Here is a 57097-nt window from a genome sequence, read left to right as displayed (position 1 = left end):
CCTGGCTGCGGCCCTGTGCCCCGGTCGACCTGCTGGTCTGCTCGGACGTGATGCACTACGTGCCCGACCGCGAGCTGCGCGCCGGACTGGCCGGCGTGGCAGAGCTGACGGGCGGCGTGGCCTTCCTGGAGACCTTCGCCGCCGAGGACGCGTTCGAAGGCGACCACGACGGCTTCCAGGCGCGCCCAGCGCGCTGGTACCGCCGCACGCTGGCCCGGCATGGCCTGCAGCCGGTGGGGTCGCACTGCTGGCTCGGCCCCGCCCTGGCAGACGATGCGGCCGCGCTGGAACGGATGTGAATCCAGATTCATTATTTTCAGCCGACTTAACCTGCGGGACACCCGGATGGGATATGCTGCGCGGCAACATATGACCATACATATTCGGTCGTCATGCTCTATCAACTGCACGAACTGACCCGCAACCTGCTCGCCCCCTGGGTGCACCAGGCCCAGGCCAACGCCAGGTTCTTCGCCAACCAGGGCCACTGGTGGTCGCAGATGCCCGGCGCTGATCGCCTGGCGGCGGTCAATGAACTCTTCCACCGCATCGGCAAGGATTACGAGAAGCCCGAGTGGGGCATCAACGAAATCGACGTCGATGGCGAACGCGTGCCGATCGTCGTGCACGAAGAAGTAAGCAAGCCGTTCTGCAAGCTGCTGCGCTTCAAGCGCCACAGCAATGAAGCCGACCAGCTGCACACCATGCTCAACCAGCCGTTCGTGCTGGTCGTTGCGCCGCTGTCAGGCCACCATGCCACGCTGCTGCGCGATACCGTGCGCACGCTGCTGCGCGACCACCGCGTGTACGTCACCGACTGGGTGGATGCGCGCATGGTGCCGGCCAGCGAAGGCGAATTCGGCCTGGACGACTACATCGCCTACATCCAGGAATTCATCCGCCACCTCGGCGTGGAGCGCCTGCACGTGGTGAGCGTGTGCCAGCCGACCGTACCGGTGCTGGCCGCGGTTTCGCTGATGGCCAGCCGTGGCGAACCGACGCCGCGCACGCTGGTGATGATGGGTGGCCCGATCGATGCGCGATGCAGCCCGACCGCAGTGAACAACCTGGCCACGCAGAACCCGCTGTCGTGGTTCGAGAACAACGTCATCCACACCGTGCCGGCCAGCTATCCCGGCGCCGGTCGCCGCGTGTACCCGGGCTTCCTGCAGCACGCCGGCTTCCTGTCGATGAACCCGAGCCGCCACTTCAGTTCGCACTGGGATTTCTATACCGACCTGGTCAAGGGCGACCTGGAAGACGCCGACGCGCACCGTCGTTTCTACGACGAGTACAACGCGGTGCTCGACATGCCGGCCAGGTACTACCTGGATACGATCCGCGTGGTGTTCCAGGACTTCCTGCTGCCGCGTGGTGAGTGGGTGGTCAACGGCGAGAAGGTCGATCCGTCGGCGATCCGCGATACCGCGCTGCTGAGCATCGAGGGCGAGCTGGACGATATCGCCGGCCTCGGCCAGACCGAAGCCGCACAGGCGCTGTGCACCGGCATCACTGCGGACCGCCGTGAGCATTTCATCGTCGAAGGTGCCGGCCACTACGGCATCTTCAGCGGCCGTCGCTGGCGCGAAGTGGTGTACCCGAAGGTGCGCGACTTCTTCGCCGCGCATGCCGAAGCACCGGCGGCGAAGGCCACGAAGAAGAAGAGCAACGTCACCCCGTTGCGGCGAAAGGCGGGCTGATTCCCGGCAGGGGTCGGATCCCTTTCCAACGGAAAGGGCTCTGACCCCAGCATGATGGGATCCGGGGTCAGAGCCCTGTTCTGCGAACAGGGATCCGACCCCTGGCCTGTTACAACCGCACCAGCAGGTTCTTGGCGATCAGCCCGTGCAGCTTGCCGATGCCGCGTGCCAGATGCATCGTCAGCAGCAGCAGCAGCGCGCCCGCCGCAGCAACCGTGATCGCCACCAGCGGCGATGCAGCCATCGGCAGTACGTTCACGCCATCGACGTACACGCCCGGAATGTCGCCACTGAAGATCGCCGCGACCGGCGCCCAGATCAGGCTCAGCGACAGCGACAGCAGCGTCACCGCGAGGGTGAAGTAGATGACGCCCAGCGGCAGCATCAGCACGAAGTACAGCAGGGTCAGCCAGGTGCGGCCATCGGTGAACATGTCGCCGATGCGCTGCAGCCAGGTGCGGCTGCGATCGGTGTAACGCGGACGGCGCGGCATGCGCTCGCCCAGCAGCGCTTCCACCAGCCGCCCTTCCAGCAGCGCCAGCCCGCGCACCGAGCCGAAGAACAGCACGGTCAGCGGAATGCCCACGATCAGGATCAGCAGGCCCAGCGACAGCGACAGGCCGGTCACCACCCAGGTGAAGAAGAAGATGCCGGTGGCCAGCGACAGCAGCATGTAGAACAGCGCACCGTAGGTGTGCGGATCGGTCACCACACCGAAGAAGCGCGCCAGCAGCGAGCGCTGCACCGGCGCCGGCGGCGGTGCGGCCGGCTCGACGCCACTGGCTTCGGCCGCTGCGCGCAGCACCGGTGCGGTATCCGCACGCGGCGTGCGCAGCGCGCGGTTCACCGTCACTTCGGTCTCGCGGTAGATCTCGGCCACTTCGTCCGGGGCGCCATAGCTGCCAGCGACGTCGGCGATCACCTCGGCCTCGCTGCGGCCGGGCTGCGCCGCCAGCTCCGAGCGCAGGTATTCCTCGGCGTCGTACAGGGCGTCCTGCACCATCGCCGGGTCGGCGCCTTCCAGCGCCGCGCGCAGCTGCGCCAGGTACTGCGGGATGGTCGTGGGCAGGGCTCGGCCTGCCAGGCTCGGGTCGTTCATTGCGGTACCCCCTCCAACACGGAATCGACGGAATCGCGGGTGGCCTGCCAGGCCTGGCGCCACTGCGCCAGCACCTCGCGGCCACGTTCATTGATGCGGTAGTAGCGCCGCGGCGGACCGCTGCTGGACGGCTCCACGTGGCTTTCCAGCAGACCGGCAGCCTCCAGGTTGCGCAGCACCGGGTACAGCGCGCTCTGCTTGCCGCTCAGCACGCCCTCGCCCACCCGCTCCAGCTCCTTGGCAATGAGGTAGCCGTACAGCGGCTCCCCGGCCCGGGCCAGCACCGCCAGCAGGGCCAGCGACACCGTTCCGGCGCTGAGCTCCTTCTGGAACTTCTTCAGCTGGACATCGTCATCGGACATGACCGGCCCTCCACTACGTTGAAGTCCACAGTAGTGCGAAGTTCGGTATAGCGAATGTGTCGTTAGTCATCGTGCCGGTTGGCGTGGCCGGGCCGCTCGCGCAGAATCGAAGCCTCGTTCATGTTCCGGGGATCCCATGCCGCACCTTCGTCGCCTTGCCCTGACCGCCCTCGCCTGCCTGCTGCCCGCTCTGGCCAGCGCGGCCACGCCTTACCGCAGCCCGCAGCAGATCCTCGATGCTTCGGCGGCCAGCGAATGGCGCACCCCGGCCCCGGCCAACCTGCTGTACATGGACCTGCCGGCTGGGCGGGTGATCATCGAGCTGGCGCCGCAGTTCGCCCCGCGCCATGTCGCCAACATCCAGACCTTCGCCCATGAGCACTTCTGGGACGGCACCAGCATCTACCGCTCGCAGGATAACTTCGTGGTGCAGTTCGGCGATGCCGACGCCGATGACGCGGCCAAGGCCAGGCCGTTCGGCAGCGCCGCGCGCAAGCTGCCGGCCGAGTTCGAACGCGCCAGCGCCGGCCTGAAGGTCAGCGTGCTGCCGGACCGCGATGGCTGGGCTGCGCAGACTGGTTTCGTCGACGGCTTCCCGGTCGGCCAGGACCCGCAGGCCGGCAAGGCCTGGCTGGCGCACTGCTACGGCATGCTCGGCGCCGGCCGCAGCAATGAAGAAGACAGCAGCATCGGCGCCGAACTGTACGTGGTGACCGGCCAGTCGCCGCGCCAGCTGGACCGCAACATCACCCTCGTCGGCCGCGTGCTGAAGGGCATGGAGCTGCTCAGCGCGATCCCGCGCGGACCGGCGCCGATGGGCTTCTACACCGACCCGAAGCTGCGTACGCCGATCGTGTCGATCCGCCGCGCCAGCGACGTACCGGCGGCAGAGCGCACGCCGATCCAGGTACTGCGTACCGACTCGAAGACCTTTGCCGATACGGTGGAGGCACGGCGTAATCGCGTGGATGATTTCTACAAGCACCCGGCGGGGCATATCGATCTCTGCAATATCCCGGTGCCGGTGCGGTGATGGTTTCCGCACATTACGCGTGCTGAAGGCGCTTCATTGTTCATGGGCGTCACTTTTCTTTTCGCGCGAAAAGAAAAGTAACCAAAAGAAACGCGCCGCCAGGTCGCGAGCCGCCGTGCTTCGCACGTCGGTCCCCTGCGCTTCTCGGTGAATCAGGGGACGGTGCCGAACTCGCTGCGCTCAGACATCGGCACCTCTTCGCCCCTGATTCCCCTGCGATGCTCGGCTCACTCAAGGCGGACCCAAGGTCAAGAGCCACAGCTGCACGACGATGCATGGTAGTGCCGGGCCGGGCCCGGCGAGCGAAGCGACCGCTTCTGCCTTTGATCTTGGATCCGCCTTGAGCGAGCCGAGCACCGCAGGTCCGGCGAGGGCGAAGAGGCGCGGGTGTCTGAGCGCAGCGAGTTCCCGCGCCGTCCCTCGACGGGCCGAGGAGCGCAGGGCACCGGTGCGCAGCACCGGCTCGCGGCCGGCGGAACGTTTCTTTTGGTTACTTTTCTTTGCGTACAAAGAAAAGTAACGCCCATGAACAGTGAAGCACCTTCAGCACGCGCAACGCGCAAAACGCCAATTCCTCAGCCCTTCTGGCTCACCGCCACGCTACCCAGAATCAACACCCCCGCAATCAGCATCTGCACCGTCACCGCCTCCCCCAGGAACAACCACGCAAACGCCGCGCCGAACAGCGGAATCAGGTAGGTCACCGTCGACGCCCGTGACGGGCCGATACGGCCGATCAGGCGGTAGAACATCAGGAACGCCAGCCCGGTGCAGGCCACGCCCAGTGCGACGGCCGCGCCCCAGGCCTTCAGCGGAATCGCCGCCTGCGGCCAGTGGCTCACCGCCATCGGCAGCATCCACAGCGAGGCACACGACAGCGTTGCCGCCGCCGCGGCCGCCGACGGCAGGCCGGTCATGTGCCGCTTCACCAGGTTCACGCCCAGGCCGTACAGCAGCGAAGCCGCCGCACCGGCCAGCACCGCGGTGCCGATACTCAGGCCGGAAACCTTGGCGGTGGCCAGCACCACTACGCCAGCGAAGCCAACCAGCAAGGCACCGGCGCGGCGCAAGCCGATCTTCTCGCCGAAGAACAGGAAGGCGATCAGCGCGGCGAACAGCACGGTCATCGCATTGCAGATCGCGCCGATCGCCGCCGGCGCCTGTTCCGCTGCATAGGCGAACAGCACGAACGGCAACGCCGAGTTGATCAGGCCGATCGGCGCCAGCCACAGCCAGCGCCGCGGCGGGAACTGCGCGCGGGCGCGCCACAGGAACGGCAGCAGCACCAGCGCACCCAGCACCAGCCGCACCTCGACCAGCGCGAACGGGCCGAACGACGGCACCGCCACCCGCATGAACAGGAACGAGCAGCCCCAGATGGCGCCCAGCAGGGTCAATTCCAGCGGCGTGCGCCAATCGCGCTCGGCCGCCTGTGGGACCGCATTCATGCCTTGCCTCCGTACATCGTCAATTCCTCGCCAAGGCGGACAGGATCAGGCGCAGACGCCCGCCGCACAAGCGCGTAGTATCGCTGCCAGCCACAAATATGGTTTGAGGCTCGACATGCTGCTACGCCCTTCCCTGCTACCCGCACTGGCCGTGTTCGCGGTCGCCGCGCGCCACCAGAACTTCGCCCAGGCCGCCCAGGAGCTGCACCTGACCGCCAGCGCGGTCAGCCACCACGTCCGCCGCCTGGAAGAAGTGCTGGAAGTACGGCTGTTCCTACGCCACGCCCGCGGAGTGCGCCTGACTGCCGAGGGCCGGCAACTGGCCGACGCCGCCAGCGCCGCCTTCACCGATGTCGCGGCCGTCGCCCATCACCTGCAGCCGGATGCCGACAGCGTGCCGCTGCGGATCACCACGCTGCGCTCGCTGTCCTACTGCTGGCTGCTGCCACGGCTGCCGCGCTTCACCCAGGCCTACCCGCACATCCGCATCGAGCTGCATACCGGCAGCGGGCTGGATCGCTATGACGACAACGGCCCGGAAGTGGGCATCCGCTACGGCCTGGGCCAATGGCCCGGCCTGCGTGCGCAGCACCTGATGGATGACTACCTGTTCCCGGTCGCCTCACCGGCACTGGCCGGCGTCGAAACGCTGGTCGATCCGGCGCGCATCGCCGACCTGCCGCTGCTCACCGACCTGTCGCCGCAGGGCTGGCGCGACTGGTTCCGCCACGCCGGCGTGCGCACGCCGTCGCCGCTGCCACCCATGCACACCTTCGCCGACAGCACCGATGCGATGCGTGCAGCGGTGTATGGCATGGGCGCGGTGCTGGCGCGCACCCACATCGCCCAGCCCTATCTGCAGCGCTACGAGGTGGTGCGCCTGCCCGGCCCGGCGCTGAAGGCGCGCTATGCGTACCACGTAGTGCATGCCGAAGGACAACCGCCCAGCCCGGCCGCACGCCTGTTCATCGACTGGCTGCTGGAGCAGGCGCAGGACGAACGCACACCGATTCCCGCATTGCCGGACAGCCTGCTCGGGCGTCCGGCCACACGCGCCTGACTGCACCCTCACCCGTTCTTTGCCCGGCGCTGGCTAGGCTGCAGGCAACTCCACAACGTACCTACGCCATGGCCATGCTGCGACTGCGCATCACCGGAACTGAAGACGACGCCCGTGCCATCAGCGACCTGCTGCTCGGCCTGGAGGGCATCGAGCATGTCGAGGAAACCGACGACCTGATGCCGCACATGGACGACGACGATTCCAGCTCGGCCGGGCTGTCCGACGACATCGGCCCGGGCATCCATGAGCTGGAAGTGGAAGTCGGCAATGAAAGCACCGCGCAGAAGGTGCGCGACGCAGTGCAGGAACTGGCGCTGGAGCTGGATGTGTTCGTCGAGTACGAGACCGACGAGGGCTGATGCCGGCGGGCTGCCGGCATCAGCCTCCACCTCAGAGGTTGGGCGGCAGCTTGCGACGGCGGCGGCGCCACCATGCACGCACACCCCAGGCCGCGATCAAGGCCAGCACCGCCACCGGCAGCAGCGCGGCGACGGCGCGGATCAGGAACGCAACGCTGGTGCTGAGGATGCTGCCCGACTCGCTCAGCGCCTCGCCGATCTCGCTGCGGCTGCGCTGGCCGGACGTGGTATCGAAATGGATCGTCACCAGCTGGGTATCGATGCGCCGGCGCTGCTGCGCGGCATCCTTGCTGGCCTGCTCGACACCCGCCTCGATCTCGGACAGCCGCGTGGTGATCGCCATCAGGTCCTCGATCTTCAGGTCCTTGCGGTCCTGGTAGGCCAGCAGCCGCGCGTGTTCCTTCTCCAGCCGCGCCTTGGTCAGCGCGGTGTCGGCCACGGCCTGCGCGAGGTCCTCGGCACGCGTGTTGCGCGACTGCAGCGTGCCGCCCTCACCGGCCAACGCGATCAACGGCTCGGTGCCCTTCGGTGCAATCCGCACCTTGACCTCGCCGCTGGGCTGCTCGCCGCTGCGCTGGTCTACCTGCAGCACCGCGCAGTCACCGAACTTCGCGCTCTGGCAGGCCTGTGCCACCTGCTGGATGCGCGGTGCGATCTGCGCCGCTTCCAGTTGCACCTGCACGTCGTGTTCGTAGGCGAGGAATGCGCCTTCCGGTGAAGCAACAGCAGCTTCGGCGGCAGTGGCGCCCGCATCGGCTGCGCGCTCACCATTTTTTGCACAGGCTGCCAGTGCGAGCAGCAGCACCGGCGTGGCGATCGTGCGCGTCCATGCGCGCAGCGGCCTCACAGTGCGGCTCCGTTGTAGGAGGTCACCGAAAGACCAGCCAGATCCACCTGTGGCACGCAGCGCACGTTCACCGCCACCATCGGCGTGCCGGTGCGCGGGTCCACTGCTTCGCTGTAGGGCGCGATGCCGCACTCGGGGCAATGGTGATGGTCGATGTGTGCCTTGTTGAAGTGGTAGGTGGCCACGTCCGCCGGATCGGTGCTCAGCTGGAACGCTTCGCGCGGGGCGAACCACAGCAGGCTGCCACGGCGGCGGCACATCGAGCAGTTGCAGTCGATGACGTCGCTGATCGGCGCCCCGGCCTGTACGGTGAATGCGATCCTGCCGCAATGGCAGCTTCCCTGGTATTCCATGTTCTGCGCTCCTTTGGAGGGTCCTTGTCTGCGCCCATGGTAATCCTATGGCACGGGGACAAAGCAGCCACGCGGCCCTATGCTCAGGGTTTGACCCCGTACAGGAACGCCGATGCGCCCGCATCTTCTTGCCCTCGCCCTGGTCGCCGCCCTGGCCGGTTGCCAGCCGGCCGACGCCCCGACCAACGCTTCCACCCCGGCCACCAGCCAGCAGGCCGGTGACGCGGCGGTCGATGCCGCCTTCGCCGACCTGTCCAAGCGCGCCCTGGACACCTGGATGCAGCTGTCGCCGGTCAGCGCTACCCAGATCGGTGACCACCGCTACGACAGCGAGCTGGACGACCTCAGTGCCGCCGGCCAGCAGAAGACCCTGGCAGCCTACAAGGCGCTGCTGGGCGAGCTGGACAAGATCGAGGTGGCCAAGCTGGGCCGCGAGAACCAGGTGGACGCAGCGATCCTGCGCAACCAGCTGCAGTCGGAAATCTGGAACGCCGAAGTGCTGCAGTCCGGCAAGTGGGACCCGCAGCTGTACAACGGCATCGCCGGCAGCGCGATCTACGGCCTGATGGCGCGCGAGTTCGCGCCGCTGCCGGAGCGCCTGAAGTCGGCCACCGCGCGCATGGAAAAGCTGCCGGCGATCTTCGCCCAGGCCCGCGAGAACCTGGATCCGGCGCGCGTGCCGAAGATCCATGCCGAGACGGTGGCCAAGCAGAACAAGGGCATCCTCAGCATCGTCGATACCTTCATCACCCCGCACATCGGTGAACTGCCGCAGGCCGACCAGCAGCGTCTGCAGGCCGCCATCGACGGCCTGAAGAAGGCGGTGGACGAGCAGCAGACCTGGCTGGACAAGACCCTGGTGCCGAATGCCAAGGGCGACTTCCGCATCGGTGCGGAAAAGTACGACCAGAAGCTGAAGTTCGCGTTGAGCTCCTCGCTGTCGCGCCAGGAGATCGGTGAGCGTGCACGCGCCGAACTCAAGCGCGTGCGCGAAGACATGTACGGCATCGCGCAGACCGTGCTGAAGGACAAGCCGGGTGCGCCGGAGATGCCGGCCCAGCCGACCGGCGAGCAGCAGCAGAAGGCCATTGAAGCTGCGCTGGAGCTGGCCTACGCCGACAAGCCGGCACGCGACAAGGTCGTCGACGATGCCAAGGCCGCACTGGAGCAGTCCACCGCGTTCGTGCGCGAGCACGATCTGATGACGCTGCCCGACGCGCCGGTGGACATCATCCTGATGCCGGAATTCCAGCGTGGCGTGGCCGTGGCCTACTGTGATTCACCGGGTCCGCTGGACAAGAACCTGAAGACCTTCTACGCCGTGTCGCCGATTCCGGACGACTGGAACGACAAGCAGGTCGACTCGTTCCTGCGTGAGTACAACTCGCGCATGATCCACCTGCTGAGCATCCACGAAGGCACCCCGGGCCACTACCTGGAAGGCTGGCATTCGGCCAAGTTCCCCTCCACCCTGCGTGCGGTGCTGCGTTCGGGCCTGTTCGCCGAAGGCTGGGCGGTCTACACCGAGCGCATGATGCAGGAGCAGGGCTACCTCAACAACGACCCGCTGTTCCACCTGGTGCAGCTGAAGTTCTACCTGCGCACGATCTCCAACGCGATCCTCGACCAGGGCGTGCACGTGGACAACTGGGATCGCGAGAAGGCAATGCACCTGATGACCCACGACGCGTTCCAGCAGGAAAGCGAAGCGGCGGGCAAGTGGGTGCGTGCACAGCTGACCTCGGCACAGCTACCGACCTACTTCGTCGGTGCGCAGGAACACTTCGACACCCGCAAGGCGGTGCAGGAGAAGCTGGGCGACAAGTTCAACCTGAAGGCGTACCACGACCAGATGCTGTCCTACGGCGCACCCCCGGTGCGTTTCGCACGCCAGCTGATGCTGGACCAGCCGATCGAGTGATCGGGGTGGTGTAAGTTGAAGCGGAGCGGCCCGGGGAAACCCGGGCCGATCTGTATGTGGGGGATCGCCAAGCCATCTCCGCATCACATGCCGGCAACATGGCCAGGCGCATCGTTCGCCGGATTCCCCCTTCCGCCGGTTTCCAATGTCTCTCCCCTTGCGCCTCGCCCTGCTGCCCACGCTGCTGGCCAGTGCGGGTGCCTTCGCCGCCTGCCCCGCGCCGCCGCCCGGCCAGCTGGACATCCGCGCGCTTGGCTACTACACCGACAAAGTCGGCTCGATCATCGACCCGGTACTGAACCAGCAGAACAAGGACGCCACTGCACCGCTGGACCGCTATGCCGCCGACGTGGCGCGCATGAGCGATGACTACCTGCGCAACGGTGACCCGGCAGCGGCACAGTGCACGCTGAGCTGGTTGGGTGCGTGGGCCGACGACGGCGCCATGCTCGGGCAGATGATCCGGGTCAATAACGATCAGTCGTTCTACATGCGGCAGTGGATGCTCGATGCGGTAGCCATGGCCTACCTGAAAGTGCATGACCAGGCCAACCCGCAGCAGCGTGCGCGTATCGATCCGTGGCTGCAGAAGCTGGCACGGGCCAATCTGGCGTACTGGGACAATCCGAAACGGCGCCGCAACAACCACTACTACTGGGGCGGGCTGGGCGTGCTGGCCACCGGCCTGACCACCGACGACGATGCCCTGTGGCAGGCCGGCCACGCCGCGTTCCAGAAGGGCATCGATGACATCCAGGACGATGGCAGCCTGCCGCTGGAGATGGCCCGCGGGCAACGGGCCCTGCACTACCACGACTACGCATTGGCGCCACTGGTGATGATGGCCGAGCTGGCGCGTCTGCGCGGCCAGGACTGGTATGCCAGCAGGAACCACGCGATCGACCGCCTGGCGCGGCGGGTCATCGAAGGCAGCAGGGACCCTGCATGGTTCAACCAGCACACCGGCGTTGCACAGCTGCCCCTGCAGGCCAGCGGCTGGGTCGAGTTCTACCGCCTGCGCTCACCTGACGGCGGCGTGTTCGATGCCGCGCATGCACGCGGCCCGTTCCACTCGCAACGGCTGGGCGGCGACCTTACGCTGATGGCCACGCAGGGCATCGTGCGCACGCCGCTGCGTTAGCAGCGCGCCTCAGCGGGCTTTCGGATGCAGCAGGCGCTGGAACTCGGCGACGGTGCACTCCTGAGCCGCGCACCCCGGCACACGCAGCACGACGCGGCCCGGCGGCTGCGCGTTGGCCAGCGGCAGCGCATCGCGCAGCTGCGCGGTGGTCGGGTAGACGTAGGCCAGGCGGATCCGTTCCACCCGGCTGTGGCGATCACGCCAGCGTTCGAACTGCAACAGGCCACCGATCGGTGTCTTCTCGTACTGCCCCGGCAGGCTGTAGTCGCTGATTCCCAACGCCGCCAGCACCGAGCCGATGTTGGAATCGTGACCGACCAGCAGGGTCACCTTCGGCGACGCCGGGTCGTCGAACAACGCATTCACTCTTGTCAGCAGCGGAGCGGCCACATCACGCGCCACCTCGGGCGTTCCGAACAGGATGTCCTGGTAGCGGTTGCGGATCTGCGCCAGCGCCTGCCATTGCGCCTCGGTGGTCAACCGGCCCCAGCCTTCGCGGGGGATGCCACTGCCCTGGTAGTGCTCCATCAACAAGGCATCGACCAGCCCGCTGGCCAGCGCCAGTGATCCGGACGCGCGGGGCTCCTTGCCCGGTTCCGTACTGAAGGTGGTATCGGCCAGTGCCAGATGGCAGTCGCTGTGCCCCTTGCATGCCGCCGACTGCGGATAGCGGGTGATCTCTTCCACCACGGACAGAGCCGGTGCCAGGTTCGCTGCGGCCAGCGCTCGCTGCATTGATTCCAGCGCGCGCGTGCGGAAGGTCGTGTCACCGTTGTGGATCACCGGATCGAACAACGGATCCATCGAGCCCAGCGGCATGCGCTGTTCGACCGAAACATGGCAGCCCGGGAAAGCACCGGCAACGAAGAACTGCGCGGTGGCCTGGGTGCGCTGCAGGCTGTTGGCGTACGCGTGGAAGTCATCCTCGTGCGGGCAACCCGACAGCGGCAACAACTGCGCCTGGCGCAGCCACTGGGCGATGTAGCGGCCCATGTAGACCTCCAGCACGCCTCCCTTGGTAGTCAGCTCGCCCGGTGCCACCTCCCAGCGCGGCCAAGTCTCAGGCGTCGCATTGGCCAGCGCGCCGGAGGCCACCACCGGCGCGCGCAGGTTGTGACGGCTGAGCAGGACGACCTGCTCGAGCTGGTCGCCGTCCATGGGTGCCGGCGCAGCCGTGGCAACCAGGCTGAGTGCCAGCAACAGGGAGCGCAGGGGGCGGATCATGCAGGTCTCCGGAAACACGCTGGGGTCAGAGCCCTTTCCTGCGGAAAGGGATCCGACCCCGAAGCGATCATTGATCGGCAGCAACAAATCCACCGGTCTGCCGCGCCCACAACCGTGCGTACAGGCCACCGGCCGCAATCAGCTCGGCATGGGTGCCGGTCTCCACGATGCGTCCCTGGTCCATCACCACCAGCCGGTCCATGCGCGCGATGGTCGACAGCCGGTGCGCGATCGCGATCACCGTCTTGCCGCCCATCAGCTCATCCAGGCTGTCCTGGATCGCCGCTTCCACTTCCGAGTCCAGTGCCGAGGTTGCTTCGTCCAGCACCAGGATCGGTGCGTCCTTCAGCAGCACGCGGGCAATGGCGATGCGCTGGCGCTGGCCACCGGACAGCTTCACGCCGCGCTCGCCGACATGTGCGTCGTAGCCGCGACGCCCCTGACCGTCCACCAGCGTGTCGATGAAGGCTTCGGCACGCGCCTTGGCCACGGCAGCGCGCAACTGCTCATCGGTCGCGTCTGGACGGCCGTACAGCAGGTTGTCGCGGATCGAGCGGTGCAGCAGCGAGGTGTCCTGGGTGACCACACCGATCTGCTGGCGCAGGCTTTCCTGGGTGACGTAGGCAATGTCCTGGCCGTCGATCAGGATGCGGCCGCTTTCCAGGTCGTACAGGCGCAGCAGCACATTGACCAGGGTCGACTTGCCGGCACCCGAAGGACCGACCAGGCCGATCTTCTCGCCCGGCTTCACCACCAGGTCCAGGCCTGCGATCACGCCACCCTTCTTGCCGTAGTGGAAGTGGATGTCCTGGAAATGCACGCCGCCACGGGTCACCTGCAACGGCACTGCATCCTCGCGGTCCTGCACGGTCAGCGGCTGGGCGATGGTCGTGATGCCATCCTGCACCGTGCCGATGTCCTCGAAGATGCCGTTGATGGTCCACATGATCCAGCCGGACATGTTGTGGATGCGGATCACCAGGCCGGTCGCCAGCGTGATCGCACCGACGGTGATGTGGCCGCCATTCCACAGCCACAGCGCCAGCCCACAGGTACCGGCGATCAGGAAACCGTTGACGATGGCGATGGTCAGGTCCATGCCGGTGGTCACCCGGGTCTGCGCGCGGTGCTTGACCGCCAGTTCCTGGATCGACTCGGCCACGTAGGCCTGCTCGCGCCCGCCATGGGCGAACAGCTTCAGCGTGGGAATGTTGGTGTAGCCATCGACGATGCGGCCCATCGCCTTGGAACGCGCTTCGGACGCAATCCAGGCCCGTTCCTTCGCGCGCGGCACGAAGTAGACCATGATCACCGCATAGGCCAGCAGCCACAGGATCAGCGGCACCATCAGCCGCCAGTCGGCCTGCGCGAACAGGTACAGCGCGGTGCCGGTATAGACCACGATGTACCAGAGCGAATCGACCATCTGCACCGCCGACTCGCGCAGCGAGGTACCGGTCTGCATCACCCGGTTGGCGACGCTGCCGGCGAAGTCGTTCTGGAAGAAGCTCAGGCTCTGCCGCACCACATAGTTGTGCATCAACCAGCGCGAGCGGTTGCTCAGGCCGGGCACGATGGCCTGGTTGACCAGCAGGTTGTGCAGGCCGACCAGGATCGGACGCGCGATGACCGTGATGAACAGCATCCAGCCCAGGTCGTTGGCATGGCGCTTGAAGAAGTCGGCACCGGGCTGCTCGGCGACCATGTCGACGATGCGGCCCAGGTAATCGAACATCGCCACTTCCACCAGCGCCAGCAGCAGGCCGGCGATGAGCGTGGCCAGCAGCACCGGCCACACCGGGCGCAGGTAGTGCAGGTAGAACGGCAGCACCTTGCGCGGAGGCATCCGCCCGTCCACGGGCGGGAACACCGGAATCAGGGATTCAAACCAACGGAACATCGCATTCCCTCGCCATCTTTAGCTGGCGGAGTATCCCATGCCGCATGTGTACGCCGGCCGACGATCGCTGCGGCTGCGGCTGCGGTCGTGCCGGCCGCTGGCCGGCACCCTTGCGACGCATCCGGGGATCATGAGGTCGCCGGCCAGCGGCCGGCACTACCCATCGGATTCGTCAAACGTCAGCGCCGGGCCACGCTCGGCGGCGTCATTTCACTGGGGTGAACAGCAGGTCCTGGAAATCGAAACTGAAATCGGTCAGGTCGGAAATCGGCTGCATGCGCACCTCGCGCACCTTGCCATCCGGGTCCAGGCTGAAGTTCACGAACGCGTCGGCGTTGAGCGAACGGTCGTCCCAGCGCACGATGAAGGTGTCGTGCTGCCAGTGCTCCAGGCGTCCGCTCAGCTGCGCGGTCTTGGCAAAGCGCAGGCGCAGTCCCTTGCCCTCGGCACTGACCTGCATGTCGCCATACCAGCGGTCGCGGAACGTGCCTGTGTAGCCGGCCAGCGCCAGCGACGGCCTGCTGCCCTTGTCGCGCGCGCTCTGGTGCTTGGCCCACGCCTCGTCGGCCTTGTCCTGTCCCTTGGCCACGGCCTTGGCATAGGCGTCCACCCAGTCATGCTTTTCACCGCCCAGGTAGGCATCGAGCACACTCAGGGTGATCGCATTGAACGCCGCGCCCACTTCCTGATTGGTCAGCACCACCACGCCCAGTTTCTCGCCCGGTACCAGGGTCAGCCGCGAAACCATGCCCGGCCAGCCACCGGTGTGCCAGACCAGCTTCTGCCCGCGGTAGTCGCTCAGGCTCCAGCCTTCGCCATAGCCGGCGAAGTTGGCCCGCGCCAGTGCCAGCTCCGGCACGCTCGGCGCCGGGATCGACTGCGGCGTGATCATCCGCCACATCTGCTGCTGGCTCTTCTCGGTGAACAACGGCGTGCCGTCGGCCAGTTTGCCTTCGGCCAGCTGCACCTGCATCCAGCGCGCCATGTCGTGCGCGCTGGAATAGATGCCGCCGGCGCCGGCATTGTTCGACCAGGTCAGCGGCGCGACGGTGCGCAGGTCCTTGAAATCGTACTTGGCGTGGCCGACCGCGGCCTTGTCGCCCGGCTTCAGGTGATCGGCGTTGTAGCGCGTGCCGGCCATGCCCACCTTGTCGAAGATGCGGGTCTGCAGGAACTGCTGGTAACTCATGCCGGAAACATGCTCGATCACCTGCTGGGCGACCGCGTACAGGATGTTGTCGTACGCATAGCCCTCGCGGAATCCACCCTTCAGCGGCACCTTGCCCAGCCGTTCCACCACTTCGGCATTGCTGTAGGAGGTGGTCGGCCAGAACAGCAGGTCACCGGCGCCCAGGCTCAGTCCGCTGCGATGCGACAGCAGGTCGCGGATCGTCATCTGGCCGGTCACGAACGGATCGGACATGCGGAACGACGGCAGGTGGTCGATCACCTTGTCGTCCATCTTCAGCTTGCCGTCCTCGGCCAGCAGGTTCAGCGAGGTGGCGGTGAACGCCTTGGTGTTGGACGCAATGGCGAACAGCGTATCGGCCTGCACCGGTTCCGGCTTGCCCTGCTCGCGCACGCCCCAGCCGCGCTCCAGCACCACCTCGCCATCCTTGACCACCGCCACCGCAATACCGGGCACGTCGAACTGCGCGCGCACGCGCTCGACGGTTGCATCCAGCTCCTGCAGCTGCGCCGGGGTGGCAGCGCTCGCCATGGTCGTGCACGCCAGCAGCACGGCTCCTCCAATCCAGGGTTTCATCCAGCACGATCTCCGAACAGGGGTGGCGGCCATGTGCAGGCCGTCACCGGGGTTTCGCGGGATGGTAACGTTCTGCGTTGCACCCTGCCCTGTGCCATAGGAGGGGTGTCATGGGCGAGAACGGCCAACCGAGCAGCGGCTCCACCATCATTCCGTGCCTGCGCTACCGCGATGCGCAGGCTGCCATCGACTGGCTGCAGCGCGCCTTCGGCTTCCATGCCCAGGCCGTCTACGCCGACGGCGATACGGTGTTCCATGCGCAGCTGACCTTCGGCACCGGCATGATCATGCTGGGCTCGGCCAGCAACCAGAGCGCGTGGAGCGAGCATGCGGCGATGCCTGATGAGGTCGGCGGCCGCCAGACGCAGAGTGCCTGCGTGATCGTCACCGATGCCGACGCGCACTACGCCCGGGCCAAGGCCGCCGGTGCCGGAATCGTCATCGACATCGCCGACCAGGACTACGGCGGCCGTGGCTATGCCTGCGCCGACCCGGAAGGCTACCTGTGGTGGTTCGGCAGCTACGACCCGTGGCGCGCGGACCACGGCCAGTGACCGCCGGAGCGATCCGCTGCGGCATCGGTGGCTGGGTGTTTCCCGAATGGCGCGGCGGCGTCTTCTACCCCGTGGGCCTGCCACAGCGTGAAGAACTGGCCCACGCCAGCCGTGCGCTGCGTTGCATCGAAATCAACGGCACTTTCTACCGCACGCCCACTGCGGCGCAGTGCGAGCAGTGGGCCGCACAAACGCCGGAAGGCTTCCGGTTTTCGATGAAGGCGCCACGCTACCTGGTGCAGCGCCGCGACCTGTCCAGCACGGTCGAGGCGGCCGCGCCCTTCCTGCAGGCGGCGACCGCGCTCGGTGACCGGCTGGGCCCGCTGCTGTGGCAGTTCGATCCACGGCATCCGGCCGACGCCGAAGCACTGGAACGGCTGATGGCACAGCTGCCGAAGCAGCTGGACGGGGTGCCGCTGCAGCATGCGCTGGAGGTCCGCAACGCCGAGGCACATGGCCCGGCACTGGTCGACGCCGCCCGCCGCCACGGCGTGGCGCTGGTGATCGAGGACAGCGACGAGGCGCCATTGCACGGCGATGTCAGTGCCGGCTTCGTCTATGCGCGGATCAAGCGCAGCCAGGCCCGCTTGAACGAGGGCCTGCCGGCGCCCGTGCAGCAGCGCTGGGCCGAACGCGCACGCCGCTGGTCACGCGGTGAACCAGTGGATGACCTGCCCTGCCTGGCCGCGCCAGCTCCGGAAACCCCGCGCGAGGTCTACCTGCTGTGCATCGGCGCGGGCAAGGCACGCAACCCGGCGGCGGCGATGGCACTGCAGCGGCGGGTTGACCAGGGCAGCGATCCCACACGCGGGTAGCGCTGCGACGTTCGCCTTGCCTCACAATAGGCGGATGAGCACACCCGACACCCGCAAAGCGCTGTGGCAGATCCACTTCTGTGTCCTGCTGTGGGGCGTCACCGCCATCCTCGGCAAGCTGATCACCCTGCCCGCATTGCCGCTGGTGTGGTGGCGCATGCTGCTGGTGACGGCGATGCTGGCCCTGCTGCCGCGGGTCTGGCGCGGGCTGCGCACCCTGCCCCTGCGGCTGGTGGCCGGTTACGCCGGCATCGGTGCGCTGGTCGCCCTGCACTGGCTGACCTTCTACGGTGCGGTGAAACTGGCCAATGCCTCGGTGGCCGCCACCTGCATTGCACTGGCCCCGGTGTTCACCTCGATCATCGAACCCTGGGTCGCCAAGCGGCCGTTCCAGCTACGTGAACTGGCGTTCGGCCTGGCGGTGCTGCCGGGTGTTGCGCTGGTGGTCGGTGGCGTGCCCGATGGCATGCGCCTGGGTGTCTTGATCGGCGCGATATCGGCGCTGCTGGTGGCGGTGTTCGGCTCGCTCAACAAGCGCATGGTCAGCCACGCCGATCCGCTCACGGTCACCGCCCTGGAGCTGGGGGCCGGCACCCTCACCCTGACCCTGCTGGCACCGCTGATGCCCTACCTGCTGCCAGCACTGGCCAGCCCGCTGTGGGTGGTCCCGAATCTGCACGACGGCATCCTGCTGCTGGTGCTGGCCGGGTTCTGCACGCTGCTGCCGTTCGCCCTGGCCCTGGTCGCACTGCGCCACCTGAGCGCCTATACGGTGCAGTTGGTGACCAACCTGGAGCCGGTCTATGCGGTGGTGCTGGCGGTGGTGCTGCTGCGCGAGCAGCACGAGGTCACCCCGTGGTTCTACCTGGGCGTGGCGATCATCGTCGGCGCGGTGTTTCTGCATCCGCTGCTGAATCGCCGCAAGCCGGTGCAGCACCCGGAAATCCTTGGCACGGCCGAAGCACGCAACATCGCCGATTGAGTGCATCCCCGCATTGCGTGGATCTACCGGATCCGGATCGATGTCTCAACGCTGCGGCCAATGCCAGGCCGGCGCATCCAGCAGGCCCTGCCCGCTCAGCAGCGTGCGGCCCTGTTCCTTGTGCAGATGCAGCGAGTGGCAGCCCGGCGCCTGCTCCAACGCCGCGATCAGCCGGCTGGCGTGTGACACCACCCACACCTGGCTGCGCGCACTGGCGGCGATGATCAGCCGCGCCAGCGCCGGCAGCAGGTCCGGATGCAGGCTGGTCTCCGGCTCGTTCAGCACCAGCAGCGGCGGTGGTCGCGGCGTGTGCAGTGCCGCGGCCAGCAGCAGGAATCGCAGGGTACCGTCAGACAATTCGGCCATCGACAACGGCCGCAGCAGCCCGGGCTGGTGGAATCGCAGGGCCAGTCGACCGTCCAGCTCTTCGAAGCCGACCGTGGCGCCGGGGAAGGCATCATCGACACTGCGTGCCAACGCAACCGGATCTCCGATCTCGAGAATGGTCACCCAGGCCGCCGCCAGATCCCGGCCGTCGTGATGCAGCACCGGCGTGCGCGTTGCCATCGCCGGTTGTCGCGCCGGGGCATCGGCGTCGCTGCGGAAATGATCGTAGAAGCGCCAGCGACGGATGTACTCACGCAGGGCGATGGTTTCCGGCATGCGCTGCGGATCGCCGACCTGGGTGAACAGGCTGTCGAACAGTGACAACCGGTCATCCACGAGATCCCAGCCGTGCGCATGGCGTTGCCGCACCATTGCCCCACGGCGATCGACCAGCAGGTTGGTGCTGCGCAGGAACGGCCCGGCCCAGATCGCCTCCGCCTTGATCTGCGGATCCAGTGCAAACGCGGAACGGCTGGGTGGCGGGTAGCCCAGGTCGATGGCATAGCCGAACTCGTCGGTGGTGAATCCCAGCTTCAGCCCCGCTGACGCCTGCCGGGGCCCTCCCTGCAGCGGGATCTCGCCGGCCGCGACCCGGCGATCGATGGATTCGGGGCCGGCCCACAGCGCCGAAGCAAGCCCGCCTTCGCGGGCCAGCACCGCCGCCACCCCGCCCTGGGCGGTTTCCGCCAGCAGGCGCAGCGCGCGGTACAGGCTGGATTTGCCACTGCCGTTGTCACCGGTGACCACGTTCAACGGCTGCAGCGGCAGTACCAGCCCGTGCAGCGAGCGATAGTGGGCGATGGCCAGGGTCTGCAGCATGGCTGGTGTCCGTGGAAACAAGGACGTCATGCTGGCTGGTTCTGATCGCAGGAGCTGCGACGCCAAGTGAAACGGGAAGAGCATCCACGCATGGCGTGGATCTACTGGAGCGGCATCGAATCATCCACGCGTCGCATGCGTTCAGCGCGCGAACCGCCGTGTTTCAGCCCGCCAGCTCCACCCGGTTGCGACCGTTGCCCTTGGCCCGGTACAGCGCCTTGTCGGCGCGCGCCAGCATCTCATCCACGCTTTCACCGGGCTGGTGCTGGGCCACACCAATGCTGATCGTGACCGGGAATCCCAGCGGCAGATCCGCCACGGCCAGGCGCAGGAACTCGCATTGCAGTTCGGCCGTGCGCAGATCAGTGCCCGGCATCACCGCCACGAACTCCTCGCCACCATAGCGCGCGGCCATGCCACGGCCGGCAAAATGCGAACGCAGCAGCACGCCCAGCTCGGCCAGTACCCGGTCGCCGGTGGCGTGGCCCTGGAAGTCATTGATGTGCTTGAAATGATCGATGTCCAGCAGGGCCACGCAGGCTACTCCCGGTTGCCCATCGATCTCCGCAACCGCCTCTTCCAGTGCCGCTGCCATCGCGCGGCGGTTGGGCAGGCCGGTCAGCGCATCGGTGCGGCTCTGTTCGGCCAGGTCGGCATTCTGCGCCAGCAGCACGTCCTGGTACTCCGACAGCAGGCGCTCGTAGTCATCGCGTTCCAGCATGTGCTTCTGGATGTCGAGCGCGAAACGACGCAGCTCCATCACCAGCATCACCTGCCGTGACAGCGCGGCCAGCGCCTCGGCCTTGTCGCTGGGCAGGTGCTGCGGCTGTGCATCGAACACGCACAGCGTACCCAGCGGCAGGCCATCGGAACTGATCAGCGGCGCACCGGCGTAGAAGCGGATGTGCGGGTCGCCGGTCACCACCGGGTTGTCGTGGAAGCGGATGTCCTGCAACGCATCCTCGACCACCATGATTTGGTGCGGCTGCAGGATGGCGTGGCCACACATCGATTCGCTGCGCAGGTTTTCCGCCGCGTCGATGCCCTGGATCGACTTGAACCATTGCCGTTCGACGTCAATCAGGGTCACCGCTGCCATCGAGGTACCGCAGACCGCCTTGGCGATCGCCACCAGGTCGTCGAATGACTTCTCGCGCTGCGAATCAAGGATCCGGTAGCGGTACAGCGCCTGGAGCCGAAGGGCTTCGTTGGCAGGCTTGTCGGGCTTGATCATGCAGCGTCACGTTCCGGCAGGTCACTGCAAAGTCTAGCTGATGCCGGCGCGTAAACCGCACGACGGGTAGTGCCGGCCGCTGGCCGGCATCCCGCGCTCTCTCGATGCCTGGAGCAGCCGGCCAGCGGCCGGCACTACCGCGTGTTACCAGTCCAGCTGCTTCGGCAGCAGGCCCTGCAGTTCCTGCTCGGTCAGGTTGCGCCACTGGCCCGGCTTCAGCGCGCCGATCTTGATGTTGTCGATGCGCACGCGGCGCAGCTGGGTCACGCGATAGCCGAATTCGGCGGCCATCAGGCGGATCTGCCGGTTCAGGCCCTGCTGCAGGGTGATACGGAAGCCGAACTTGGCGATGCGCGAGGTCTTGCACGGCAGCGTCATCTGGTCGTGGATGCGCACGCCGCGCGCCATGCCGCGCAGGAACTCTTCGGTGACCGGCTTGTTCACCGCCACCAGGTATTCCTTCTGGTGGCCATTTTCGGCGCGCAGGATCTGGTTGACGATGTCGCCGTTGCTGGTCATCAGGATCAACCCCTCGGATTCCTTGTCCAGGCGGCCGATCGGGAAGATGCGCTGTTCGTGGCCGACGAAGTCGACGATGTTGCCCTTGACCGAAGTTTCGGTCGTGCAGGTGACGCCTACCGGCTTGTTCAATGCGATGTAGACGTGGCGGCGGGCGCCGGGCTTGCGTGCCACGCGGGCGCGCAGCGGCTGGCCGTCGACCAGCACCTGGTCTTCCTCGCCCACCACCGCGCCGGTACCGGCCGGATGGCCGTTGACGGTAACGCGGCGCGCGGCGATCAGGCGATCGGCCTCGCGGCGGGAGCAGAAGCCGGTGTCGGCGATATGTTTGTTGAGTCGGGTGGTCATCGGCCCATTATCCGGCATCGCCGCCCGCTGCGCTTCATGCCAGGGCGGGCGGATCGAGCTCCTCGCCGTCGAAGACCCGGTTGCGGCCCGCCCGCTTTGCCACGTACATGGCATGGTCGGCGCGCCGCAGCAGCCCGGCCAGATCGTCCTCGCCCGGTCGCCACTGCGCCAGGCCGATGCTGGCGGTCACCTCCAGCCCCGGCACCTGCAGGGCCTGGCCAGCCTCGGTGATGCGCTGGCGCAGGCGGTCCAGCCGTGCCGACGCCGCCTCGCGCGGCATGCCGGGCATCAGCAGCAGGAACTCTTCGCCGCCCATCCGCACCACTTCGTCCTGGCTGCGCACCGCCGCGCGCAGGGCACGCGCCACCGCCACCAGCACCTGGTCGCCCACTGCGTGGCCGTGGCGGTCGTTGATGTCCTTGAACAGGTCGATGTCGAGGAAGCCGATCACCAACGGGCCGCGCTCACGGTCCACCCGTTCCAGATGGCGGGCCAGCTGCTGCAGTCCGGCGCGACGGTTGGGAAGCCCGGTCAGGCCATCGGTCTCGGCCAGCTGGCGAAGTTCATCACGCTGCTGGCGCAGCCGGCCCAGCCGCTGGTTCAACGCATACGCGGCCATCATCAACAGCCAGGTCACCGCCAGCTGCAGCGCCTCCACCCGGTATTCCAGCAGCCACGCCGCACCACAGGCATCGGCGATGATCAGTACCAGCATCGGTGCCAGCGCGGCCAGACCCGCCTGTGCCCAACGGTCGCCGCGCCAGCGTGCCCAGACGCCGACCATCAGTGCCAGGCCACATCCGGACAGATAGGACACCTGCAAGCCCTTCGCGACCCAGGCCAGATGCTCCCAGCGCAGCCACGGCACCAGCACGGCCAGCGCCATCAGGGTCCACAACACCGCCAGTTGGGCCGGGCGCGATCGAGGCAGCACGCGGTCGCCTCCGTTCAGCCGCCACAGCGCCGGCAGCACCAGTGCCTGGGTCGCAGCGGTCAGCGCCAGCAGCCACCAAGCGCCGTGCTCGCCCACCGGCAGCCAGGGTTCCGGATAACCGCTGAGCCCGCCGAGGATGGCCTGCCACAGCACCATCACGCTGGTGCCGGCGATGTAGACCAGGAAACTGCGGTCCCGGGTGGTCAGGAAGGCCATCAACGCCGACAGCGCCAGCGCGATCGCCACCGCGATGCAGGCCGCGCGCACCAGCAGGCGGGCGGTGTCGTTCTGCTGCACCGGGCTGGGCGCGCCCAGCCGCAGGGTCGGCACCCAACGTGCCTTCAGCGGTGTCTGCCAGGAGACCAGGAACGGCTCATGGCTGCCGGCCGGCGGCACGGCCACCAGGCCGATGCCAGCCCGGAAACGTGAATCGCGGGTGCGCGCATCGTGCATGTTGCCGCAGATCTCGCGGTCGCCATGCTGGACGCGCACTTCACCGGCAAAGACGTTGAACACGTCCAGCGCCTGCGGTTGCCCTGACCAGCCCTGCGGCGGAGCCGGTACCAGCACCTGCTGGCGGGCGCCGGACAGCATCTGCGGCGTGCATGCGCGGTGCGGCGTCGGCTCCTCGGTAGCGCCGCCGACCAGGAGATAATCATGGCCCGACACGGCCTCTGCAGCCTGAAGCGGCCACGGCAACGCCAACCACACCATCAGGACAGCGAGCACCGCTCCTGTTCCATACCGCCACTGCCTGCCGCCCACGCCACGTCCTGTTCCTGCTTACGTCCGCGCCCACTGCGCGCCGCCCCTGGCGCGCATTATCGCAGCCGGGCACGCCGCGCATGTGTAGACCAAAGTCGGCGCCCGCGGTTCAGCCAGCCGCCGGCGGCCCCTTCACCGCGACCAGCCGTACCGGGCGCAGATCGACCAGGGTCAGCCGCTCCAGCGGCTGCGGCCGTTCGATGGCATAGCCCTGCAGCCCCTGCACGCCAAGCCGGGTCAGCGCACCGGCAACCTCGGCGGTCTCCACCCACTCGGCCACCACTTCCATCTGCAGCTCGCGCCCGAGCTCGCTGATCGCGCGCACCGTGGCGTGGCTGACCGGGTCGGTATCCATGTCGCGCACGAAGGCGCCGTCGATCTTCAGGATGTCCGCCGGCAACTGGCGCAGGTAGCCGAAGGAAGACAGGCCGGAGCCGAAGTCATCCAGCGCCATCCGGCACCCCCGTGCCTTCACCGCATCGATGAAGGCGCGGGCCTGGCTGAGGTTGCTGATCGCCGCGGTCTCGGTGATCTCGAAGCACAACTTGGAGGCCAGCGCGCGGTTGCGCTCGAGCAGGTCGCAGACGAAGGCGAGGAATCCCGGCTCGGCGATCGACTGCGCGGACACGTTGACGTTGCACAGGCCCAGCTGTCGCACGTGCGCCGGGCACACCTGCAGGTGGCGGAACAGCAGCCCGAGCACGTGCCGGTCCAGCGCCACTGCCATGCCATAGCGCTCCACCGCCGGCATGAACTGGCCGGGCAGATGCAGGCTGCCATCGGTACCACGCATGCGCACCAGCACCTCGTAGTGCAGGTAGGACGGATCGCCCACGCGGGCGATGCGCTGTGCATACAGCAGCATGCGATTCTCGGCCATCGCCAGGCTGACGCCCTGCAGGCGCTCGGCCTCCTGCCGCCGCTCCTCCAGCGCCATGCGGTTCTCATTGAAGCAGTGCACGCGGTTGCGCCCGGCCTGCTTGGCGGCATAGCAGGCGCTGTCGGCGGCACTCATCAACCAGTTCACGTCCGGCGCATCTGCACTGACCTCGACCACGCCGATGCTGCAGCTCAGCTGCGGGCTGCCCTCGCTGATCGGAAACGTGGCCTGGCCCAGGTTGCGGATCACCCGCTGCAGCACCCGCTTGGCTTCGTCCTGCCCGGCATGGGCGAGGAACACGGCGAACTCGTCGGCGCCCAGGCGGCCGACCCAGTCACCGTCACGCACGGCCGCCACCAGATAGTCGGCGAAACTGCGCAGCATCTGGTCACCGGCGGCATGGCCGAAGCTGTCGTTGACCAGCTTGAAGTGGTCCAGGTTGATGTAGCACAGCGCATGCGTACCGCCATCACTGCGTACCTGCAGCAGCGCACGCTCCAGCAGCCGCTCGATCTCGCGGCGGTTGATCAGGCCGGTCAGCGGATCGTGGCTGGCGTGATGCTCGATCTCACGTGCCAATGCATGGTTCTGGCTGACATCCTCGATGATCGCAAACACCGACAGGCCGCCTCCCGCGCTGCGCACGCCGGTGCCACTCCAGCGCCCCCACACCAGGCTGCCATCGCGGCGGCAGAAGCGCAGTTCACTCGGCCGCAGCTGCCGGTCCCAGTCGATGCGGCCGACGCCATCGATGACCAGTTCGCCTTCCATCAACAGATCGCCGAGCGACATCTGCAGCAGCACGTCGCGTCGGTAGTCGAGGATGTCGGCCATCGCCCGGTTGGCTTCGATCACCTTGCCGTCGGTGTCGAGCTTGAGCATGCCGACATTGGCCTGGTAGAAGGCCGCACGGAAGCGGCTTTCATGCTCGGTCAGGTCCTTGCCGACGCGGCGCGCGAGGGCCACCGCCATCAGGCTGATCGCCAGCACCGACAACCCGCCGACCACAAGCGTGGCGATCCGTACCATCGTGGCCATGCGCAGCAACGCTTGCGAAAATGCCTGCGCCTGCACCTGCAGCCGCCGGTCCAGATCACGCAGTTGTTGCAGGTACCGATCGCGGTCCGCCGCTGGCAGCACGCCTTGGGCGTGCCCCGACTGCAGCTCGGCAACCAGCCGCTGCACGGCCAACAGATCATCGTCGGTCTGTCGCCACAGCGTGGTTGCTTCCCGGAATGCACCGATGTCGCGTGCATAGCGGAACGAGAACACCAGGCGCGGGATATCGGCGCGCGCGTTGCCACCCTGCAGGAAGCCCTGCCTGGCCTTTTCCTCGTCCGGTACCGCCTGTTCCAGCGCCAGCCGGGCCTGCAGATCGCCCAATGGAATCCGCAGCGCCTGGCGCGCGTCATCCAGGTCCTGGGCATGGCCACGCGCCAGGTAGCGGCTCAGCGCAGCGGTTGCATCCTGCTGCCCTCGTGACCAGTACCCCTGGCCGGCAATCCAGGCCGTCGAGGCTGCCTGCAGTTCCTGGATCAACGCGGACAACGCGACCAACCCGATCGCCATGCCCGTCAACAACGCAAAGCGCAATCCCAGCCCACGGGTCATCGGCACCCGCCGGCTCTGCTGGTCCGTGCCACTTCTACCCATCCCGGATCCCCCCGAATGTGCTGCGGTGACAACCTGCCTTGGAACCGGCCCAGCCTATGACCGGCAATGTGTGGGCCATGCGAAAAAGGGGACGGAGGGGATTAAGTCGTTTTCGGCATAAGCGCATGGCCTGCCATTTACGACTTAATCCCCTCCGTCCCCTTTTCCTGTACGCCAGCCCGGGGGCTGGCGTTGTTATGGACGGCTGCGGGTGCGGCTTAGAAGCTGCGCGGGCCGCGCGGCTTGAAGCCGTCACGACGCGGCGGCCGGCTGTCGCGGTCACCGCCGCGGTCGCCACCATGGCCACCATGGCCACCCGGACCACCCGGGCCACCACGACGCGGACCACCCGGGCCGCCCGGGCCGCCCGGGCCACGCTTGTCGAAGCGCGGCTTGAACGGACGCGGGGCCGGGTTGGTGTCTTCACCCGGAGCCAGCGCACGCATCTGCAGCTGCTGGCCGGACACCCACACCTTCTGCAGGTGCGACAGCACGTCCGGCGGCATCTGTGCCGGCAGGTCCAGCAGCGAGAAGTCGTCGTGGATGTCGATGCGGCCGATGAAGCGGCTTTCCAGGCCCGCTTCGTTGGCGATGGCGCCGACGATGTTGGCCGGCTTCACGCCATGCTGGTGGCCCACCGAAATGCGGTAGGTCTCCATACCCTGCTCCGGTGCTCCACGCGGCGGAACCTCACGGCGCGGACGCTGCTCGAAACCACCTTCGGCGTCGTCGCGACGCGGGCCACGCTCGAAGCGCGGACCACGCTCGTTGCGGTCGAAGCGATCGCCACGCTCCGGACGGTCGCCACGGTCGAAACGCTCGCGCGGGGCGCGCTCTTCACGCGGGGCACGCACCGGCGGCTGCAGCAGGAACGGGGTGTCACCCTGCAGCATCTTGGCCAGCGCGGCGGCGATCTCGATGGCCGGCACGTTCTGCTCGTTCTCGAAGCGCTCCAGCAGCTGGCGGTAGAAGTCCAGGCCGCCGGCACCGAGGGTTTCGGTGATGCGCGTGGTGAACTTGTTGATGCGGTTGTCGTTGACCGCTTCCACGCTCGGCAGCTGCATCTCTTCGATCGGCTGGCGGGTGGCGCGCTCGATCTGGCGCAGCATGCCCTTCTCGCGCGGGGTGGCGAACAGGATCGCCTCGCCGCTGCGGCCGGCACGGCCGGTACGGCCGATGCGGTGCACGTAGCTTTCGGTGTCGTACGGAATGTCGTAGTTCAGCACGTGGCTGATGCGCTCCACGTCCAGGCCGCGCGCAGCCACGTCGGTGGCAACCAGGATGTCCAGCTTGCCTTCCTTCAGCATGGCGATGGTGCGCTCACGCTGGGCCTGCTGCATGTCGCCGTTGATGGCGGCAGCGGCCAGGCCACGGGCCTGCAGCTTGCTGGCCAGTTCTTCGGTGCCGGCCTTGGTGCGCGCGAAGATGATCATCGCGTCGAACGGCTCGACTTCCAGGATGCGGGTCAGCGCATCCAGCTTGTGCATGCCGCTCACCCACCAGTAACGCTGGCGGATGTTGGCCGAGGTGGTGGTCTTGGCCGCGATGGTCACTTCCACCGGGTCCTGCAGGTAGGTCTGCGCGATGCGGCGGATCTGCGGCGGCATGGTGGCCGAGAACAGGGCCACCTGGCGCTGCTCCGGCAGCTTCTTCAGCACCGCTTCGACGTCGTCGATGAAGCCCATGCGCAGCATTTCATCGGCTTCGTCCAGCACCAGGGTCTTCAGCTCGGACAGGTCCAGAGTGCTGCGGTCGAGGTGGTCGATCACGCGACCGGGGGTACCGACCACGATATGCACGCCACGGCGCAGCGCCGACAGCTGCTGCCCGTAAGGCTGGCCGCCGTACACCGGCAGCACGCGGAAGCCCGGGATCTTGGACGAGTAGGACTGGAACGCCTCGGCGACCTGGATGGCCAGTTCGCGGGTCGGCGCCAGGATCAGGGCCTGCGGCTTGATCTGCTGCAGGTCGATGTTGGACAGTACCGGCAGCGCGAACGCGGCGGTCTTGCCGGTACCGGTCTGGGCCTGGCCCAGCACGTCGCGGCCTTCCAGCATCGCCGGGATGGTGGCGGCCTGGATCGGCGACGGGGTTTCGTAGCCGATGGCGGTGACCGCCTGCATCACGGGCTCGGACAGGCCGAGCTGCGCGAACTGCAGCGGCGCTTGGGAATCTTGGGACATGGGGAACTCCGAAGGCACTGCCGTCTTCCTGGCAGTGCGATAAAAAAGGGATGGTCCGCGCTTTGGGCGCCCTTCTTATCGCGTGCCCTGGCGCTGCTCGGTCGGAGGAGATTTCACTCGCTCAGAGCGGGATGATACCGCATTGATGCTGAACGAGGCGTACAGCTTTCCGTGCGCGTGCCGTCATGCCCCGTGCTGGCGCACAATACGCGCCCTCTTCCCGGCCCGGCCGCTGGCCTGCGCCCCCTCTTCCCAGGAACCCCGCTCCATGCAGATTCTCGAATTCGACCTCGACGGTGACTACGTCGAACTCAAGCAGCTGCTCAAGCTGGCCGACCTGGTCACCAGTGGCGGCGAGGCCAAGATGGTCATCAGTGACGGCCAGGTGCGGGTCGATGGCGAAGTCGAACTGCGCAAGGCCTGCAAGATCCGCGCAGGCCAGGTGGTCGAGTTCGCCGACAGCCAGATCCGGGTGCTGGCCGCCGGCTGATGTGAGGCTGTTCAGGCTACGCGCTGGGTCAGGTGCGAGGCAATCAGCTGCCTGAACGGTGCCACGCCCTGCGCCAGGCGCAGGCCGGCCGCCCGCAGCAGTCGCGCCGGGCGGCGATCGTCGGTGTACAGGCTGGCGATCGCATTGGTGGCCTCGTACAGCGGCCGCGACGCCAGCCGGTGACCCCGTTGGTAGCTGGCCAGCATGCCGGCGGCGGCAATGTCGGCACCGCGACGCTGCTGCGCGACGATGCCCTGCGCCAGCCGCTGTGCGCTGGCCAGGCCCAGGTTGAAGCCATGCGCGGTGACCGGGTGCATGCCGACGGCGGCATCGCCGATCAGCGCCGAACGCTCGCCAACAAAACGGTGCGCGTACACACCTACCAGCGGATACGCCTGCGGCGTGGCCACCGGCTGCATCCGGCCCAGCCGATGTTCGAAGCAAGCACTGATGGCCTCGCCGAAGGCCACCTCGTCCATCGCCAGCAGCGCGTCGATCTGCCGCGGCGGCAGCGTGATCACCGCCGAGGCCTGGCCCTCGTTGAGCGGCAGCAGCGCCATCGTGCGGCCGTAGCCGAACCATTCCCAGGCAGTGTGGCGATGGTCGCGCTCGACCTGCATGCGGCACACCAGCATCGACTTGCCGAAGTCGCGCATCTGCGCACCGATGCCGAGCATGCGGCGGGTGGCGGAGAAGCGGCTGTCAGCGGCCGCCAGCAGCCGCGCATGCAGTTGGCTGCCGTCATCGAGTTTGACCACATGGCCCTGTGCATCGGCTTGCACGCCTTGCACCTTGCGCCCGTCGAACAGTTCCACGCCGTCCTGGCCCTGCACCGCATCCCATGCGGCACGGCGGATCAGATGGTTGGGTACCAGCCAGCCCAGCGGTTGGCCGTCGACCTGGGTGCTGGCGAAGGTCAGCGCGAACGGCGAGCCGCCGTTCATCACCTTGGCATCGCGCAGTTCAGCGACTTCGGCCTGCGGCAGGCGCTGCCACAGCCCCAGCTGCTCCATGCTCTGCCGCGAGGCATGGGTCAACGCGATCTCCCTGCCATCGAAGGCGGCCTCGGCCAGGGCCTGGCGCGGCTGCACTTCGACCAGCCCGACCTGCAGCCCGCTGCCGGCCAGCGCGCGCGCGAAGCACAGACCTGCCGGTCCGGCGCCGACCACCACCACGTCCATCCTGCGCATGCGCGCCTCCTGCCGTTGATTCAGTCCGCGCCAGCATAGCGCCGCGCACCTGAGCGGCCTTGATCTGGATCAGGCCGACTTACAGAAGTGCGAACACCAGCGCCAGGATCGACAGCAGCGACACCAGCCACACCAGGCTGCGCACGTAGGGCACGCCTGCGGCGTACAGGGGCAGATAGACCACACGCGCCCAGAAGTAGGCCTGCGCCGCCAGTGCAGTGGTGTCGTTGCCGCGCCCGGCCACGACCACTGCGATGGCGGCGGCGGCGAAGAACGGGAACGTCTCCAGGAAATTGGCCTGCGCACGCTGCAGGCGCCCGGCCAGTGGGCTGACCGGCTTTGCGTCGCCATCGCGTGCCGAGGCATTCCACTTCATCCCGCGCTCGCGGGTGACCACGGTGGAGGTGGCGAAGATGTAAACGAAGCCGAGCAGGACCGACCAGGCCAGCATCGTCAATTCAGTTGCCATCATTCATCTCCTCAGGGTGCCGACGCACGCAGGCTGTAACCGGCCAGACGCCACACCTGGTCCTCGTCGAAACGGAACGAGACCAGCTCGCGCACCGGCTGCGCGCTGTTGGCGAAACGGGTCGGGAAACTGACGTTGATGTACAGCCCTTCCGGCACCGCGGCACCTGCGCTGTACTTGACCCGGGTGATGGTGGGCTGGCCACGCCCAGCCAGCGCACCCAGGCGCGTGCGCTCGGTGGTCAGCTGGCTGACGAATGCGGCCTTCGGTACTGCACGGCGCGCGACGGCGGAGGCGCCATCCCACAGTTCGCCGGCGCGGTTGGCATCGACCAGCTGTGCGGCTTTCAGTGCAGCAGCGCCCATCTCGGCATCCTGTTTCTGCACCTGGGCCTGCTGTGCAGCGGTCAACGCCGGAGCACCGGCGGTGGCTGGCTTCGCAGCCGCTGGCGAGGCCGGGGCCGGGCGTGCCGGAGCCGGTGCAGGCGTGGCCGGCGCAGGTGCCTGCGCCAATGCGGTCAGGGGCAGCAGGGACAGCAGCAGGAGCACGCGCTTCATGGACACCGCCGGTTTTCTGGAGAGAACCGCAGTCTACGCCAGCGCGGTGACTATGCCGTCAGCGTGCCGGGGCGTTGCCCTCCACCGCTGCCGCATCAGCCTGCGCGGCGGGGGCGGCGGTGTTCACTGGCGCCTGTTCGGCCACCGGCGGCGGCTCCGACGGTGCCGGTGGCAGCGTTGCCACATCGATCTCCGACAGTGGGCTTTCTTCCGGGCACACCGCATCCGGGAAACCGAAGCGCTGCTTCAGTGCCTGGCCGCAGCTGTTGATCGATTCCATGTCGGCGCCTTCGCGCTTGCACTGCTGGTCGAAGGCAATCAGGAACGCGTCCTTGCGTTGCACGAAGTCGTCACCACAGGCCCGCATCTGCTTGATCCGTTCCAGATCGTCCTGCACCGCGTTGGTGCCGTCCAGGCCGTACTGGCGCAGCTCATCCTGCGTAAGCAGGCGCAGGCTGCGGTTGGGCACGGTCATCATCAGGTCGGCCACACCCACCGCCACGCCGTTGCGCTGCAGGTAGTCCTTCACGTTGTCGTAGACCTCGTGCAGCTCGCGGTTGAGTTCCGCGCGCGAGGTGGCCTTGGAGCTGATCCGCATCATGCGGTGGATGCCGACCTTGCCCGACAGCAGGCGGTTGTCACCGGCAGCCAGCACGAACACGCAGGCACTGTGGCAGATCGAGCCCTCGCGCACCCAGATCGTCCAGCCCGATTCACCGATGCTGTCGCCGGCGACAATCGCCGATTCCACCTGGCCGCCGCTGGAATCCAAGTCGAGGATGCGCTTGTGGATCTTCTGCTCGTCAGCGACCACGGCCAGTCGCCACATCATCTCGGCGAAGCCCGGATTGATCTTGCCGGCGTAACGCACACGCATCAGGCCGCGCTCGGCGCACGGCGCCAGTGCCTGGGTGATCTGTTCGCGCTGCAGGCCCTCCAGCTCGACGCCATCGCCCGCCTCACCGGCGTACTCGGTACTGCAGCTGACCCAGGCGCGGCCATTCTCCAACTGCGCCTGCGGCCACGGCCGATCCGCCCGGCTGCGCGGCGGCGCCGGCGGTGGTGGTGCATCGGCGGCATTGATCGACACCATGTTCTCACCATCGCTGGCCGGCGCCCGCGCGGCCTTGTCGGCGGCGGTGACATTGCCCGGATTCTCCAGCTGGCTGCAGCCCGCCAGGGCAAGGCACAACAGGGGCAACCAGCGGAGTTTGGCGGACATCGGGCAACCGGTCTTCACGTGAGCAAGAGCCACAGTCTACCCGTCCGGGGCACGCATTCAGCGCGTGGCACTGAACCCCTTCTGACCCTTGGGAAAAGCGTGTCGACCAAGGTCGACACCCACCAACAGCAGCGCAGAACGCCCGCAAGACATGTCGCAGGAACCTCTCGAAGGCGGGGTGGGTCCGGTTGCAGGGGCGTGAGCGCCATGGGCCCGAGGCATGCCTCGGGCGGGTTGGGCAGGACGCCCAACCCCGGTCTTGCCGTGTGCGCAGGACAGCGCACACGAGCAAGCGGCGACCGAGCTACATGGGTGAGGGCGCTTTGCTTGCGAAGCACTGCTTCGCAAGCGCCCGAACGCACAGCCGCCAGCGGCTGGGCCGGGCCCCGGAGGGGTACTTGCAGCGTCCCCTGCAACCGGACCCACCCCGCCCTGCTGCAGGAAACCAGCTTCTGCTGTTGCCGTTGCCGGCCAGCGGCCGGCACTACCACGGGGGCAGGGCGCAGCCCGGCCTGACCCCCTTCAGCATCCATGTCCGAATGTGGCGAGTATCCCTACCCGCACACGCCTAGACTGGCGCCATGGACACCGACCTCGCCCTCGACACCGCCGCCTGCGACCGCGCCCGCCTGGCCCGTGACGCACGCTTCGACGGCGTTTTCTTCACCGCCGTGCGCAGCACCGGCATCTATTGCCGCCCCGTCTGCCCGGCGCCGCCGCCGAAGCCACGCAACATCACCTACTATCCGACCGCTGCCGCGGCCGCTGCTGCCGGCTACAGGCCGTGCCTGCGCTGCCGCCCCGAACTGGCACCGCAGGCCCAGCAGGCACTGGCCGGGCAAACCGTGCAGCGCGCCCTCGCCATCATCCACGGCGGCTTCCTGCAGGAGCAGCCCGTTGCAGACCTCGCGCAGAAGATCGGCCTCAGCGCGCGCCAGCTGCAGCGCCTGTTCGTCGAACATCTCGGCGCAACACCCGGACAGATCCATGCCACCCATCGCCTGCTGCTGGCCAAGCAACTGCTGACCGAAACCACGCTGCCGGTGACCGATGTTGCGCTGGCCGCCGGCTACAACAGTCTGCGCCGCTTCAATACCGCCTTCCTGCAGGGCTGCGGCATGGCACCGACGGCGCTGCGTCGCCAGCACCAGCCGCTGGCCGCCGATGACGGCGGCCTGGTACTGCGGCTCGTGTACCGCCCACCGTTGGACTTCCCGCGCATGCTGGCCTTCCTGCGCAAGCGCAGCCTGCCTGGCATCGAACTGATCGGCGAAGACAGCTACCAGCGCGTGCTCGGCACACCCGAGCGCCCCACCCTGCTGCGCGTCACCGCCGACCCGAAGCGCCCGGAACTGCGTCTGCAGCTGGGTGCGGTCGACCCGCGCCTGATCCCCGACATCGTGCGCCGTGTGCGTCGTGTGTTCGATCTGGACGCCGACCTGCAACAGGTGCACGCCGCGCTGGGCGAAGAACCCTTGCTGGCACGCGGCATCGCCGAACGCCCGGGGCTGCGCGTTCCGGGCGGCTGGGATGGCTTCGAGGTCGGCGTACGCGCCGTGCTCGGCCAGCAGGTCAGCGTCGCCGCCGCCACCACCTTTGCGCGGCGTCTGGTGGATGCGTATGGGGCGCATCTGCCGGGCATGCCGTCCGAGTTCAATCGCCAGTTCCCAGCGCCCGAGGTGCTGGCCGAGGCGCCGCTGGAATCGATCGGCCTGCCGCGCAGCCGCGCCGCCACGGTGCGTGCGCTGGCCGCTGCATGTGCCAGCGGCCAGCTCGACTTCGGACCCGGGCAGGCCCTGGAAGAATTTGTTGCGCGCTGCGTGGCATTGCCCGGCATCGGCCCGTGGACCGCGCAGTACATCGCCCTGCGCGGGCTCGGCCAGCCCGATGCCTTCCCCGCCGGCGACCTGGTGCTGCAGCAGGTGCTCGGCCACGCACAGGGCCAGCGCCTGAGCGAACGTGCAACTGAAGCGCGCTCGCAACCGTGGCGCCCGTGGCGCGCCTACGCCGTGCTGCACCTGTGGCACCTGTCCGGCACGTTCGTTGGAGAACCGACATGACCCTGTTGTTTGATCGCTTCGACAGCCCCATCGGCGTGCTGACCATCGCCGGTGATGAGCGTGGCCTGTCACATGTGCTGTTCCCGGAAAACCGCCATCCGGCACGCGGACGCGACGACTGGCACTACGCACCGGATGCGCTGCCGGAAGCGCGCGAACAGCTGCTGCAGTTCCTGCACGGCGAACGCAGCAGCTTCGACCTTGTGCTGGCGCCACGTGGCACGCCGTTCCAGCTGCGGGTGTGGCAGGCGCTGGCACTGATTCCGTTCGGCCAGACCTGGAGTTACCTGCAGCTGGCGCAGCACCTCGGCCAGCCCAGTGCGACCCGCGCGGTCGGCGCGGCCAACGGGCGCAATCCGCTGCCGATCATCCTGCCCTGCCATCGCGTGATCGGCAGCAACGGCGCATTGACCGGTTTCGGCGGCGGGCTGGAAACCAAGGCGGCACTGCTGCGGCTGGAACAACGCCAGGCCCCGCTGTTCGCCTGAGAGGGCTGGCCGGGCTGCGCCCGGCACCCGCAGAGGCTAGAGCAACAGCAACAGCAACAGCGGGCTTCCTGCGGGGAGGCAGGGTGGGTTCAGTTGCAGGGGACGCTGCAAGTACGTCCCTGTAAGCTCGGTCGCGCCATCCATGGCGCTCACGCCCCTGCAACCGGACCCACCCAGCTTCGACAGGTTCCGGCGATCTGTCCGGACGTCATTCTGCGCAACTGTTGGTAGGTGTCGACCTTGGTCGACACGGTAGATCCACGCCATGCGTGGATGGAAGCATCAGGGACATGTCTGGAGAAAAGCCCCCCCTTCCTGTTGAAGGGGGCGCGCCGACAGGCGCGGCGATAAGGAAAAATGCGCGGACACGGGGCGCGATAGCGCGCCGTGTCTTGGGCGCGTCATTGCGCGGGCTTATCATGCGTGGATGACTTCCGTACGCCTGACCTGCGCGCTGGCGCTGCTGCTGCCATTGGCGGCCTGCACCACCGCGCCCGCCCCTTCCGCCTCCGTTCCCGGTTCCGCCGCTGCGGCTTCGCCTCCGAAGCTGCTGCTGATCTCCATCGACGGCCTGCGCGCCGATGCGCTGGACCGTGGGCTCACTCCGAACCTGCAGCGACTGATCGACGGCGGCGTGCGTGCACGCTGGATGACGCCGTCCTATCCGTCGCTGACCTTCCCCAACCACTACACCATCGTCACCGGCCTGCGGCCGGACCACCACGGCATCGTCAACAACAGCATGGACGATGCAACCCTGGGCCGTTTCGAACTGAGCAACCGCGACGCGGTCACCACCAGCGGCTGGTGGGGTGGCGAACCGATCTGGGTCAGTGCCGAGAACGCTGGCGTACGTTCGGCCACCACGGCGTGGCCGGGCAGTGAGTCTGAAATCCGCGGCGTGCGCCCCAGCAAGTGGCGCGTATACGACGGCAAGGAACCGCTGGAGCAGCGGGCCGGCATCGTGCTCGACTGGCTGGCACAGACCGATGCTGATGCACCGCGCCTCACCACGCTGTACATGGAACACGTGGACAAGGCCGGCCACAACTACGGCCCCGGGTCGAAGGAGTACGCCGACGCCATCGTGCGCGCCGACCAGATCGTCGGCCAGGTGCTCGACGGGCTGCAGCAGCGCGATCTGGCCAAGACCACCAACGTGATCGTCGTCTCCGACCACGGCATGGCCAGCGTCGCCGACGGCAACGTGATCGCCACCGAGTCGATGGCCGACCCGGCCATTGCACGCAATATCAGCCAGGGCCAGTCGGTGGGTTTTGCGCCGGTCGCCGGCCGCGAAGCGGAAGCCGAACGCGCCCTGCTCGGACGCCACGCGCACTACGAATGCTGGAAGAAGGAGAACCTGCCGGCACGCTGGCACTACGGCACGCATCCGCGGGTTCCGGCCATCGTCTGTGTCATGGATGAAGGCTGGGATGCCCTGCACCAGGAGAAGATCGCCAAGCGTGCGAAGCAGGATCGAGGTTCGCATGGCTACGACAACGCACTGCCTTCCATGCGCGCAGTGTTCGTGGCCGGCGGTCCGTCGTTCCGCCAGGGCCTGGTGATCGATGGCTTCGACAACGTCGATGTCTATCCGCTGCTGGCCCACCTGCTGCAGGTACCGGCCGCGCCGAACGATGGCAATCCGGAAACGCTGAAGAAGACACTGCGCTGATGCGGTTGTAGAGCCGAACCCACGCTCGGCTCACCGGACAGGCATAAAAAAAACGCGGCGCCAGGCGCCGCGTTTTTCATTGAACCGGTCGTTCGACCGGATCAGGCCTTGGCGACGGCCTTCTTCGCCACAGCCTTCTTCGCCGGAGCCTTGGCCACGGTCTTCTTGGCAACCGGAGCGGCGGCGCCTACGGCGACCTTGCTGGCGGTGTGCGAACGGGCGTTGCCATAGCTGGCGTTGTAGCGCTTGCCCTTGGCGGTCTTGCGGTCACCCTTACCCATGTCTTCAACTCCTCAAATGTGAAATCTGGTTACCCCGTACTGACACGGGTTCGGCGGGGCCGCCTTGCTGGGCGCCCCCGCGCACGATCGAAAATCCTATCACGGAGCGCCTAGTGCGCGCAGCTGGCGTCGTGCACGTGACCGTGGTTGAGGCGCAGGTTGACCAGATGGGCCACACCCACCAGCAGGCCACCGATGGTCATCACCACCGCGTGCGGCACCGCATTGTGGTGCAGCGGGTCATACAGCACGCCGGCCCACAATGCGACCAGACCGGGAATCAGGAAGCCCAGCGCACGCAGCGCACCGTGCCGGCGGTAGCCCCAGACCAGGCTGAACAACCCCAGCAGGGTCACGAACACCACCAGCGCCTGTTCCACGCCGTCGCTCAGCCAGAACGACAGCCCCAATGAAGGCGCTGCGGCCAGCAGCACCGGGATCACCGCGCAGTGCACCGCGCACAGCATCGAACCAGTGGCGCCGAAACGGTCGAGCAGGTGGCGCAGGCGTGAGGACAGGGACATGACTTCCAGCAGGGTCGGCGAATCGTTATGGAATAATATAACATCCCTCTCCGACCCGCACGGTTTCCCTCCCCCCTGTCCCATCGACGGGATTCGTGCGCCCCGCGATTGATACATTGTAACAAAGGACCCGTCCATGCCCGCCCATACCCCACGGCTCAAGCCGCATTCCCTGGCCCTGGCGCTCGCCGCCCTGCTGCCGTCCGTCGCCTTTGCAGCCGGCCAGGACACCGCCCATCGTGACCGCCACCTGACCGAGCTGTCGTCGGTGCAGGTCACCGCGTCGCCATTGCAGGGTGATGCCGAATCGCTGGCGCGCCCGGTGGAGGTGCTGGCCGGTGAACGCCTGGACGAGCAGAAGGCCGGCACCCTCGGCGATACCGTGGCCAAGCTGCCCGGCGTGCAGAGCACCTTCTTCGGCCCCGGCGTCGGCCGCCCGATCATCCGTGGCCAGGAAGGCCCGCGCGTGGCCGTGCTGTCCAACGGCATGGGGAACATGGATGCCTCCACGGTCAGCGCCGACCACGCCACCAGCATCGAACCGTTCCTGGCCGACCAGATCGAAGTACTGAAGGGCCCAGCCACGCTGCTGTTCGGCAGCGGCGCCATTGGTGGTGCGGTCAATGTGGTCGACGGGCGCATCGCGCGCGAGCTGCCGGAGCGGCCGCTCAGCGGTCGTGCCGAACTGCGCGGCAATTCGGTGAACAACGAGCGCAGCGGCATGTTCCGCCTCGATGGCGTCAGCGGCAACGTCGTGCTGCATGTGGATGGCCTGGTCCGCAACGGCGACGACTACCGCATTCCCGGTTACGCGGTGATCGACAGCCTTGAAGACCACCACGACGACCACGACCATGACCACGCGGGCGAGGAAGGCGAAGAACCGCGCCGCGGCCGCCTCGACAACAGCTCGATCCGCACCCGCGCCGGTGGGGTCGGCGCAACGTGGCTGGGCGACGGCGGCTACTTCGGCGTATCGGCCAGTACCTACCGCACCAACTACGGCATTCCCAATGGCGCGCACGTGCACGCCGATGGTGACGATCATGGCCATGACCACGGTCACGACCATGGCGACGAAGAGGAAGGCGGCGACGAGCACGACGTGCGCATCGACATGGTGCAGAACCGCTTCGAGACCAAGGCCGGCATCTACAACCCGGTCTCGTTCCTGAAGAACATCAACGCACGCGTGGCCTACACCGACTACGAACACGTGGAGCTGGAAGCCGGTACGCCGTCGACCCGCTTCACCAACCGCGGCATCGAAGCGCGCCTGGAAGCGGTGCAGCAGCAGATCGGCGGCTGGGACGGCGCCTTCGGCCTGCAGTTCGGCAACAGTGATTTCGGTGCCAAGGGCGAAGAGGCGTTCGTTCCGGATACAGGCACGAAGAACATCGGCCTGTTCGTGCTGCAGGAAAAGCAGTTCGGCCCGTTCAAGCTGGAACTGGGCGGCCGCCACGATCAGGTCAAGCTGGACCCGAGCGGTGACTACCGCCGCCGCACGTTCGGCGCCACCAACCTGTCTGCCGCTGGCATCTGGAAGCTCAACGATGCCGTTGACCTGCGCATCGGCGTGGACAGCTCCGAGCGAGCACCGACCAACGAAGAGCTGTATGCCGCCGGCGCGCACATCGCCACCCGTTCGCTGGAAATCGGCGACGCCAACCTGAAGACCGAGCGCGGCCAGCGCGTGGAACTGGGTATCCACACCCACAGCGAGCGCCTGGACTTCTCCGCGTCGGTCTACCAGACCAGGTTCAAGGACTTCATCTACCTGGCCGACACCGGCATCACCGAGGGCCTGCCAGTGCGCACCTGGACGCAGCAGGACGCGGTATTCCGCGGTGCCGAGGCCGAAGCGCTGGTGCACCTGTTCGAGGGCGGCGCCGGTGACTGGGACCTGCGCCTGTTCGGCGACTATGTGAAGGCCAAGCTGGATGGCAGCGGCAGCCGCAACCTGGACATCGCCGTGCCGCATGGCGACCACAACCACAACTACACGGTGGAACTGGCCAACACCGGCTATCTGCCGCGCATCGCACCGGCCCGCGTCGGCGCCGACCTGCGCTGGTCGAAGGACGGCTGGCGCGCTTCGGTCGGTGCGGTGCGCTACAGCCGCCAGAAGGACGTCGCCCAGAACGAAGCCCCGAGCGACGGCTACACTCTGGTCGACGCGCATCTGGCCTACCGCTGGGATCGCAACGCCAGCAACAGCTACGAGGTGTTCCTGGATGGCAGCAACCTGACCAACCGCGAAGTGCGTCCGCATACCTCGCTGCTGCGCGACTACTCGCCGCTGCCAGGCCGTGGTGTCGCATTCGGCATCCGCGCGTTCTTCTGATCGCGCACGGCGGGGTCGGAGCCCTTTTCGAAGGAAAGGGCTCTGACCCCCACGCCATTCCACGGGGGCCTTCGGGCCCCCGTTTTCATTTCGACCCAAGCCATCACACATTCGTCACAAAGATGTGCGTACCACAACAAGCGGACAATCCCGTCACCCAATGTCTCGCCAATAGGACATTTTTGTCCGAAAATAATTCCATGACTGCCCAACGTGCCGATGCCGCCGCCCGCCGTGCCCTCATCCTCGACGCCGCCGATCATGTGTTCGGCCAACACGGTGTCACCGCCCCGCTGGACCTGGTGGTCGAACGCGCCCAGGTAGGCCGCGCCACCCTGTACCGCAACTTCCCCGACCGCACCGCGCTGATCCAGGCGCTGCTGCAGCGCACGGTCGACCGCATCCGGCGCCAGGTCGAGCAGCTCGGCGACCGCGACGACGCCCTGTTCGAGGTGTTCGAGGGCATGGCCCAGCGCATCATTGATTCGCCGGCATTGGCCGATTACTGGCGTGCGGTCGATTCGGACGTGCCGTCCATGCGCGCCGCGCGCGAGACCGTGCGCGACCTGCTGGAGGAACCGATCGCGCGCGCCAAGGCCGCCGGGCTGTGCCGTGCCGACCTGGAAAAGACGGATATTTCACTGATCTCGGGCATGCTGGGTGCGGCCCTGCGCGGCAAGACCCGCGACGAGCGCGCCCAGTTGGCCGGGCGCGCCCTGCAGCTGCTGCGTGGGGGTCTCCAGGGAGCTGCCAGCGAGGCCCGTTGATGGTCCAGCCGTATCTGAAGCCGGTTCCGGATTGGGAGGAGCACGAAAAGCCGACCATGCCCGGTTCGGCATCGATGCCCTGGCACCCGCCGTATCGGCGCGCGGCCTATGCGCTGGTATCACTGCTGGTGGCGATCACCGGCGGCCTCGGCAATGCGCTGGTCACCGCCAACCTGCCGTTCCTGCAGGGCCAGCTGGCGCTGACCCCGACCCAGGGCAGCTGGCTGGTGGCCGCCTATGCCATGGTGAATGTCACCGCCAACCTGCTGGCCTTCAAGTTCCGCCAGCAGTACGGCATCCGCCTGTTCGCAGAGATCGGGCTGGGCCTGTACGCAGCGCTGGCGGTACTGCACCTGTTCGTCGGCAGCTTCGAGACCACGATGCTGACCCGCGCCGCCAGCGGCTTCGCGGGTGCGGCCTGTTCGACACTGGGCACGCTGTACATGCTGCAGGCGCTGCCGCGCCGCTTTACCGGCAACCTGCTGGTGGTCGGCGTCGGCCTCTCGCAGCTGGCGGTGCCGATCGCCTGGATCGTTTCACCAGGCCTGGTCGATACCGGCCAATGGCATCAGCTCTACTCATTCGAAGCCGGGCTGGCACTGTGCGCGTTCGCGGCAGTGGTGGTGCTGAAGCTGCCGCCCGGCATCCAGGTGAAGGCCTTCGAACCGCTGGACTTCCTCACCTTTGCCCTGCTCGCACCGGCCGTCGCGCTGCTGGTGATCGTGCTGGCGCAGGGCTACACCCGCTGGTGGCTTAACACGCCGTGGCTGGGCTGGGCCCTGGTCGCCTCGATCGTGCTGTCCACCACCGCCTTCATCATCGAGCACTACCGGCGCAATCCGCTGCTGCAGACACGCTGGCTGGCCAGCCTGCCCGTACTGCATTTCATCGTCGGCGCCTTCCTGATCCGCTTCCTGACCACCGAGCAGTCCTACGGCGTGGTCAACCTGATGCGCACGCTCGGCATGGGCCCTGATCAGTTGCGGCCGCTGTTCGTGGTGATTCTTGCCGGCGTGATCACCGGTATCGCCGGCACTGCACTGACCTTCGGGCCCAAACGGCTGATCCCGCAGCTGCTGATGGCGATCCTGCTGCTGGGCGCCGCCGCGTTCTTCGACCAGCACCGCACCAGCATGGATCGGCCGCACGACTTCTACGCCAGCCAGTTCCTGGCCTCGGTCGGTGCCGGCATGTTCATGGGCCCGTTGATCATGCTCGGCATTTCCGCCGCGCTGAAACAGGGCGTGGACCACATGATCACCTTCCTGGTGACGCTGTCGATCACGCAGACGCTGGGCGGCCTGGCCGGCTCGGCCGTGCTGGGGACCTTCCAGCTGCATCGCGAGCAGCTGTATTCCAGCGCGCTGACCAGCCAGCTCGACCCGGCCGACCCGGTGGTGGCACAGCGCCTGCGCATCCAACAGCAGCTGTACGTCGCCCAGATCACCGATCCGGTGCTGCGCAGCGCGCAGGGCAGCGCGCAGTTGGCGCAGACGACGCGCCGCGAAGCCAACGTACGCGGCTTCAATGATGTGTTCACGCTGAGCGGTTGGTTGGCCATCGGCTTCCTGTGCTGGTTGCTGCTGCTGTCGCTGCGCACCGCCGTGCTCAAGCAATGGCGCAAGCGCCACCCCACTTCCCCCGCTGTGGCCACGCCGGCCGCGCCCCGCTGAGTTCTCGACCATGCCTCCCGTCCCGCCCCGACCCGACGACGCCGACAACGTAACCCCACCGCCGCCGACCGACGCGGCGCCTGCCCCTACGCCGGTAGAACCCGCTGTCGCGCCGAAGTACCTCAAGCCCAGCGCGCGCAGCGTGGTGGTGATGGTGGTGGTGGCCCTGCTGGGCATTGCGCTGATCCTGCGCGCCTGGCACCTGTGGCCGTTCACCAGCAGCGTGATGGTGACCGACAACGCGTATGTACGCGGACAGATCACGGTGATGGCGCCACAGGTCAACGGCTATGTAACCGAGGTGCTGGTGAAGGACTTCCAGCACGTGAAGGAAGGCGAGCCGCTGCTGCGCATCGATGACCGCATCTATGCGCAGCGGGTCGCCCAGGCGCAGGCGACGCTGGACAGCGCACGCGCGGCCCTGGCCAACTCGGACCAGTCGCAGGCGCAGAACCGTGCGCAGATTGCCTCCGCCCGCGCCACGTTGTCGGCCGGGCAGGCGGAGCTGCAACGCTCACGCAACGAGACCAAGCGCTACGAGGAACTGGCTGCGCAGCAGCTGGTGTCGATCAACGATCGCGACAAGTTCCGCACCGCGCAGGCCTCGGCGCAGGCCAGCGTGCAGCAGTCGCAGGCGCAGATCCGCATCGCCGAGGAGACCCTGGTATCGACCCAGGTAGCGCGCAAGAGCCTGGAGGCCCAGGTGGAGAGCGCGCAGGCGCAGCTGGAACTGGCGCGCATCGATCTGGCCAACACGGTGATCCACGCGCCGCGCGACGGCCAGATCAGCGAAGCCAGCGTACGCGTGGGCCAGTACGTCGCCGCCGGTTCGCAGCTGCTGTTCCTGGTACCCGACACGCTGTGGGTGGTGGCCAACTACAAGGAAGGCCAGACCTGGGGGATGGCGATCGGCCAGCCGGCCACGTTCTCGGTGGACGCGTTCCAGGGGCAGGTGCTGCGGGGCCGCGTGCAGGAGATCGCGCCCGCCACCGGGTCGGAATTCAGCGTGCTGCGCCCGGACAATGCCAGCGGCAACTTCACCAAGGTGGTGCAGCGGCTACCGGTGCGGATATCGATCAACAGGGATCAGAAGCTGGCAAAGCAGCTGCGCCCCGGCATGTCGGTGATCGTGCGGGTGGATACCCGCTCCAAGCCGATGGACTAGGACGCAGGCCCTGTCGCACCGCTTCCAAAATGCCGGCCAGCGGCCGGCACTACCGTTGCGTTAGCCGGCGCAGCGCGCGCAGAGGCCATGCACTTCCAGGGTCTGCGCCTGCGGCTGGAAACCCAGCTCCTTGGCACGCTTCTCCAGCTGGGTGACGATCTCGCGGTCTTCCAGCTCCACCGCGCTGTGGCAGCTGTTGCAGATCAGGAACGGCACCGAGTGCGCGGCGCTGCTGGGATGGTGGCAGGCCACGAAGGCATTCACCGATTCCAGCTTGTGCACGAAGCCATTGGCCATCAGGAAGTCGAGGGCGCGGTACACGGTGGGCGGGGCATCAGCACCCACGCCCTTGCCGTTGCGCACCCACTCCAGCAGCTCGTACGCCTTGACCGGCTTGCCGGCCTCGGCGATCAGCTTCAGTACGTTGGCGCGGATCGGGGTCAGGCGCAGCCCGCGTTCGCGCGAGACGCGCTCGACCACCGCCACGAAGTCCGATGCGTCGTGGACGTGGTGGTGCGGGGCGGTACAGGCAGTGGCGGTCTTGGCGGGCATGCGTGTTCTCCGGTTCGGGCCTGGCAAGGATGCCTCAGGCCGTTGCTACCTTGGTGATGGCCACATCAATGCGTTTCAAGGCCTGCTCGCGGCCGGCCAGGTAAACGGTATGGGAAATGTCAGGGCTGACCTGGGTGCCGGTGATGGCCACGCGCAGCGGCTGGGCAACCTTGCCCATGCCGATTTCCAGCGCTGCGGCCGCGTCGTGCAGGGCGACGCCCACCGACTCGGCGGTCCATTCCGGCAGGGCGGCCAGCAGCTCGCGGGCCTTGCCCAGCGCCACCTCGGCACCGGCCTTGAAGTGCTTGGCCACCGCCGCTTCGTCGTACTCGGTCAGCGGCTGGTACCAGACCACGGCCTTCTCGGCCATTTCCTTCAGGGTCTGCACGCGTTCACGCAGGGCGATCACCACGTCCTCCGGGGCGGGGCCGGCGGCCACGTCCAGGCCCAGCTTCTGCAGCTGGTAGACCAGGTGCGGCACGATCGCGGACACGTCCTCGGTCTTCAGGAAGTGCTGGTTGACCCAGCCCAGCTTGGCCATGTCCAGGCGCGAGGCCTTGGAATTGCAGTCCTTCACGTCGAACAGGTCGATCAGTTCCTGGCGGCTGAACAGCTCCTGGTCACCGTGCGACCAGCCCAGGCGGGCCAGGTAGCTCAGCAGCGCGTCCGGCAGGTAGCCGGCGTCCTTGTACTGCATCACGTCGGCCGCGCCGGTGCGCTTGGACAGCTTGGCGCCCTGCTCGTCCAGGATCATCGGCATGTGGCCGAACTTCGGCACCGGGGCCCCGATGCCTTCGTACAGGTTGATCTGGCGCGGGGTGTTGTTGATGTGGTCGTCGCCGCGGATGACCTCGGTGATGCCCATGTCCCAGTCGTCCACCACCACCGCGAAGTTGTAGGTGGGGTAGCCGTCCGGGCGGAAGATGACCATGTCATCCAGCTCGCTGTTGGCGATCTCGATACGGCCCTTGATCAGGTCGTCGAACACCACCGTGCCTTCCAGCGGGTTCTTGAAGCGGATGACGCGGTTCGGATCATCCCTGCGCGGCAGGCCCAGGTCACGCGCGGCACCGTTGTAGCGCGGCTTCTCCTGCCTGGCCATGGCGGCCTCGCGCATCGCGTCAAGCTCTTCGCGGGTCTCGTATGCGTAATACGCCTTGCCGTCGGCCACCAGCTGTTCGGCCACTTCCAGGTAACGGGCGACGCGGTCGGTCTGGTAGATCGGGCCTTCGTCATAGTCCAGGCCCAGCCACTCCATCGCCTCCAGGATCGCGTCGATCGCGCCCTGGGTGCTGCGTTCACGGTCGGTGTCCTCGATGCGCAGCACGAACTCGCCGCCACGGTGGCGGGCCTCCAGCCAGCAGTACAGCGCAGTGCGGGCACCACCGATGTGCAGGTAGCCGGTGGGACTGGGGGCGAAGCGGGTGCGGCAGGTCATGGACGGCTCGAGGAACGGGAATCCCCCGATTTTACCAGCCCTCCGCCCCCGACGGAAAAAGGGGACGGAGGGGATTAAGTCGCGATTGCCCAGCCTGGGGCGCTGCAACCGGGAAACGGAGGGGAGAAACGACTTAATCCCCTCCGTCCCCTTTTACGGTTCCACCTTGCGCGGGAACGGCTGCTCGCGCATCGCGGCGTTGTAGGCGAACGAGGCGACGATGGCTGCGGCCTGCTTCAGGTCCTCCGGTTCGGCGTGGTCCCAGGTGTCCAGGTGGCTGTGGTGGACATTGGTGAAGTAGTCCAGCCGGTCCTGGATGAACTGGAAGCCCGGCAGGCCGATGCGGTCGAAGCTGATGTGGTCGGTGCTGCCGGTGTTGCGGGTGGCCACGGTGGTGGCACCCACGTCATGGAACGGCGCCAGCCAGGCTTCGAAGATCGGCATCGCCGCCAGGTTTTCCTGCGCATAGATGCCGCGGAAGCGACCCGAGCCGTTGTCCATGTTGAAGTAGACCTGGAACTTGCCGTAATCGCGGGTCTTCTGCAGCGCGCCGGTGGGCTCGCGCAGCGAGGCCGGCAGCGCCTTCTGCGCCGGGTCGGTGGGTTCCGGGAAACGACCGAAGTGCTTGGCCACATAGGCCTGCGAGCCGATCAGGCCCTGTTCCTCACCGCTCCACAACGCCACGCGGATGGTGCGCCTGGGCTTGGCGCCGGTGGCCTTGAGGATGCGCATCGCCTCCATCATCACCGCCACGCCAGCCGCGTTGTCGGCCGCACCGGTACCGCTGTGCCAGGAATCCAGGTGCGCGCCGATCATCACCACTTCATCGGGCTTGCTGCTGCCACGGATCTCGGCCAGCGTGTTGTAACCGGGCTGGTCGGCCTCATCGGTGAAGCGTGCTGCCACATCCACGCGCAGGCGCACCGTCTGCTTGGCCTCCAGCGCGCGCACCAGCGGATTGAAGTGCTCGCTGATCATCGCCAGCTCGGGGATGCCCACCGACTCACCGGCCTTGCGCGAACCACCACCGGCAACCCGGATGATGCCGTTGTCCCAGCTACTGATGCTGATCGAGGCCAGCGCGCCCTCTTCCACGAAGAACGCATTGACCTTGGTCGCCAGCTGCTGGCGTTCCTGGTACTCCTTGACCCGCTTGGCACGCTCGGCGGTGGCGTCCTTGTCCTTGGGCAGGGTGAACTCCTGCAGGCCTTCCAGCGAGGTGGCGTCGTGGCGATGCGAATCCGCCTCGGTGCCGCGCTTGTACTCGCGCGCCTCGCCCAGCAGCAGGATCTTGCCGCGCAGCTTGCCGCGGTACTTCTCGATGTCTTCGGGCTTCTTGATCTCGACCTGGACCAGCTCGCCTTCAACCGGCCCGTTGGTGCCCGGCGTCCAGGCCTTGGGCAGTGCATGCAGCGGCTGCACGCGGTCGCCCAGCATCTCCACGCTCGCCGAAGTGAACTCCCAGCCGCGCCCGAAGTCGTCGAAGGCCTCGTCGTGGACGTTGTCCAGCTTCCATTCGTTGAACTTGCCGCGGGTCCAGGCGTTGGCGCGACCCATCGCCGGCGAGTTGGTCAGGCGCGGGCCGATGCGCTCGGTGAGATAGCTGAAGGTGTCCATCACCTGCGAGCGGTGGAAGGCCTCCTGGCGGATGCGGCTGACCATGTCCAGGTCCACCGTCTCGCGCTGCTGCGCTCCTGCGTTGCCACCCATCGCCAGCGCTGCGGCCAGCATGCCCCACTTCAACACATCGCACCCCTGCCCTTCGGCTCGATCATCAACTCGTCGAGTCTAGCCAGCGGGGGCGCGGGGATACCGTCCCATCGGTCATGGGCGGGATGGAAGCGTGCGAACCAAGGTTCGCACCCACAGGAGAGTGGTTGGTTCGCACCTGCCACGCCACATCACCCACTCCATCCCAGCCACAACTGTGCCCGTTCCGGCAGCAGCAGCAACCAGTGCCGCCGGTCGATGCTGCTGCAGCCATACACCGCCGCGTGTGCCGGCCAGTCATCCGGAAGGCCACCGATACCGATCTCGGCCAGCGCCTCCGCCCCGGCCTTCCATGGCCGGTAGCGCGGCACCCGGCCAGCCACCGCGCCGCGTCCCTGCCGCGCGCCCTGCAGCCAGCGCAATCCCTGCCCCTGCAATCCTTCGCAGGTCACCGCCGCCAGCTGGAAGCGGACCAGGCCGGGGGCGATCCGCGCCCCCGGCAGGGCCGCCAGCACGCCATGTGCCTGCAGCAGCGCATCCACTTCCAGCAGGGCCGGAATGCCCTGCCGTGCCCGTTGCCGCAATCCCTGGCGCCAGCCCATGGCCTGCTCCTTACTTCAGCTCCGCGCCGAGCGCGTACCAGTCGACCCGGCGGGTCACCCACATCGCCAGCGCCAGGATCACGAACAGCAGCAGCGAACCCATCAGCAGCGCGTTGTTCTCCGACACCAGCAGGCCATACAGCGCGCCGTACAGCACGGTCAGCAGCGCGGCGAAGCCGAGGCCGCGCTTCCAATGGCCCAGCACGTTGGCCAGGTACACCGCCTGCAGGCCGATACAGGCCACGGCCGATACCAGGTAGGCCTTCCAGAACGCGATGTGCTCGGACAGGCTGATCAGCAGCAGGAAGAAGATCGCCAGCGCCAGGCCCACCATCAGGTACTGCAACGGGTGGATGCGCAGCGACTTGATCAGCTCAAACAGGATGAAGCCGACGAAGGTGAGCAGCACGAACAGCACGCCGTATTTCGAGGCACGGTCGGCCTGGGTGTAGGTATCGACCGGATCGACCAGCGACACCGTCACCGCCTGCGATTCGACCGCACCATCATTGCGCAGCTGGCGCTGGGCATCGGAGGCCAGCGAGGACACCGCCCAGCGTGCATCGAAGCCCTGCGCATCAACGCGGCGTTCGTTGGGCAGGAACGCGCCGCTGAACGACGGATGCGGCCAGCTCGAACGCAGCGCGATGTGGGTGTCATCGCCCACCGGCACCACCGACAGCATGCGGCTGCCATCCAGGCGCAGCTCCAGTTCAACCGTGCTGGCAGCCAGCGTGCCGCCCTGATCCGCAGCGAAACCCGCCACCGGTGCATGCAGGCCTCGCCCCACCTCGCTGGCCGCGCCAACGCCCGGCAGCAACCGCAGCTGCTTGCCATCCACGCGCAGGTTCGGCGTACCGACCAGGCCACGCACATCGGATACACCAACCGCGACATACGGCTGGCCGTAACTGCGGCCGGCCTTCACCGGGTAGTCGTCTGCGGCGAAGGTCGCCTTCATCTGGCCGTTCCAGCTGTACACCGGCACCTTGAACAGGCCGACTTCGCGCTGGCTCGGCAGCATCTCGCCGCCCACCTCCAGCGACGCCGGCATCTGCAGCCAGTGCCCCTCGGTGACCTGCACCTCGGTCTTCTTGACGCCCAGCGGATCAACCAGTTCAACCTGCTTGCGTTCCACCCACGGCACCACCCGCACCGGGCCCACCAGCTGCTGTGCACCGGCGCGGCTGTCGGCCACCCGCGAGAACGCCTCGTCGCGGTACGCACTGCGTTCGTTGATGACCCCGCGGATCATCGTCAGCGGCACCAGCAGCAGCAGGATCAGCCCGCCGACAATGGCGAACCTCAGCAGCATCTTCAGGGATTTCATGGTCCATCCTCGTTGGAGAGGGCTGCAGGATGGACCGCTGGGGTGAGCAGGGTTTGTGGCGAATTTGAAGCGAGTGTGAAGTCAGCGGCGCGGGCGCTGGCCCGGCGCACCCGATGGCAGCCACAGGCTGGCCACGGTGCCGCCGCCCTCGCGGACGTCGACACTGGCGCGTCCATCGTGCAGGCGCGCCACTTCCTGCACGAATGGCAGGCCCAGGCCGGAACTGCGCCGCCCGCTGCCGGGCCGCGCCAGCGAATAGAAGCGCTCGAACACCCGTTCGCGCGCATAGTCCGGGATGCCGGCACCGCGATCGGCCACCTGCAGGCGCACGCCCTGCCCGTCCACCTCGGCCTGCAGCGCGATCTCCGCGCCGGACGGCGAGAAGGCAATCGCGTTGTCGATCAGGTTGTGCAGTGCCTGCCGCAGCAGGTAGGCGTCGCCCTGCACCCGCAGGTCGGGCACGTTGCCGATGTGGACCCGCACACCGGCCGCCTGTGCACGCACCTGCGCGGCAGCGGCCGCATCGGCCAGCAATGCCGGCAATGCAATCGGGTCGCGGGTCTGCAGCCAACCGTGCTGTTCCACTTCGGCCAGCGCCAGCAGCTTGTCGATGGTCTCGGTCAGCCGCTCCTGCTGGTCGACAATGCTGCGCGCGAAATGCACGCGGTCCGCTTCGGGCAGCGGCTCCTGCAGCAGTTCGGCGGCACCGCGGATCGCCGCCAGCGGGCTCTTCATCTCGTGCGTCAGCGACTGCACGTACTGCTCGACGTAGGCCTTGCCTTCGAGCTTGCGGCGCATCGTTTCCAGCGCCTGGCCGAGATCGCCGATCTCGTCGCGACGGCGCCGTGGTGGTGGCACCGGTTCGCCCGCGCTGACCGCGCGTGCATAGCGGCTGAGCTGGCCGAGGCCAGTGGTCAGCCACATCGTCACCAGCACGCCGACCAGCGCCGACAATCCGATGAGCCAGGCACCGCGCTCGATGATGGCGCGCTGGCTGGCAGCGATGAACGGATCAATGCTGCGGTTGGGCTGGGCCAGGCTGAGCACGCCGATCAGGGTGCGGCCATCGGCCGGGTCGTATACCGGCGCCGCTACATGCATCACCGTATCGCCTTCCTCGCCCGGAATCTCGGGGCTGGAACGGGCACCGTACTCGCCACGCAGGGTGCGGTAGACATCATTCCAGCGCGAATTGTCGCGCCCAAGGTCACGGCCCAGCGAGTCGTAGATGACGATGCCCTTGGCATCGGTGATGGTCACCCGGTAATCCAGCGAGCGCTTCGGGAAACGCCAGACCATTGCCTTCAGGTCGCGCTGCCGTGCCTTGGCCAGGTTGCGGGTGAAACTGCCGCTGCGGATGGTGCCGTCCTTGACGTCGGCGGCGGCCATCTCGGCCAGCACGTTGGCCGCATCGACCAGGGTCGATTCCATCGCCTGGCGCACACCCGGCTTCACTTCGTTGACGAACACCCGCATCACGAAGAAGGCCGCGATGCCGGTGATCAGGAAGAAGCCCAGGAACAGCTTCAGCACCAGGCGCATCGGCTAGACCTCCAGCGCGTAGCCAAGGCCACGGTGGGTGCGGATCGGGTCGTCGCTGGCACCGGCCGCGCGCAGCTTGGCACGCAGCGTCTTTACATGGGTATCGACGGTGCGGTCGGCACTGTCGGCGCTGCTGTCCCAGCCACGGTCCATCAGCTGGGCACGGCTGAGGATGGCACCGGGTCGCTGCAGCAGCGCCTCCAGCAGCGCGTACTCGTAGCGGGTCAGATCCAGTGCCTGGCCACGGAAGCGGATGCGCCGGCCTTCGCGGTCGATGGCGAACGCGCCATGTTCCTGCCAGCCTGCATCGGCGCTGGGCGCTGCGATGACCGGCGCCGCACGGCGCAGGCGTGCACGCACCCGCGCCACCAGCTCGCGCGGCGAGAACGGCTTGGTCATGTAATCGTCGGCGCCCAGCTCCAGGCCGAGCACGCGGTCCACTTCATCATTGCGGGCGGTCAGGAAGATCACCGGCAGCTGCGCCGCCGGCCCGGGCTGCGCGCGCAGCCGCCGGCACACCTCGAATCCGCCCAGGTCGGGCAGGCCCACGTCCAGCACCACCACGTCGATATCCCCGGCCTGCAGCCGCTGCAGCGCCTCCCCGCCCAGCAGGCAGTGGCTGGCGGCATAGCCCTCGCTGCGCAGCGCATAGAGCACGGTTTCGGCGATGGCGGCTTCGTCCTCGACTACCAGGACATGGGCAACGGGAGCTGTCATGGCGCGCAGCATAGCCGCTGCGGCCGCCGCCCCGTACACTGCCGGCCATGAACTATCGCCACGCCTTCCATGCCGGCAACCACGCCGATGTGCTCAAGCACATCGTGCAGCTGGCCCTGATCGACAGCTTCAAGCGCAAGGACAGCCCGTTCTTCGTGCTCGACACCCACGGCGGTGCCGGCCGCTACCTGCTGGCCAGCGAAGAGAGCCGCAAGACCCTGGAGGCCGAATCCGGGATCATGCGGCTGATGGCCCAGCCCAAGCTGCCGGAGGTGGTCGAGCGCTACCTGAAGGCGGTCCAGGCCGACAACCCGGTGGGCGCGCTGACCAACTACCCGGGCTCGCCGCTGCTGAGCGCACAGGCGATGCGCGCGCAGGACCGGATGGCGGTCTGCGAGCTGCAGGAAGCCGAAACGGCCACGCTGAAGGCCCTGTTTGCCCATGACAGCCGCGTCGATGTGCGCGCTGGCGATGGCTATGCCCTGCTGCGCTCGCTGCTGCCGCCGAAGTTCAACGGCAGCAAGATCGGTCGTGGCCTGGTGCTGATCGATCCGCCGTACGAGGCGCAGGACGCCGAATACCAGAACATCCTGGCTGCCCTGGCCGAGACCCTGGCACGCTGGCCGCAGGCCACCTGTGCGGTCTGGTTCCCGATCAAGCAGCGCCGCACCATCCTGCATTTCCTCCGCAAGGCCACTGCCCTGCCGGTCAAGTCGGCGATGACGATCGAGTTCCTGGTGCGCCCGGACGACTCGCCGCTGCGCCTCAACGGCAGCGGCATGCTGCTGCTCAACCCGCCGTGGCAGTTCGACCGGGTGGTCGGCCCGGCCCTGCCGGCGCTGCGCCAGCACCTGGGCGAACCGGGGGCCAGCACCCGCCTGGATTGGCTCAAAGCCCCCGAATAACGGCCTTCACGAGGCTGTACCGCCGTGAGCCTTTCGTTCACGGAATGCAGCCCCGGTGATGCCACAATCGATGGACCACCAAGGAATCACCCGGTATGGCCACTCGCAACCGCATGCCGCCCTGGCATGAGATCTTCAAGGCTCCCAGCGGCCACGAGCTGCTGATCCGCCCCATCCGCCCGGAAGACGGCGCACCGCTGCAAGCGGCGTTCAGCCTGTTCGGGCCGGAAGAAATCCGTGATCGTTTCCTGCAGGCGGTGACCGAGCTGTCACCGGAAACCACCCAGCGCCTGACCCACCCCAATCCCAAGACCGAGATCACCCTGGTCGCAGCCGAGTCCCTGCCCGCTGGCGAAGCGGTGGTCGGCGCGGTCGCCCGGGCCTCGATCATCCCCGGTACCCGTGAAGCCGAGTACGCGATCCTGATCAGCCGCTTCCTCATTGGCCAAGGCCTGGGCCGGCAGCTGATGCGCAAGCTGGTGAAGTGGGGCCGCGGCAAGTACCTCGACCGCCTGTACGGCGACGTTGCCGCCGAGAACGAGCCGATGAAGCAGCTGGCCGCCTCGCTGGGCTTCAAGCCGGTGCCGCACCCGACCGGTGCCGAAGGCCTGGTGCGGATGGTGCTGGAGCTGGACAACTGACGGATGCGCCGGGCCCTGCCCGGCCATGCCTCCCGGTAGTGCCGGCCGCTGGCCGGCATTGTGTTCCCCCAACGGCACGTGAGGCCGTCGGCAAACGGCCGGCACGACCCACCGGGCTTCGATCGGGCTTCTGCTAAAATCCGGGGTCCATGTCGCGTACCTCATACCCCGCCCCGCCGCTGCCGCGCGCCGGCCAGCTCCGCGCCTGGTGGCGCGCCCCCGCCTCGCCGACCGCCCTGGCCTGGTACCTGGCCCAGGCCGCGCGTGCGCATGACGCCCCGCTGCTGGTGATCGCCCGTGACAACCACGGTGCCAACCAGCTCGAAGCCGACCTGCAGACCCTGCTTGGCGGTGACCCGGCCCTGCCGGTGGTCGCCTTCCCGGACTGGGAAACCCTGCCGTACGACCGCTTCAGCCCGCATCCGGACATCATCTCGCAGCGCTTGTCCGCCCTGCACCGCCTGCCGGCGCTGAAGCGCGGCCTGGTGATCGTGCCGGTGCAGACCCTGCTGCAGCAGCTGGCCCCGCGCAGCTATGTGATCGGTGGCAGCTTTGACCTGAAAGTCGGCCAGCGCCTGGACCTGGAAGCCGAGAAGCGTCGCCTGGAAAGCGCCGGCTACCGCAACGTGCCGCAGGTGATGGACCCAGGTGACTTCGCGGTGCGCGGCGGCCTGCTCGACGTGTTCCCGATGGGCGCCGACGAGCCGCTGCGGGTAGAACTACTGGACGAGGACATCGACTCGATCCGTGCCTTCGATCCGGAAAGCCAGCGTTCGCTGGACAAGGTCGAGGCGGTGCACATGCTGCCCGGCCGCGAAGTGCCGATGGACGAGGCCAGCATCGCACGCGTGCTGGCCACGCTGCGCGAGCGTTTCGATGTGGATACCCGGCGCAGTTCGCTGTACCAGGATCTGAAGTCCGGGCTGGCCCCGGCCGGCGTCGAGTACTACCTGCCGCTGTTCTTCGAACGCACCGCAACCCTGTTCGACTACCTGCCCGACGGCAGCCTGCCGGTGGTCTGTACCGGTGCGTATGAAGCGTCCGTCGCGTTCTGGGCGCAGACCGCGGACCGCTATGAGCAGCGCCGCCATGATGTGGAGCGCCCGCTGCTGCCGCCTTCGGCGTTGTACCTGTCGCCGGAGCTGCTACGCGAGCGCCTGAACGATGCCCCGCGCATCGAGGTGTGGTCGGCTGACCACGCGCGCATCGCCGATGCCCACGCGCTGGGTGACCAGCCGCTGCCGCCGCTGCCGGTGGCCGCGCGCGAGGCCCCCGCTGGCGACGCGCTGAAATCCTTCCTCGGCCACTATCCGGGCCGGGTACTGATCGCCGCCGATTCGCCCGGGCGTCGCGAGGCCCTGCTGGAAGTGCTGCAGGCCGCCGAGCTGAAGCCGCCGGTGGTGGCCGACCTGCCCAGCTTCCTCGCCGACGATGCGCGCTTCGCGATCGCGGTGGCACCGCTGGAAGATGGCTTCGCACTGGACGATCCGCGCATCGCGGTGCTGACCGAGCGCCAGCTGTTCCCCGAGCGCGCCGGCAGCACCCGCCGCACGCGCCGTGCCGGCCGCGAGCCGGAAGCGATCATCCGCGACCTCGGCGAACTGACCGAGGGTGCACCGATCGTGCACGAGGACCATGGCGTCGGCCGCTACCGTGGCCTGATCGCGATGGACGTCGGCGGCATGCCCGGCGAGTTCCTCGAAATCGAATACGCCAAGGGCGACCGCCTGTATGTGCCGGTCGCCCAGCTGCACCTGATCAGCCGCTACTCCGGCGCTTCAGCGGAAACCGCGCCGCTGCATTCGCTCGGTGGCGAGCAGTGGAGCAAGGCCAAGCGCAAGGCCGCCGAAAAGGTTCGCGACGTCGCTGCCGAACTGCTGGAGATCCAGGCCCGTCGCCAGGCGCGTGCCGGCCTGGCACTGCAGGTGGACCGTGCGATGTACGAGCCGTTCGCAGCCGGATTCCCGTTCGAGGAAACCCCCGATCAGCTGGCCGCCATCGACGCCACCCTGCGCGACCTCGCCAGCAGCCAGCCGATGGACCGTGTGGTCTGCGGCGACGTCGGCTTCGGCAAGACCGAGGTGGCGGTGCGTGCGGCATTCGCCGCCGCCAGTGCCGGCAAGCAGGTGGCCGTGCTGGTGCCGACCACGCTGCTGGCCGAACAGCATTACCGCAACTTCCGCGACCGCTTCGCCGATTACCCGCTGAAGGTCGAGGTGCTGTCGCGCTTCAAGAGCACCAAGGAGATCAAGGCCGAGCTGGAAAAGGTCGCCGCCGGCACCATCGACGTCATCGTCGGCACCCATCGCCTGCTGCAGCCCGACGTGAAGTTCAAGGACCTGGGCATGGTCATCGTCGACGAAGAGCAGCGTTTCGGCGTGCGCCAGAAGGAAGCCCTGAAGGCGCTGCGCGCCAACGTGCACCTGCTGACCCTGACCGCCACGCCGATCCCGCGCACCTTGAACATGGCCATGGCCGGCCTGCGTGACCTGTCGATCATCGCCACGCCGCCGCCGAACCGGCTGGCGGTGCAGACCTTCATCACCCAGTGGGACAACGCGCTGCTGCGCGAAGCCTTCCAGCGCGAGCTGGCACGTGGCGGCCAGCTGTACTTCCTGCACAACGACGTGGAAAGCATCGGCCGCATGCAGCGCGAGCTGTCCGAGCTGGTGCCGGAAGCGCGCATCGGCATCGCCCACGGGCAGATGCCCGAGCGCGAGCTGGAAAAGGTGATGCTGGACTTCCAGAAGCAGCGCTTCAACGTGCTGCTGTCGACCACGATCATCGAATCGGGCATCGACATCCCCAACGCCAACACCATCATCATCAACCGCGCCGACCGCTTCGGCCTGGCCCAGCTGCACCAGCTGCGTGGGCGCGTGGGCCGTTCGCACCACCGTGCCTACGCCTACCTGATCACCCCCGACCGCCGCGCGATCACCCCCGACGCTGAGAAGCGCCTGGAAGCGATCGCCTCGATGGACGAGTTGGGCGCCGGCTTCACCCTGGCCACGCACGATCTGGAGATCCGCGGTGCCGGCGAACTGCTCGGCGAGGACCAGAGCGGGCAGATGGCCGAGGTCGGCTTCAGCCTGTACACCGAGCTTCTGGAGCGCGCGGTACGCAGCATCAAGCAGGGCAAGCTGCCCGACCTGGATGCCGGCGAGGAAGTGCGTGGTGCCGAGGTCGAGCTGCATGTGCCGGCATTGATCCCGGAAGACTACCTGCCGGACGTGCATACCCGCCTGACCCTGTACAAGCGTATTTCCAGCGCGCGCGACAGCGATGCGCTGCGCGAACTGCAGGTGGAGATGATCGATCGCTTCGGCCTGCTGCCGGATGCGGCCAAGCACCTGTTCGCCATCGCCGAGCTGAAGCTGAAAGCCAACGCGCTGGGCATCCGCAAGCTGGACCTGGGTGAGAACGGTGGCCGCATCGTGTTTGAGTCCAAGCCGAACATCGATCCGATGGCGGTGATCCAGCTGATCCAGAAACAGCCAAACCTCTATGCCATGGAAGGGCCCGACAAGCTTCGCATCAAGCATCCGCTGCCGTTGCCGGAGGACCGCTTCAACGCGGCCCGCGCCCTTCTGACCACCCTCGCCCCGGGTTGATCGCCCCCGAACACCCCGCACCGGTCCCCACCCGGTGCGGGCGGATGACCATGTTTCCTGACGCCGTACCCGCCCCCGACCTGCTGCATGCACAGGCCTGCCTGATCGATGCCCTCTCGATGTCGCTGCAGATGCGCGACGCTTACACCCGCCACCATTGCGACCGCGTTGGCCTGCTCGCGCAGCGCCTGGCCACGCACTGCGATCTGGATGACGAGGCCAGTGCGCAGATCGGCCTGGCCGCACGCTTCCATGACATCGGCAAGATCGGCATTCCCGATGAGGTGCTGCTGGCCCCGCGCCGGCATACCGACGAGGAGCGCGCGATCATGCGCGAGCATCCGGTGCGCGGTGAACACATCTTCCTGGCCACTGGCCGCAGCGACGCGGCACCGGTTGCGCGGCTGATCCGCGCCCATCACGAGGCGTTCGATGGCAGTGGCTATCCCGATGGGCTGCGCGGCGAGAGCATTCCGTTGGGCTCACGCATCGTCACCGTTGCGGATGCCTATGACGCGATGACCAGCGTGCGTCCCTACCGTGCCGCGATGGAACACGAGACGGCACTGCGCATCATCGACGAGCAATCCGGTGGTCTGATCGACCCTTACGTTCTGCAACGCTTCCATCGCCTGCTGGCGCAGGAACCTGAGCTGGCCTGAGATCTCCCCGCACGTGAAACGACCCGGCGGTAGAGTCGACTGTTAGTTGTGATCTCTCTGTACGTTGTTCATCCGGGACATCTTTGGAAAATGGTGGTTACCACACCTCTCCAGACCCCAAAGAGCCCGGATGAACCACCATAAAAATGCCCGTTTGACCGTCCATAGTCGAGCACTTCTTATTCGCC

At 67.5% G+C, this 57097-nt stretch carries 49 protein-coding genes (1 of these 49 cut by a window edge); 22 read left to right on the top strand and 27 right to left on the bottom strand.

Annotated features, from left to right (window positions below; genetic code table 11):
• On the top strand, positions 1-299 hold the 3' portion of the coding sequence (locus AC5P6S_RS10950) for a class I SAM-dependent DNA methyltransferase (RefSeq protein ID WP_414498352.1). 292 nt of this gene lie to the left of the window's left edge; the window shows 299 of its 591 coding nt (coding positions 293-591); the start codon falls outside the window, past its left edge; the stop codon is at positions 297-299.
• A 93-nt stretch (positions 300-392) separates the two neighbouring features.
• Positions 393-1700 (top strand): polyhydroxyalkanoate depolymerase, encoded by a 1308-nt coding sequence (locus tag AC5P6S_RS10945; RefSeq protein WP_005408728.1) that lies wholly within the window; start codon positions 393-395, stop codon positions 1698-1700.
• A 109-nt stretch (positions 1701-1809) separates the two neighbouring features.
• On the opposite strand, the gene AC5P6S_RS10940 is transcribed toward AC5P6S_RS10945, so the two are convergent.
• Positions 1810-2799 (bottom strand): sensor domain-containing protein, encoded by a 990-nt coding sequence (locus tag AC5P6S_RS10940; protein ID WP_012479602.1) that lies wholly within the window; start codon positions 2797-2799, stop codon positions 1810-1812.
• Positions 2796-3161: a PadR family transcriptional regulator gene (locus AC5P6S_RS10935; RefSeq protein ID WP_111197962.1), complete on the bottom strand. Its 366-nt coding sequence runs from the start codon at positions 3159-3161 to the stop codon at positions 2796-2798. Before AC5P6S_RS10935 ends, AC5P6S_RS10940 begins: the two co-directional genes overlap by 4 nt.
• Positions 3162-3297: 136 nt before the next feature.
• Here AC5P6S_RS10935 and AC5P6S_RS10930 point away from each other — a divergent pair, with 136 nt between their 5' ends.
• Positions 3298-4194: a peptidylprolyl isomerase gene (locus tag AC5P6S_RS10930; RefSeq protein ID WP_495204613.1), complete on the top strand. Its 897-nt coding sequence runs from the start codon at positions 3298-3300 to the stop codon at positions 4192-4194.
• Positions 4195-4769: 575 nt separating this feature from the next.
• Here AC5P6S_RS10930 and AC5P6S_RS10925 read toward each other — a convergent pair.
• The gene (locus tag AC5P6S_RS10925; protein WP_043034843.1) at positions 4770-5642 is read right to left on the bottom strand and encodes a DMT family transporter; all 873 of its coding nucleotides are present in this window, start codon (positions 5640-5642) and stop codon (positions 4770-4772) included.
• Between the two features lie 115 nt (positions 5643-5757).
• On the opposite strand from AC5P6S_RS10925, the gene AC5P6S_RS10920 reads away from it, so the two are divergent.
• Positions 5758-6702 carry a LysR substrate-binding domain-containing protein gene (locus tag AC5P6S_RS10920; RefSeq protein ID WP_005408722.1) on the top strand — a complete coding sequence of 315 codons (945 nt, stop codon included), beginning with the start codon at positions 5758-5760 and terminating at the stop codon, positions 6700-6702.
• 68 nt (positions 6703-6770) lie between these two features.
• A complete protein-coding gene (locus tag AC5P6S_RS10915; RefSeq protein WP_005408721.1) occupies positions 6771-7064 on the top strand; it encodes a hypothetical protein in 294 nt (97 codons plus the stop codon).
• Positions 7065-7095: 31 nt separating this feature from the next.
• Here AC5P6S_RS10915 and AC5P6S_RS10910 read toward each other — a convergent pair whose 3' ends face one another.
• Positions 7096-7911: a DUF4349 domain-containing protein gene (locus AC5P6S_RS10910; protein WP_231522831.1), complete on the bottom strand. Its 816-nt coding sequence runs from the start codon at positions 7909-7911 to the stop codon at positions 7096-7098.
• Positions 7908-8264 carry a GFA family protein gene (locus AC5P6S_RS10905; RefSeq protein WP_495204612.1) on the bottom strand — a complete coding sequence of 119 codons (357 nt, stop codon included), beginning with the start codon at positions 8262-8264 and terminating at the stop codon, positions 7908-7910. Before AC5P6S_RS10905 ends, AC5P6S_RS10910 begins: the two co-directional genes overlap by 4 nt.
• Positions 8265-8376: 112 nt before the next feature.
• Between AC5P6S_RS10905 and AC5P6S_RS10900 the strand changes: the two genes are divergently transcribed.
• Complete coding sequence (locus AC5P6S_RS10900) at positions 8377-10185, top strand: DUF885 domain-containing protein (protein ID WP_483723551.1); 1809 nt, start codon at positions 8377-8379, stop codon at positions 10183-10185.
• A 145-nt stretch (positions 10186-10330) separates the two neighbouring features.
• Positions 10331-11326 (top strand): polysaccharide lyase, encoded by a 996-nt coding sequence (locus tag AC5P6S_RS10895; RefSeq protein WP_308680292.1) that lies wholly within the window; start codon positions 10331-10333, stop codon positions 11324-11326.
• Between the two features lie 9 nt (positions 11327-11335).
• Here the strand turns inward: AC5P6S_RS10895 and agp are convergent, their stop codons facing one another.
• From agp to AC5P6S_RS10880, 3 genes are all read right to left on the bottom strand, one after another.
• Positions 11336-12550, bottom strand: coding sequence for a bifunctional glucose-1-phosphatase/inositol phosphatase (agp, locus tag AC5P6S_RS10890; RefSeq protein ID WP_495204611.1), 1215 nt, complete (start codon positions 12548-12550; stop codon positions 11336-11338).
• Positions 12551-12617: 67 nt separating this feature from the next.
• Positions 12618-14450 carry a multidrug efflux ABC transporter SmrA gene (smrA, locus tag AC5P6S_RS10885; RefSeq protein WP_012479597.1) on the bottom strand — a complete coding sequence of 611 codons (1833 nt, stop codon included), beginning with the start codon at positions 14448-14450 and terminating at the stop codon, positions 12618-12620.
• Positions 14451-14655: 205 nt separating this feature from the next.
• A complete protein-coding gene (locus AC5P6S_RS10880) occupies positions 14656-16215 on the bottom strand; it encodes a serine hydrolase (RefSeq protein ID WP_076739140.1) in 1560 nt (519 codons plus the stop codon).
• A gap of 110 nt (positions 16216-16325) precedes the next feature.
• Between AC5P6S_RS10880 and AC5P6S_RS10875 the strand changes: the two genes are divergently transcribed.
• From AC5P6S_RS10875 to AC5P6S_RS10865, 3 genes are read left to right on the top strand one after another with little or no spacing between them, the layout of a single operon-like run.
• On the top strand, positions 16326-16769 hold the full coding sequence (locus tag AC5P6S_RS10875) for a VOC family protein (RefSeq protein ID WP_495204610.1): 444 nt from the start codon (positions 16326-16328) through the stop codon (positions 16767-16769).
• On the top strand, positions 16766-17584 hold the full coding sequence (locus AC5P6S_RS10870; protein ID WP_005412718.1) for a DUF72 domain-containing protein: 819 nt from the start codon (positions 16766-16768) through the stop codon (positions 17582-17584). Before AC5P6S_RS10875 ends, AC5P6S_RS10870 begins: the two co-directional genes overlap by 4 nt.
• A 34-nt stretch (positions 17585-17618) precedes the next feature.
• A complete protein-coding gene (locus AC5P6S_RS10865) occupies positions 17619-18566 on the top strand; it encodes a DMT family transporter (RefSeq protein ID WP_012479593.1) in 948 nt (315 codons plus the stop codon).
• Between the two features lie 45 nt (positions 18567-18611).
• On the opposite strand, the gene AC5P6S_RS10860 is transcribed toward AC5P6S_RS10865, so the two are convergent.
• From AC5P6S_RS10860 to AC5P6S_RS10835, 6 genes are all read right to left on the bottom strand, one after another.
• Positions 18612-19772, bottom strand: coding sequence for an AAA family ATPase (locus tag AC5P6S_RS10860; RefSeq protein ID WP_495204609.1), 1161 nt, complete (start codon positions 19770-19772; stop codon positions 18612-18614).
• Positions 19773-19935: 163 nt separating this feature from the next.
• Positions 19936-21006 (bottom strand): sensor domain-containing diguanylate cyclase, encoded by a 1071-nt coding sequence (locus tag AC5P6S_RS10855; RefSeq protein WP_012479591.1) that lies wholly within the window; start codon positions 21004-21006, stop codon positions 19936-19938.
• A 144-nt stretch (positions 21007-21150) separates the two neighbouring features.
• The gene (locus AC5P6S_RS10850) at positions 21151-21873 is read right to left on the bottom strand and encodes a pseudouridine synthase (RefSeq protein ID WP_495204608.1); all 723 of its coding nucleotides are present in this window, start codon (positions 21871-21873) and stop codon (positions 21151-21153) included.
• A gap of 34 nt (positions 21874-21907) precedes the next feature.
• Entirely contained in the window at positions 21908-23572 is a 1665-nt protein-coding gene (locus AC5P6S_RS10845) for a sensor domain-containing diguanylate cyclase (RefSeq protein WP_049397500.1), read from the bottom strand.
• Positions 23573-23681: 109 nt separating this feature from the next.
• Entirely contained in the window at positions 23682-26105 is a 2424-nt protein-coding gene (locus tag AC5P6S_RS10840; RefSeq protein WP_495204607.1) for a putative bifunctional diguanylate cyclase/phosphodiesterase, read from the bottom strand.
• 218 nt (positions 26106-26323) lie between these two features.
• Complete coding sequence (locus AC5P6S_RS10835; protein WP_012479589.1) at positions 26324-28288, bottom strand: DEAD/DEAH box helicase; 1965 nt, start codon at positions 28286-28288, stop codon at positions 26324-26326.
• Between the two features lie 268 nt (positions 28289-28556).
• Between AC5P6S_RS10835 and AC5P6S_RS10830 the strand changes: the two genes are divergently transcribed.
• Entirely contained in the window at positions 28557-28778 is a 222-nt protein-coding gene (locus AC5P6S_RS10830; protein ID WP_012479588.1) for an RNA-binding S4 domain-containing protein, read from the top strand.
• A gap of 11 nt (positions 28779-28789) precedes the next feature.
• Here AC5P6S_RS10830 and ubiM read toward each other — a convergent pair whose 3' ends face one another.
• The 4 genes from ubiM to AC5P6S_RS10810 form a co-directional block, all read right to left on the bottom strand.
• Positions 28790-29968, bottom strand: coding sequence for a 5-demethoxyubiquinol-8 5-hydroxylase UbiM (ubiM, locus tag AC5P6S_RS10825; protein ID WP_012479587.1), 1179 nt, complete (start codon positions 29966-29968; stop codon positions 28790-28792).
• A 79-nt stretch (positions 29969-30047) separates the two neighbouring features.
• Positions 30048-30437: an MAPEG family protein gene (locus AC5P6S_RS10820; RefSeq protein WP_005412709.1), complete on the bottom strand. Its 390-nt coding sequence runs from the start codon at positions 30435-30437 to the stop codon at positions 30048-30050.
• 11 nt (positions 30438-30448) lie between these two features.
• On the bottom strand, positions 30449-30994 hold the full coding sequence (locus AC5P6S_RS10815) for a DUF4019 domain-containing protein (RefSeq protein WP_005408699.1): 546 nt from the start codon (positions 30992-30994) through the stop codon (positions 30449-30451).
• 58 nt (positions 30995-31052) lie between these two features.
• On the bottom strand, positions 31053-32216 hold the full coding sequence (locus tag AC5P6S_RS10810; RefSeq protein WP_005408698.1) for a COG3904 family protein: 1164 nt from the start codon (positions 32214-32216) through the stop codon (positions 31053-31055).
• Positions 32217-32797: 581 nt separating this feature from the next.
• On the opposite strand from AC5P6S_RS10810, the gene AC5P6S_RS10805 reads away from it, so the two are divergent.
• From AC5P6S_RS10805 to AC5P6S_RS10795, 3 genes are all read left to right on the top strand, one after another.
• The gene (locus AC5P6S_RS10805) at positions 32798-34276 is read left to right on the top strand and encodes a DNA-3-methyladenine glycosylase 2 family protein (RefSeq protein WP_495204606.1); all 1479 of its coding nucleotides are present in this window, start codon (positions 32798-32800) and stop codon (positions 34274-34276) included.
• Positions 34273-34764 (top strand): methylated-DNA--[protein]-cysteine S-methyltransferase, encoded by a 492-nt coding sequence (locus AC5P6S_RS10800; RefSeq protein ID WP_021202265.1) that lies wholly within the window; start codon positions 34273-34275, stop codon positions 34762-34764. The genes AC5P6S_RS10805 and AC5P6S_RS10800 overlap by 4 nt, the downstream gene beginning before the upstream one ends.
• 427 nt (positions 34765-35191) lie before the next feature.
• Positions 35192-36442 (top strand): alkaline phosphatase family protein, encoded by a 1251-nt coding sequence (locus AC5P6S_RS10795; RefSeq protein ID WP_062607475.1) that lies wholly within the window; start codon positions 35192-35194, stop codon positions 36440-36442.
• A 101-nt stretch (positions 36443-36543) separates the two neighbouring features.
• On the opposite strand, the gene AC5P6S_RS10790 is transcribed toward AC5P6S_RS10795, so the two are convergent.
• Positions 36544-36723 carry a 30S ribosomal protein THX gene (locus AC5P6S_RS10790; RefSeq protein ID WP_004150462.1) on the bottom strand — a complete coding sequence of 60 codons (180 nt, stop codon included), beginning with the start codon at positions 36721-36723 and terminating at the stop codon, positions 36544-36546.
• A gap of 110 nt (positions 36724-36833) precedes the next feature.
• On the bottom strand, positions 36834-37247 hold the full coding sequence (locus tag AC5P6S_RS10785; RefSeq protein WP_008264835.1) for a MerC domain-containing protein: 414 nt from the start codon (positions 37245-37247) through the stop codon (positions 36834-36836).
• Positions 37248-37383: 136 nt separating this feature from the next.
• Here AC5P6S_RS10785 and AC5P6S_RS10780 point away from each other — a divergent pair, with 136 nt between their 5' ends.
• The 4 genes from AC5P6S_RS10780 to AC5P6S_RS10765 all read left to right on the top strand — a co-directional run bounded on the left by AC5P6S_RS10780 (position 37384) and on the right by AC5P6S_RS10765 (position 43196).
• On the top strand, positions 37384-39591 hold the full coding sequence (locus AC5P6S_RS10780) for a TonB-dependent receptor (protein WP_065183069.1): 2208 nt from the start codon (positions 37384-37386) through the stop codon (positions 39589-39591).
• A gap of 200 nt (positions 39592-39791) precedes the next feature.
• Complete coding sequence (locus AC5P6S_RS10775) at positions 39792-40358, top strand: TetR/AcrR family transcriptional regulator (RefSeq protein WP_019659167.1); 567 nt, start codon at positions 39792-39794, stop codon at positions 40356-40358.
• Positions 40358-42031 (top strand): MFS transporter, encoded by a 1674-nt coding sequence (locus tag AC5P6S_RS10770; protein ID WP_005408691.1) that lies wholly within the window; start codon positions 40358-40360, stop codon positions 42029-42031. Before AC5P6S_RS10775 ends, AC5P6S_RS10770 begins: the two co-directional genes overlap by 1 nt.
• A 10-nt stretch (positions 42032-42041) precedes the next feature.
• A complete protein-coding gene (locus tag AC5P6S_RS10765; protein WP_049397507.1) occupies positions 42042-43196 on the top strand; it encodes an HlyD family secretion protein in 1155 nt (384 codons plus the stop codon).
• A gap of 60 nt (positions 43197-43256) precedes the next feature.
• Here the strand turns inward: AC5P6S_RS10765 and AC5P6S_RS10760 are convergent, their stop codons facing one another.
• From AC5P6S_RS10760 to creB, 7 genes are all read right to left on the bottom strand, one after another.
• On the bottom strand, positions 43257-43748 hold the full coding sequence (locus AC5P6S_RS10760) for a Fur family transcriptional regulator (protein ID WP_004150412.1): 492 nt from the start codon (positions 43746-43748) through the stop codon (positions 43257-43259).
• Positions 43749-43782: 34 nt separating this feature from the next.
• A complete protein-coding gene (gene gltX, locus AC5P6S_RS10755; RefSeq protein ID WP_099479451.1) occupies positions 43783-45186 on the bottom strand; it encodes a glutamate--tRNA ligase in 1404 nt (467 codons plus the stop codon).
• Positions 45187-45339: 153 nt separating this feature from the next.
• Positions 45340-46917, bottom strand: coding sequence for a M20/M25/M40 family metallo-hydrolase (locus tag AC5P6S_RS10750; protein WP_099523293.1), 1578 nt, complete (start codon positions 46915-46917; stop codon positions 45340-45342).
• 170 nt (positions 46918-47087) lie between these two features.
• Positions 47088-47498, bottom strand: a complete 411-nt coding sequence (locus AC5P6S_RS10745; protein ID WP_012479575.1) for a hypothetical protein — start codon at positions 47496-47498, stop codon at positions 47088-47090.
• Positions 47499-47508: 10 nt separating this feature from the next.
• Positions 47509-48828, bottom strand: coding sequence for a cell envelope integrity protein CreD (gene creD, locus AC5P6S_RS10740; RefSeq protein ID WP_059036003.1), 1320 nt, complete (start codon positions 48826-48828; stop codon positions 47509-47511).
• Positions 48829-48909: 81 nt separating this feature from the next.
• Entirely contained in the window at positions 48910-50370 is a 1461-nt protein-coding gene (gene creC / locus AC5P6S_RS10735) for a two-component system sensor histidine kinase CreC (protein ID WP_076739584.1), read from the bottom strand.
• 3 nt (positions 50371-50373) lie between these two features.
• Complete coding sequence (creB, locus tag AC5P6S_RS10730) at positions 50374-51099, bottom strand: two-component system response regulator CreB (RefSeq protein ID WP_005408684.1); 726 nt, start codon at positions 51097-51099, stop codon at positions 50374-50376.
• 35 nt (positions 51100-51134) lie between these two features.
• Here creB and AC5P6S_RS10725 point away from each other — a divergent pair, with 35 nt between their 5' ends.
• The 4 genes from AC5P6S_RS10725 to AC5P6S_RS10710 all read left to right on the top strand — a co-directional run bounded on the left by AC5P6S_RS10725 (position 51135) and on the right by AC5P6S_RS10710 (position 56909).
• Entirely contained in the window at positions 51135-51992 is an 858-nt protein-coding gene (locus tag AC5P6S_RS10725; protein WP_005408683.1) for a 23S rRNA (adenine(2030)-N(6))-methyltransferase RlmJ, read from the top strand.
• A gap of 95 nt (positions 51993-52087) precedes the next feature.
• Positions 52088-52633 (top strand): GNAT family N-acetyltransferase, encoded by a 546-nt coding sequence (locus AC5P6S_RS10720; protein WP_004150340.1) that lies wholly within the window; start codon positions 52088-52090, stop codon positions 52631-52633.
• A gap of 149 nt (positions 52634-52782) precedes the next feature.
• Entirely contained in the window at positions 52783-56247 is a 3465-nt protein-coding gene (mfd, locus tag AC5P6S_RS10715; protein ID WP_005412695.1) for a transcription-repair coupling factor, read from the top strand.
• A 44-nt stretch (positions 56248-56291) separates the two neighbouring features.
• Positions 56292-56909 (top strand): HD-GYP domain-containing protein, encoded by a 618-nt coding sequence (locus AC5P6S_RS10710; protein ID WP_005412694.1) that lies wholly within the window; start codon positions 56292-56294, stop codon positions 56907-56909.
• Positions 56910-57097 lie beyond the last annotated feature (188 nt).

The sequence above is a fragment of the Stenotrophomonas sp. YJH_SMC_119 genome, assembly GCF_059368315.1.
Note: the sequence above shows the minus strand (reverse complement) of the source record. Positions and strands in the feature narration are given on the sequence as shown.

Excerpts from the sequence above, each read along its gene's own strand:
- AC5P6S_RS10840 (WP_495204607.1), bottom strand. The coding sequence starts at position 26,105 with ATGGGTAGAAGTGGCACGGACCAGCAGAGCCGGCGGGTGCCGATGACC.
- mfd (WP_005412695.1), top strand. The coding sequence starts at position 52,783 with ATGTCGCGTACCTCATACCCCGCCCCGCCGCTGCCGCGCGCCGGCCAG.
- AC5P6S_RS10900 (WP_483723551.1), top strand. The coding sequence starts at position 8,377 with ATGCGCCCGCATCTTCTTGCCCTCGCCCTGGTCGCCGCCCTGGCCGGT.
- AC5P6S_RS10775 (WP_019659167.1), top strand. The coding sequence starts at position 39,792 with ATGACTGCCCAACGTGCCGATGCCGCCGCCCGCCGTGCCCTCATCCTC.
- AC5P6S_RS10895 (WP_308680292.1), top strand. The coding sequence starts at position 10,331 with ATGTCTCTCCCCTTGCGCCTCGCCCTGCTGCCCACGCTGCTGGCCAGT.
- agp (WP_495204611.1), bottom strand. The coding sequence starts at position 12,550 with ATGATCCGCCCCCTGCGCTCCCTGTTGCTGGCACTCAGCCTGGTTGCC.
- AC5P6S_RS10945 (WP_005408728.1), top strand. The coding sequence starts at position 393 with ATGCTCTATCAACTGCACGAACTGACCCGCAACCTGCTCGCCCCCTGG.
- AC5P6S_RS10710 (WP_005412694.1), top strand. The coding sequence starts at position 56,292 with ATGACCATGTTTCCTGACGCCGTACCCGCCCCCGACCTGCTGCATGCA.
- creB (WP_005408684.1), bottom strand. The coding sequence starts at position 51,099 with ATGCTGCGCGCCATGACAGCTCCCGTTGCCCATGTCCTGGTAGTCGAG.
- AC5P6S_RS10800 (WP_021202265.1), top strand. The coding sequence starts at position 34,273 with ATGACCCTGTTGTTTGATCGCTTCGACAGCCCCATCGGCGTGCTGACC.
- AC5P6S_RS10860 (WP_495204609.1), bottom strand. The coding sequence starts at position 19,772 with ATGCTGCAGACCCTGGCCATCGCCCACTATCGCTCGCTGCACGGGCTG.
- AC5P6S_RS10915 (WP_005408721.1), top strand. The coding sequence starts at position 6,771 with ATGGCCATGCTGCGACTGCGCATCACCGGAACTGAAGACGACGCCCGT.
- AC5P6S_RS10920 (WP_005408722.1), top strand. The coding sequence starts at position 5,758 with ATGCTGCTACGCCCTTCCCTGCTACCCGCACTGGCCGTGTTCGCGGTC.
- AC5P6S_RS10790 (WP_004150462.1), bottom strand. The coding sequence starts at position 36,723 with ATGGGTAAGGGTGACCGCAAGACCGCCAAGGGCAAGCGCTACAACGCC.
- AC5P6S_RS10880 (WP_076739140.1), bottom strand. The coding sequence starts at position 16,215 with ATGAAACCCTGGATTGGAGGAGCCGTGCTGCTGGCGTGCACGACCATG.
- AC5P6S_RS10750 (WP_099523293.1), bottom strand. The coding sequence starts at position 46,917 with ATGCTGGCCGCAGCGCTGGCGATGGGTGGCAACGCAGGAGCGCAGCAG.
- AC5P6S_RS10930 (WP_495204613.1), top strand. The coding sequence starts at position 3,298 with ATGCCGCACCTTCGTCGCCTTGCCCTGACCGCCCTCGCCTGCCTGCTG.
- AC5P6S_RS10935 (WP_111197962.1), bottom strand. The coding sequence starts at position 3,161 with ATGTCCGATGACGATGTCCAGCTGAAGAAGTTCCAGAAGGAGCTCAGC.
- AC5P6S_RS10765 (WP_049397507.1), top strand. The coding sequence starts at position 42,042 with ATGCCTCCCGTCCCGCCCCGACCCGACGACGCCGACAACGTAACCCCA.
- AC5P6S_RS10760 (WP_004150412.1), bottom strand. The coding sequence starts at position 43,748 with ATGCCCGCCAAGACCGCCACTGCCTGTACCGCCCCGCACCACCACGTC.
- AC5P6S_RS10865 (WP_012479593.1), top strand. The coding sequence starts at position 17,619 with ATGAGCACACCCGACACCCGCAAAGCGCTGTGGCAGATCCACTTCTGT.
- AC5P6S_RS10720 (WP_004150340.1), top strand. The coding sequence starts at position 52,088 with ATGGCCACTCGCAACCGCATGCCGCCCTGGCATGAGATCTTCAAGGCT.
- AC5P6S_RS10785 (WP_008264835.1), bottom strand. The coding sequence starts at position 37,247 with ATGTCCCTGTCCTCACGCCTGCGCCACCTGCTCGACCGTTTCGGCGCC.
- AC5P6S_RS10770 (WP_005408691.1), top strand. The coding sequence starts at position 40,358 with ATGGTCCAGCCGTATCTGAAGCCGGTTCCGGATTGGGAGGAGCACGAA.
- creD (WP_059036003.1), bottom strand. The coding sequence starts at position 48,828 with ATGAAATCCCTGAAGATGCTGCTGAGGTTCGCCATTGTCGGCGGGCTG.
- AC5P6S_RS10780 (WP_065183069.1), top strand. The coding sequence starts at position 37,384 with ATGCCCGCCCATACCCCACGGCTCAAGCCGCATTCCCTGGCCCTGGCG.
- gltX (WP_099479451.1), bottom strand. The coding sequence starts at position 45,186 with ATGACCTGCCGCACCCGCTTCGCCCCCAGTCCCACCGGCTACCTGCAC.
- AC5P6S_RS10925 (WP_043034843.1), bottom strand. The coding sequence starts at position 5,642 with ATGAATGCGGTCCCACAGGCGGCCGAGCGCGATTGGCGCACGCCGCTG.
- ubiM (WP_012479587.1), bottom strand. The coding sequence starts at position 29,968 with ATGCGCAGGATGGACGTGGTGGTGGTCGGCGCCGGACCGGCAGGTCTG.
- AC5P6S_RS10855 (WP_012479591.1), bottom strand. The coding sequence starts at position 21,006 with ATGATCAAGCCCGACAAGCCTGCCAACGAAGCCCTTCGGCTCCAGGCG.
- AC5P6S_RS10810 (WP_005408698.1), bottom strand. The coding sequence starts at position 32,216 with ATGTCCGCCAAACTCCGCTGGTTGCCCCTGTTGTGCCTTGCCCTGGCG.
- AC5P6S_RS10940 (WP_012479602.1), bottom strand. The coding sequence starts at position 2,799 with ATGAACGACCCGAGCCTGGCAGGCCGAGCCCTGCCCACGACCATCCCG.
- AC5P6S_RS10805 (WP_495204606.1), top strand. The coding sequence starts at position 32,798 with ATGGACACCGACCTCGCCCTCGACACCGCCGCCTGCGACCGCGCCCGC.
- AC5P6S_RS10795 (WP_062607475.1), top strand. The coding sequence starts at position 35,192 with ATGACTTCCGTACGCCTGACCTGCGCGCTGGCGCTGCTGCTGCCATTG.
- creC (WP_076739584.1), bottom strand. The coding sequence starts at position 50,370 with ATGCGCCTGGTGCTGAAGCTGTTCCTGGGCTTCTTCCTGATCACCGGC.
- AC5P6S_RS10835 (WP_012479589.1), bottom strand. The coding sequence starts at position 28,288 with ATGTCCCAAGATTCCCAAGCGCCGCTGCAGTTCGCGCAGCTCGGCCTG.
- AC5P6S_RS10725 (WP_005408683.1), top strand. The coding sequence starts at position 51,135 with ATGAACTATCGCCACGCCTTCCATGCCGGCAACCACGCCGATGTGCTC.
- smrA (WP_012479597.1), bottom strand. The coding sequence starts at position 14,450 with ATGTTCCGTTGGTTTGAATCCCTGATTCCGGTGTTCCCGCCCGTGGAC.
- AC5P6S_RS10850 (WP_495204608.1), bottom strand. The coding sequence starts at position 21,873 with ATGACCACCCGACTCAACAAACATATCGCCGACACCGGCTTCTGCTCC.
- AC5P6S_RS10875 (WP_495204610.1), top strand. The coding sequence starts at position 16,326 with ATGGGCGAGAACGGCCAACCGAGCAGCGGCTCCACCATCATTCCGTGC.
- AC5P6S_RS10905 (WP_495204612.1), bottom strand. The coding sequence starts at position 8,264 with ATGGAATACCAGGGAAGCTGCCATTGCGGCAGGATCGCATTCACCGTA.
- AC5P6S_RS10815 (WP_005408699.1), bottom strand. The coding sequence starts at position 30,994 with ATGAAGCGCGTGCTCCTGCTGCTGTCCCTGCTGCCCCTGACCGCATTG.
- AC5P6S_RS10745 (WP_012479575.1), bottom strand. The coding sequence starts at position 47,498 with ATGGGCTGGCGCCAGGGATTGCGGCAACGGGCACGGCAGGGCATTCCG.
- AC5P6S_RS10820 (WP_005412709.1), bottom strand. The coding sequence starts at position 30,437 with ATGGCAACTGAATTGACGATGCTGGCCTGGTCGGTCCTGCTCGGCTTC.
- AC5P6S_RS10830 (WP_012479588.1), top strand. The coding sequence starts at position 28,557 with ATGCAGATTCTCGAATTCGACCTCGACGGTGACTACGTCGAACTCAAG.